We start from the raw sequence: 57671 nt of genomic DNA, 5'->3' as shown, positions 1-57671 counted from the left end.
CCTCCTCCCACAGCCACTCCGCGTACGTCGCGGGACCTTCGTTGAGCCACATGTCGCGCCAGCTCTCGGGGGTGACCGAGTCGCCGAACCACTGGTGCGCCATCTCGTGGACCAGCAGCCCGATGCTCGGCGGGCCGGGGAAGAACGGCCGGTTCTGCGTCTCCAGCGCGTAGCCCGCGTCACCCTCGCGGTCCACGATCGCGCCCGTCGCGGAGAACGGGTACGGGCCGAAGTGCCCGGCCTCCCACGCCACCACCTCGGGGACCCGCGCCACGGTCCGCGCGCTCGCCTTCGCCGACCGCGGGTCCACGGCGGTGAACACCGTGAGGCCGTCCGCCGTCGTCGACGTCTTCGTCTCGAAGCGGCCGACGGCAAGGGTCGCGAGGTAGCTCGCCATCGGTTCGGCGGTGTGCCAGTGGTACGTGGTGCGGTCCCCCTCCGTCGTCGGCGGACGGGCCTGCACCCCGTTGGAGACCGCCGTCAGCCCCTTGGGGACGGTGACCTCCAGGTCGTACGAGGCCTTGTCGCCAGGGTGGTGACTGCCCGGGAACCAGGCCATCGAGCCCGTCGGCTCCCCGAGTGCGAGCGCGCCGTCGTCGGTCGGCAGCCAGCCCTCCTCGGACTCGTCCGCGTCGGTGATGGTCTTCGGGGAGCCGGAGTAGCGGATGACCGTACGGAACGTCCCGCCCTTGTGGAGCCGCTCCTCGGCCTTCGCGTCCGCGCGCAGTGTCAGCTCGTCGCCCGCCCGGTTGACCGCGGCCGGACGCCCCTCCACGGTCGCCGATTCCACGGTCAGACCCGCGAGGTCGAGATTGAACGAACTCAGGTCCTGGGTGGCCCTCGCGGTGATCACCGCGGTCCCGCGCAGCGTCCGCTCGTCCGGGTCGACATCGAGCGTGAGGCCGTAGTGCGTGACGTCGTAGCCACCGTTGCCGAGCTTCGGGAAGTACGGGTCGCGCACCCCGGAGGCACCCGGAGCACCCTCCACCCGGCCGGATCCGGCGGTGCAGGCGGGGGCCAGGACGGCGAGGGCGAGCAGCAGCGCGGCGCTCCCGGCCGCCCTGCGGGGTGTGCGTGCCGTGTCACCTGCCGGGGGTCGGTGATCCACACCGGCGATCCTAAGGGCTGTCCCGTCATCCCTGGTGGATCAGCGCGCGGCGTCAGATGCGGTGCATCGCAAGGCGGAGGGACGTCCGCATACTGGATGTATTCGGGCGTTCCGACAACGCGGCGAGGCGCCGTAGCTGTCGTCGTGCGCCCGCCAGAGATGACGGGACAGCCCTTAGGTGCGGAACGCCGGAGTACGGGGTGACCTGCCCGCCCCGCGGCGGCGCGGCCCGTCAGAGCACCGCGATGCCCAGGGGCCGCTCACCCGCCGCGAGCCGGACCGGGGCGTCCTTGCCTGCGAGGTCCACGAGGGTGATGCCGTTCCAGTAGCCGTCCCGCGTGAAGCCGCCGGTGACGTACGCCGTACGTCCGTCCCGGGACACCGCCACATCCTCGTGCGGGCCGTCCAGCTCCACCACGCGTTCGGTGCCGTCCGGTCTGCGGACGGTCAGCGACGCCTCCTCGTCGTCCGAGGTGATCGGGCCGGTGCCGACGACGAGCAGGGTGCCGTCGGGGGTCATCGTCGCGCCGTGCTGATGCGTGCCGGCCGTCATCCGCTCGACAGCGACCTCACCGGTACGCGGATCGAGCACCGCAAGCCGCTCGCCCTCGAACGGCAGCAGCAGCTTCCCGTCCGCCGGACGGACGACCGCGTAGTGCGGCTTCAGCCAGGAGCCGAGACCGCCCTCGGTGCCGTACGGGGCCACCTCCATGCGGCGGGTGCGCAGGGTGTCCGTACGGACGGACGTCACGTCGAAGGAGTCGTGGCCGGTGGCATACACCTCGTCGCCGCCGGGCGAGACGTCCACGTCGAAGGGGCGTCGGCCGACCGGAGCGGTGGCGGTGACCTCGCGGGTCCCGGTGTCGATCACCTCCAGGACCCCTTCGGCGTCCGGGACGTTGACGCCGACATAGACGTGCCGGCCGTCGGGGGCCAGCGCGATGCCCATGCCGCCGCCCCGGTACTCGCCCGTGGTGACGGGTCCGGTCTCCGTCTCGTACGGGATACGGGCCTGCCGGGTGCGGGACTCCGTGTCGACGACGGCGACACCCTCGGCGGTCGCCACCCAGGCCCGGCCGTCGGCCCCGACCACCAGCCCGTAGGGGGCGGTGCCGACCTTCACCCGGTCGAACGCACCGCGTTCCGGGTCGACGAACGTCACCGTGTCACCGCCGAAGTCGGCGACGAGGAGCGTGCCTTCGGGGGTGCTCCCGGCCGGGGCCCGCGCGGTCGGTGAGCTGTCCGTGGGCGGTGTGCCCTGCGCGGACGGGGCGCTGTTCGCGGACGGGGTGTCCTGCTCGCCCGTCGCGTCCCCGGCTCCGGTGGCGCAGCCCGCCAGCACGGCCGCCGCGGCGAGCGCCGCCGCGAGCACGGGGGCCGTGCGGCGGCCGGTCACCGGGTGTCCCGCGTGGCGTCGGCGTCCCTCAGGAGCGCCGCGATCTCCGCGAAGCCCCGGCGCTCGGCGTGTGCCAGGGCCGTGACCCCGTCGCCGTCCGGCAGGCCGGGCGTCGCCCCGGCGGCCAGCAGCAGCTCGACGATCTCCTGGTGGGCCCGGCCGCCGTCGCCGAGGATCACGGCCTCCAGCAGGGCCGTCCAGCCCAGCCGGTTGACGTGGTCGACGTCGATGTCGGTGACGCGGAGCAGTTCCCGTACGTACGCGACGTGGCCCCGCTCGCTCGCCGGGATCAGCGCGATGCCGCCGAACCGGTTGCGGAGCTTCAGATCGGGCCCGGCCGGCAGCAGGACGTGGAGCATCGCGACGCTGCCCGTGACCCCCGTGGCCAGCCAGGGGCTCTCCTCACGGCTGTCCTGCGCGTCGGGGTCCGCGCCCGCGTCGACGAGCAGCCGGGCGGCCTCCTCATGGCCACCGTGGACGGCCAGGAGCAGCGGGGTGCGCAGCTCGTCGTCGCGGACGTCCACCCGGGCACCGCCCTCGACCGCGGTCCGCACGGAGTCGGTGTCGCCGGTGCGTGCGGCGTCGAGCAGTTGCTGATCGAGGGCGTTCATGTCCGTCTCCCGCTGTTGGCTGCGACTACTTGGCGAGGGCGGCGACGCCGGCCCTGGCGAACTTCTCGTCGAGGTCGCCGCTGGGCGCGCCGGCCACTCCGATACCCGCCACCGGTGCGCCCTTGACCTGCACCGGCGCACCGCCCGCGAGGAACAGGGTGCCAGGGATGTCCTTCAGGTTCGGGGCCTGGGCGAGGCGCCCGGCCAGCTCGGAGGTGGGGGCGTTCCAGGACACGGCGGTGTACGCCTTCTTCTCGGCCGACTCGTAGGCCTGCGGTCCGGCGCCGTCGCCGCGCAGCGTCAGGATGGTGTTGCCGTTGCGGTCGACGACGGAGACGGCCACGCGCTGGTTCTCCTTCTCGGCCGCGTCGAGGGCGGCCTGCGCGGCCTTCGACGCGGCGTCCACGGTCAGGTGCGTGGACTGCTGGAGGTTCCGGTTCGCGGTGTCCGCCTTGACGGTGGTGGCGGGAGCGGCGGCCGGGGAGGAGGCGTTCGCGGACATGGCGCCGAAGGTGCCGGCTCCGAGAGCGGCGGCGGCGACGGCACCGGTCAGGACGCGGGTGCGCAGCGACATCTTCTTCATGGTGGGGCTCCTCAGCGGGGGTGGTGCGTGGCTTCTGCGTTCTGTGTTCCATCCTTGGGCCGGTTCCGGGGCCGTACGGTCGTCGTACCGGCTCGATGCCGCGCGCGGGACGGCTGACGGCCCCATCGGCCGATCGGTTGATGCGAGGGCGGCCGTTCGGGGTGACGATGAAATGTCCGCGCAGGTCAGCAGCGGCACACGGCCGGGAACAGGGGGTTGGCGGGTGGCACAGCGAAGCCGACCGGTACGCGGCACGGGACAGGCCGACGCCCCCGGCACCCGTGCGCGGCAGGTACGCGGCGCGCGGGTGGCGAGCGGCGCGCGGGCGGCGAGCGGCGCGCGGCTGGTACGCGGCACCGGTCAGGCGGACGACCCCGGCGCCCGTGCGCTGGCGCTGCTCATGCACGCCGCGTTCTTCCTGCTGCTGGGTGCCTCGCTGACCCGGTTCCTGCTGCGGCACCCCGGTGAGACGCGCACCCCGTGGATCATCGCCCTGTCCGTGGCCCTGGCCGTCCTCTACGTGCTCGGACCGGTACTCGGCTCCCGGCCGACACCGCGCAGCCTCGTCTGGCTCGGGGCGCTGGTCGCCGTGTGGATGGTGCTCGTCGTCCTCGCGCCGAGCTTCGCCTGGTGCGCGGTGCCGCTCTTCTACACCGGGCTGCGCATCCTGCCGCCGCGTGCCGCGCTCGCACTGGTCGCGCTGCTGACGCTGTTCGTCGTCGCCGCGCAACTGCGGCTGGCCGACGGCTTCGACCCGAACCTGATCCTCGCCCCGCCCGCCGTCGCCGCCGTCGCGACCGCCGTCTTCGTCCATATGCGGCGCCAGGCGGTCCGCCAGGACGAACTCATCGACGACCTGATCCGCACCCGCCGCGAGCTGGCCGCCATCGAACGGCGCGAAGGCACCCTCGCCGAACGCCAGCGGCTCTCGATGGAGATCCACGACACCCTGGCCCAGGGCCTGTCCAGCCAGCAGATGCTGCTCCAGGCCGCCGACCGCACCTGGGACGCCGACCCCGCGACGGCCCGCCGCCATGTCCGTACCGCCACCGGCATCGCGGAACGCAACCTCGCCGAGGCCCGCCGCTTCGTCCACGACCTGGCCCCCGCCGACCTCGCCGAGGGCGGCGGCCTGGAGGCGGCGCTGCACGCCCTCGCCACCCGCGAGACCGCGCAGGCCGAGGGCCGGCTCACCGTCCGCTGCCATGTCGAGGGGACACCGCACTCCGCCCTGCCCGACCGGGTGCAGTCCGCGCTGCTGCGGATCGCCCAGGGCGCCCTGGCCAATGTGACCGAGCACGCGGGCGCCACCGAGGCAGCCCTGACCCTCACCCACCTCGACGACCGGACCGTCCTCGACATCGCGGACAACGGCAGCGGCTTCACCCCCGGCCCCGCCGCCGGCGGCGGACCGCCGGACGGGGTGCGCGGACACGGGCTGCCCGCGATGCGCGCCCGGCTCCGGCAGCTCGGCGGCACCCTGGCCATCGAGTCCGCGCCCGGCGAGGGCACCGTGGTGACCGCCACCGTGCCCCTCACCCCGGTGTCCGGTCCCCCCGGCAGTCCCCCCGTCCCCCTCACTCCACAGGACCCCGCATGACCGCCGCGCAGCCGACCGTCCGCATCCTGCTCTGCGACGACCACGCGGTCGTACGGGCCGGGCTTCTCGCCCTCCTCGGCAGCGAACCCGACATCGAGGTCGTCGGCGAGGCCGGCAGCGGCGAGGAGGCCGTCGCGCTCGCCGCCAGGCTCACCCCCGACGTCGTCCTGATGGACCTCCAGCTGGGCGAGGGCATCGACGGCGTCGAGGCGACCCGCCGCATCGTGAGCGGGACCGACGGCGTCCACGTCCTGGTCCTCACCACGTACGACACCGACGCCGACATCACCCGCGCCATCGAGGCGGGCGCCACCGGCTATCTGCTGAAGGCAGAACGCCCCGAGGAGCTCTTCGCCGCGATCCGCTCCGCCGCCGAGGGCCGCACCACCCTGTCCCCGCCCGTCGCCAGCCGGGTCATGGCCCGCATGCGCACCCCGCAGCCCACCCTCACCGACCGCGAACGCGACATCCTGGGCCAGCTCTCCCAGGGCCTGGGCAACCGCGACATCGCCCGCGCCCTGTTCATCAGCGAGGCCACCGTCAAGACCCACCTGGGCCGTATCTACGACAAACTCGGCGTCGACACCCGCGCCGGCGCGGTCGCCGTGGCCAAGGAACAGCGGCTCCTGCCCTGACCGGCCCGGCACCGCTGCGCCGCTGCCACAGGAATCGCCGGTCGGGACCGGTCCGCCGGGCCCGGGGATCCACTGACGCGGGACCGGCAGCCGCCCCGGGCGCCGATGCTCCCGGATCCGCTGATGCACGACCCGCACGGCGGGCATGACACCATCGAGCCGTGCTCGACATCGGCTACTCCCTCTCCCGGCGCTTCCCCGATCCCCCGCAGACCGACTACCGCCGAGCGGACGTCCACGCCCTGCGCCACGATCTGTTCTCCGGGGACGTCTACCTCGCGGACACCAAGGAGGACCGCGAAGTATCCACAGCCTGGGGATGGGTGCCGGTGCTCGACTTCGCCTGGGCCCTGTGCGACATCGTCGAGAAGATCGACCAGGACCCCCGCGGCAACCGCTCGCACCGCCGCCAGTTCGCCGAACTGGACTTCACCGAGTCCTCCGACCGCATGCTCTTCGAGCGGCGCTTCGGCTGGGTCGACGTCGAAGCCGACTGGATGCCCGCCGAAGAGGCACCGCTCACCTTCAACCACTCCCTGCTGCGCCGCGAGGCCCGTGACTTCCTGCACGACCTGATCGCCGACCTGGCCGACATGCACGAAGGCCTCGCCGACAACCCCACGATCTGGGACCTCCAGGCGCGCTTCCCCCGCCTCTGACCCGGCCCCGCGCCACTCCCCCGCACCTCGCCCGCCCCGGCCCCGGCGCGCCCCGTCACACCTCCACCCGCACCCCGATCTGCGCCGCGAACGCCGGAGCCAGCTCCATCAGCTGCGCCGGGCTGATCACCGCACCGGCCAGCCGCTCCACGCCCCGCGCGATGTCCAGCTCCGCGACCGTCCGCAGATCCACCGCCTCCATCCGCACCGCACTGAAATCGGCCCGCTTCAGCACACAGTCCCGGAACTCCACCCGGGTCAGCTGCGCACCCCCGAAATCCGGCTCCGCCAGCACGCATCCCTCGAACACGACATCCTTGAGCCGGGCCTTGCGCAGATTCAGGTAGTCGATCTTCCCGCCCCTGACCAGGACCCGCTCCAGCACCGCCCCGTGCATCTGCACCCCGCCCAGCCGCGCATCCACGATCTCCACATCGCGCAGCGACACCCCGGCGAGGTCGGTGCCCACGCCCCGGACCCCCGTCAGCACCGAATCGATGAACCGGGCCCTGCCCAGCTCGGCGCGGTCCAGGCAGCAGCTGTCGAGCGCGCAGTCCATGAACCGCGCGCCCGGACCTGACTCGTCCGCCAGGTCCACGGAGTCGAACCGCACGCTGTCGTAGTCCCCGTCCGGCTCCAGCCCGCCGCCCTCGTACGCCACCAGCGACGGCAGCCGGACCTCCGGCCGCCGCGCCTGCGCGACACCGCTCCCGCCGGACCTGCCCGTACCGCCACCACTACCGCTGCTGCGCACCATGCCCCCATCGTGACGCACCCCACTGACAACGGCCGCCGCCCTCGCACCCGTCCCCGCCCCGGGCTGTTCCCCCGGGCGGCTCCCCCGGACGCCGGAGGTCAGCCCCCGAGCTCCGCCAGCGCCCCGTCCGTCAGCCGGTACACCGTCCACTCGTCCTGCGGCCGCGCGCCCAGCGACTCGTAGAACGCGAGGGAAGGGGCGTTCCAGTTCAGCACCGACCACTCCAGGCGCTCGTAACCCCGCTCCACACAGATCCGCGCCAGCTCGGTCAGCAGCGCCTTCCCGTATCCGCCGCCGCGCCGCTCGGGACGCACGTAAAGATCCTCCAGATAGATGCCGTGCACCCCGCGCCACGTCGAGAAGTTGAGGAACCACAGGGCGAAGCCGACGATCCCGCCGTCCTCGTCCGACACGGCGACGTGCGCGTACGCGGCAGGGCGCTCGCCGAACAGCGCCTCGCGCAGCTGCTCCTCGGTGGCCTTCGCCTCGTGCAGCGCCTTCTCGTAATCGGCCAGTTCACGGACCATCGCGTGGATGGCGGGGACGTCTGCGGTGGTAGCGGTACGAATCATGGGGGCAGCGTAGACAGGCGCCGGCCTCCCGCCCAGGGGCGGGACAGCCCCTACCCCCGGCCCAGCAGCCGCCGCGCGACCTCGGCCTGCTCCGGCGCCAGCCGCCGCTCACCGCTCTCGGCACCCCAGCACGCGTTCTGGAGCACCCGGCCCAGCGTCCACGCCCGCGCACGCCCCCGGTCCAGCCCCAGCGTCCCGGTCAGCAGATCGAACCGCCCCACCGTGTCCGCCGCGTCGAACCGGTCGACCAGTGCCGGAAACAGCTCGAACCCCGCATCACCCGCCAGCGGCTTCGGATCGATCGCCACCCACTGCCCGTCCCGCCCGGCCAGCACGTTCCCGAAGTGCAGGTCCCAGTGGAGCAACCGGTCCCCCGGCTCCCCCGCGACCTCCCGCACCGCCGCCGCGCAGTCCGCCACCAGCCGCCGCTCCCCCTCGTCCACCAGCAGCCCCGCCACCGCCGGCGCCGCCCCCACCATCCGCACCGCCACCTCGCCCAGCCCCCGCAGCCCCGCCGCCGCCGGAACGCGCACCTCCGTCAGCCCCGCCAGCAGCCCCGCGACCACCCGCACCGCCTCCCGCGCGTCCGCCACCCCCGACAGCGCACGGTCCGCGTCCAACCGCTCCAGCAGCATCGTCCCCGTCACCGCGTCGTGCTCCAGCAGCTCCACCGCACCCGCCGACGCCTCACCCCACATCCGCAGCGCGACCGGCTCCCCCACCGTCTCCTCGTCGACCGGCTGGAGCTTCAGCGCCGCCCGCCGCCCGTCCGCCACCCGCACCACCGGAAGAACCAGCGCGCACACCCCGTACAGGGACCCGCCGTCCGGCCGCAGCCCCCACCGCTCCAGGAATTCCGCCGCCATCCCCGGCAACGCGGCGACGAACGCCCGCCCCGCCTCACCGTTGTAGGTGGACTGTGTGGCGATCAGCGCATCCGGAATGTCAATCACGCCCCCGATCCTAGGAGCGTGCGTCAATCGGCTATGACCCCGAGCCGCCCCGTCACGCCCGCACGGCGCCGCCGCGCACCCGCCACGTGGATCCGCGGCGCCGGCTCCTGGATCCGCAGCGCCCCCGGCACCTACCTCTGGCTGACCGCGCTCTTCGTCACCACCGTCATCGTCCACCAGATGTCGCCCGCCTTCGAGGAGGACTTCCTCCGCCAGCGGTCCACCAACATCCACGAACTCTCCCAGAACCCCGTCCGCGTCCTCATCAGCAGCGCCTTCTGGATCGACGGCGGCCAGTGGCTCCCCTACGCCGTCCTCTACACCGTCTTCCACGCCCCCGCCGAACGCCGCCTCGGCACCCCGCGCTGGCTGGCCGTCGCCGCCGCCGCGCACGTCCTCGCCACCCTCGTCAGCGAAGGCGTCCTCGCCTGGGCCGTCCGGCACGGCCACGCACCCCGGACCGCCGTCAACACCCTTGACGTGGGCGTCAGTTACGCGCTCGCCGGCGTCGTCGCCGTGCTCACCTACTACGTCGCGCGCCCGTGGCGGTACGTCTATCTCTTCGCCGTCCTCGTCATCTACGGCGTCCCCCTCGTCACCGGCGCCACCTTCACCGACGTCGGCCACTTCACCGCCGCCCTCATCGGCCTCGGCTGCTACCCGCTGACCCGCACCGGCCACGAGACGAAACCCGCCCCCGCCCAGTAACGTCCCGGCACAACAGCCACGCGGCCACCCGGCCGCACGGACACGCAGGGGCAACATGAGCACCGTCAGCACCGTCAACGGCGGCATATCCTTCTGGTACGCGGACCGGGGCACCCCCACTCCCCGCGAGCCCCTGCCCGGCGACAGCACCGCCGACGTCTGCATCGTCGGCGGCGGCTACACCGGCCTCTGGACGGCGTACTACCTCAAGAAGGCCGTCCCCTTCCTCAACATCACAGTCCTGGAAGGCAAGTTCTGCGGCTACGGCGCCTCCGGACGCAACGGCGGCTGGCTCTACAACGGCATCGCCGGCCGTGACCGCTACGCGAAAACGCACGGCCACGACGCCGCCGTCCGCCTCCAGCAGGCGATGAACGACACCGTCGACGAGGTCGTCCGGGTCGCCGCCGAAGAGGGGATCGAGGCGGACATCCACAAAGGCGGCGTCCTCGAAGTCGCCTACACCCCCGCCCAGCTCGCCCGCCTCAAGGCCTTCCACAGCGTCGAGATCGCCTTCGGCGAGAGGGACCGCACCCTGCACGGCGCCCGCGAAACCGCCGAACGCGTCCGCGTCACCGGCGCCGTCGGCTCCACCTGGACCCCGCACGGCGCCCGCCTGCACCCCGCCGGACTCGTCACCGGACTCGCCGACACCGTGGAGGCACTCGGCGTCACGATCCATGAATCGACCCCTGTCACCGAGATCAGGCCCAAACACGCCGTCACGCCCTACGGCACCGTCCGCGCCCCCTACGTGCTGCGCTGCACCGAGGGATTCACCGCAGGCCTCAAGGGCCAGAAACGCACCTGGCTCCCGATGAACTCCTCCATGATCGTCACCGAGCCCCTCCCCGCCTCCGTCTGGGACACCATCGGCTGGGACGGCCGCGAGACCCTCGGCGACATGGCCCACGCCTACATGTACGCCCAGCGCACCGCCGACGACCGCATCGCCCTCGGCGGCCGGGGCGTCCCGTACCGCTACGGCTCCGCCACCGACAACGACGGGCGCACGCAGCCCGCCACCATCGAGGCCCTGCGCGAACTCCTGATCCGCCTCTTCCCCACCACCGCGGGCAGCCGCATCGCGCACGCCTGGTCCGGCGTCCTCGGTGTCCCCCGCGACTGGTGCGCGACCGTCACCCTGGACCGCTCCACCGGCCTCGGCTGGGCCGGCGGCTACGTCGGCTCGGGCGTCGCCACCACCAACCTCGCCGCCCGCACCCTGCGCGACCTGATCCAGCAGGACTCGGGCCAGTCCGGGCCCACCGAACTCACCGCCCTGCCCTGGGTCAACCACCGCGTCCGCCGCTGGGAACCCGAACCGCTGCGCTGGCTCGGCGTCCACGGCATGTACGCCGCCTACCGCGCGGCCGACCGCCGCGAACTCACCTCGCCACGCCCCGGGACCGACCCGATCGCGACGTTCGCGGACCGGCTCTCGGGCCGGGGCTGATCGGCAAGCCCTCGGGCCGGCTCCCGCATGCGGCGCGGGGTGCCCGGCCCCAGGGCGGACCGGCCGTCCGCCGCGGACTCACCTCACAGTTCCGCCAGACCGAACTCACCGATGGTCTCCGGCAGCCGGGTCCAGTCGTTGCCGCTCAGTTGCAGCTCAGTAAGGCCTTCCAGTTCGCCGAGCCAGTCGGGCAGTTCGGTGAACCGATTGTTCTTGAGCTTGAGCAGCATGAGACCTCTGCATTCTCGGACCCACTCCGGCAGTCCCGCGATCCGGTTACCGGAGACGGCGAGGAACGTGAGCCCGGTCAGGCCGCCCAGCCAGTCGGGGAGTTCCGTCAGTTCGTTGCCGCACACGTCCAGTCTGGTCAGTCCGCCCACCCCGTCCAGCCACTTCGGCAGCTCGGAAAGGGAGTTGTAGGAAAGGTCCAGGCTGGTGAGCCCGGTCAGCGCGACACTCCAGGCCGGAAGGCAGGTGAGGCGGTTGCGGGAGAGACCCAGCCAGCGCAGCCGGTCCCGCTCACCCAGCCAGTCCGGCAGCTCGGCCACCTGGTTGCGGGACAGGTCCAGGACGGCAAGACCGTCCAACCGGGCCAGCACGCACGGGACTTCGGTGAAGTTGTTGCCTGCCAGACCCAGCCGGGTCAGCCCGCCGCACCGCGCCAACTCCGCCGGCAGACCCGTCACATCGTTCCCCGACAGGTCGAGGCGCACCAGAGCGGTCAACTCGGTCACTACTTGGGGAACTTCGGCAAATCGGTTGTCGGCCAGACTCAGCCGGGTCAGCTTGCGGCACCGCGCCAGCTCCTCCGGCAGACCCGCCAACTGGTTACCCGACAGGTCGAGGCTCACCAGTTCCGGCAACTCAGTTATCGGAGAGGGCAGTTCCGCCAGCTGATTGCCCGCCATGCTCAGCCGGGTCAGCTCGCGGCACCGCGCCAGCTCCTCCGGCAGACCCATCAGGCCGTTCCCCGACGCGTCCAGCCGGCGCAGGCGGGGGAGCTCGCCCAGCCAGGCGGGCAGGGAACCGAGCCGGTTGTCCGCGACATCGAGCCAGACCAGGCCGGTCAGTTCGGCGGCCGAGGCGGGAATACTCCGGCAGCCGAGGCCGCGCAGGTCCAGAACCCGCCCTCCGCTGTCGCGGGCCGCGGCGATCCGGCGCTCCGCTTCGTGTGTCAGATCAGCGTCCACTGCCACCCCTCCGCCTCCTTCGCTCCTTCGGACCAGTACGGGTAGTCCTGATATGCGTCACCGCACGGATGCAGCCGGAACCGGGGATCTGCGGTGTTGATACGGCTTCCGTGCCGCTGCACATGCGAAAGGAGACGACGCGACTCGCGTGCGACAGAGGGGTCCACCGAAATCTGCCCCCATTCGTCCGGCCGGCCGGACCGATCCTCCAGCCGGCGCAGAACCGAACCGGTCCATTTGAAGTGGTGGACCTGAATCCTGCTCTCCTCCCGTGGCAGACCACGGGCATCCGGCGCGCCATGCTGACCGGTCAGCAATTCGACGTGACCGCGCGCGATCCCGACCTTGAGCGGCAGCGCACGCAGCAGTCCGGCACTGACTGATCCGGCGAGCGGGTACTGCTCCCAGAGGGACCCCGGGCGAATATCCGGAAACCCGCCGTCGAGGGCGACCCGGTCGAGAAAGCAGCCGCTCACATAGTCATAGCCCTTTTGCTCACAGAGGTCGACCAGCTCGGGCAGCGGCCGGTCGTACACATGGAACTCATCGCTGTCCGCAATGACGTACCAGTCATCGGGGTGCTCGTCCATGGCATAGCGAATCAGCCGCTGATGAAGATCGAGACTGTACGGTCCGATGTGCGAGTGGAAGAATTCGACTCCGGCCTCACGCGCGTACTCCGCCAGTTGTCCGTACGCGGGATCGTCGGTGGACTCGGCCTGCCGGATGAGCAGGAAGGAATCGATTCCGGCGTCCCGGTAGTGGCGGATCAGGTGCGGGAACGTCGCGACGTCGGCGCCACCGATGACGGTCGCGAAGTGGATGCGGGAAGCGGGACGGACCGGCCGTCCGGCACTACCCACGGTAGGCGGCTTCCAGGGTGGCATGAGGCGCCCGGCCGGAGAGAAGGGGGAGGTCCTCGTCGCCCGCCCGCCACCAGGACTGCCCCTCGGACGTGGCGTAATAGCTCACGGTCCGCCGCATTCCCTCGTCGAGCGGCACCAGTTCGGCCGGGCTGATGCCCACGAGATCCAGCGTGCTCACGTCCGCGGTGACCCTGTCGCCGGGAATCTCTCCCGGCCTCATGGGAAGGTGCGCGATGTCCACGAGCGAGCCGGTGTACTCGGAGGCCAGAGTGTTCACGAGTTCGGCGACGGAAAGCACCGTGTGGTGTTCCGCCGGGCCGATCTCCACGGGGCGGTCGAAGACCTTCCCCTTGTCCGCCATCTCCAGCGACTTCACCAGCGTCCGGGCGACATCGGCCACATACACCATGTCACTCACCTGCCGGCCGTCGCCGTAGACCTCGATCGGCATGCCCGACAGGGCGCGGCAGGCGAAGGCCGGAGTGATCTTACGGACTCTCGCCGGACCGAACGGAGCGGCGGCGACCTGACGCGGGCCGTAGGCATTCACCGCGCGCACCATGTTGATACGCGTTCCCCGCTCGGCGTTGTACATCTGGACGAACCGCTCGACCGATGTCTTGGTGATCGAGTACGTGTTGTTCATCCAGTGGTTTCCCACACAGATGTAGACCCCGGGTACGTCGTACTCGGCCGCCGCCTCCAGAACGTTGAGGCTGCCCATGACGTTACTGGTGACGGCCGGACGGGGATTCTGGATGGTCTCCTGGGTTCCCAGCACCGCGGCCAGGTGAATCCACCCATCCACATGGGCCATGGCCTGTGTCACCGCGGAATCGTCCCGGGTGTCGCCCAGGAAGACCTCTGTACCCTCCGGATAACTCCCTGCCCGATCCTTGCGGCAATCGAAGACGACAGGCGTGTATCCGGCGGCGAGTGCTTCCTCGACAACGTACCGCCCGATGAATCCGGACCCTCCGGTTATCAGAACCTTGTGCATCATTTTCTCCTCTGTCAGGGAAGGTTGGCCGAGGATTGAACAACACCCCGCGTCACCAAGGATCGGTGAACTCCATAGGCCGCGCCACGAAATGAGCTGGCAGGGTTTCTCCGTGCACATTCCTGCCAGGAGCCCGCGGCGCGGGATCCCGGCCGCCGACCCAATGAGGCGCCCCGGGAGCCCCGACGCCCTGCGCCACAACCCCCCGGCAGCTGGCCACACTTAGCGCTTTCGAAGCGCTTCGAAAGCATGGACTGGCTCGAAACCATCGCCTATAGTCCCCTTGCCACGACACTTCGACCGGGACGTCGAAGCGCTTCACCGCCCGGCTCCACTCCCCTTCAGCCGCAATTGGGACGTGAACATGCCTTCCATCCCCGCCCACCGTGCCGCGCAGTCGGCAGCGCACTCGTCGCTGGAGGCTCTGGGTCTCGATACGGCGGAGGACCTCGTCTACCGCGCTCTGCTCGAAAACCCGGAGCTGAACGTGGCCGGGCTGGCGGCGCATCTCGACCTGGACGAGGACGTGGTGGGGCAGGCGCTGGACGACCTCGGGGACAAGGCGTTGCTCGGCCGCCGGCACGAGCCCTCCGAACGATGGGCCCCCGCCAACCCGGAGATGCGGCTGGGAGCGGTACTGGCCGCGGAGGAGGCCGAGATAGCCCGCAGGTGGCAGGCGGCCCAGCGGGCCAGGAAGTACATAGCGGATCTCTCGGCAACGTACCGGGAGGCCGGCTACGGCGACACCCCCCCTGACGTCGAGCGCGTCGTCGGCCTGGAGGAGGTGCGCAGACGGCTGGCCACCTTCGCGCTGAACACCCGCCACGACGTGGCCGCGTTCGTCCCGGGTGGACCACAGCCCGCGGACGTCCTGCACAACAGTCACCTGCTGGACCACGAGAACCTGGAACGCGGTGTGCGCATGCGTACCGTATACGTGGAGAGCATTCGCAACAGCCAGGAGACGATGAAGTACGTCCGCCGGCTCATCGGCGCCGGCGCGGAAGCGCGGACCACGGCCATGCTGCCGCTTCGCATGATCATTGCCGACGGGTCCCTGGCGGTCATCCCCTTCGACCTGAGCGAACCACGCCAGGGGGCACTCCTGGTCAGCAATCCGGGAATGGTCGGAGTGTGCCTCACCCTGTTCGAACAGGTCTGGCAGTCGTCGACCCCCCTCACGGACACCCTCGCTCCCCGTGACACCAACGGCGACGAACCCAGCGCGCAGGAGCGGGAGTTGCTGCGGCTCCTGGGCCTCGGCCACGCCGATGAGTTCGTCGCACGGCAACTGGGTGTCTCCCTGCGCACGGTGCGCCGGATGATGGCGGTCCTCATGCGCAGGATGGGGGCGAAGTCCCGGTTCCAGGCCGGGGTCAACTCCACCAGCCTGGACTGGATCGGCTCCTCCCGTACGGAGTGAACGCCCGCCGGGCTACGCCACGGTGGTGAAGCCGAAGCCGCACCGGGTCACCACCCAGTCCGGCAACACACCTGTGCGGGCGGTCAGTTCAACGGTCCGGGCCCGGCAGTGCGCGACCGCCTCCGCCGGCGAGGGGGCGCTGACGTAGGCGATCAGGTGGATCCCCGCAGCGCTCGCGCGGCAGCGCACCCGGACGATCTCGCCGCGCTCCCCGTCATCACCGGGTGCGGTCAGAGCTAAGCGGATCCGTCCCTCGTCGGCGGAGGCGGAGGCCCCGGCGCGAGCCAGGTGAACCCGAACGGGATACATCGCGGAACTACCTCCTGCTAGGCACTGAGCGCCGTCGCCCGGGAGCCCCGGGTGTCGAGTCCGAACGTCAGCTCCCGTGCCCCTGCGGCAGCCATCGCCCCGCGCAGTTCGCCGGCCCGGCCCGGCCGGCAGCTGAGCAGGAGAAAGCCGCCTCCGCCGGCGCCGAGCAGTTTTCCGCCGTCGGCCCCCGCGTCGCGGGCGCACCGGTACAGTCCGTCGATTCTGTCGCACGAGATGCCCGCGCTCAACCGAGCCTTGTTCAACCAGTGTTCGTGCAGCATCGGTCCGATGTCCCGTACGGCCCCGGACCGCACCGCCTCCAGCATGCCGTCGGCCAGCGCGTGGATGGCGCGCAGTGATCCGAGGGTGCGCGGGTTCCGGCCGGTTGTCCGACGCGCCTGGGCGGCGAGGACGCTGCCGGCATCCCGCGAGATGCCCGTGTAGAAGAGGAGCAGATCGTTGCGCAGGTAGTCCGAGAGCGCGGGAGAGACCGGCAGCTCCTCCTGCTCGACGGTCTGGTCACGGCCGACGCGCAGCACGCGCATCCCTCCGTACGAGGCCATGTAGTGGTCGTGCTTGCCCACGGGCCGGTCCAGATCGTCCATCTCGATGTGGGCGGCCTCCTCGGCCAGCTCTCTGCGGCCCGGTTCGCCGTCATATCGCAGCGCGTGCAGCAACGCCACGGTGAACGCGCCCGACCCGCCCAGCCCCGTCCCGCTGGGGGCGTCGGCGAAGGACGCCAGCTGGACCGCGCCGCTGACACCGGCCCGTTTCAGAGCCGCCCTCGCATACCGGTTGCTCAGTGCGTCCGTGTCCGCGACGTGCTCGGTCTCCTCCCAGCACGCCCGGAGAGTCCCGTCGAAGCTACGGGGGTACAGGGTGACGCCCACATAGCGGTCGATGGCGACGCTGATCACCAGCCCGCCATGCGTCCTCGCGTAGCTCGGCAGGTCGGTTCCCCCACCGGCCAGTGACACGCGGAGCGGCGCCCGGGCAAGGACCACCTGGCGACGCCGCGCTCCGGCGCCCCCGGTCTCAACGTCCCTCACCGACCTGTACACGATCACTCTCCTCGGACTCTCTCGTCGTGTCTGCCGTACCGGCCTTTCCGACCAGCGCACCGACCAGCACGGTGTTCGCCGGGACCACCGCACCGGGCAGCACCACCGTGTCCTCCAGCCAGGCGTGGGCCCCGATCCGTGCCCGGGCACCGACGACCACCGGTCCGTGCAGTCCCACGCCCTCCCCGATGTGGGCCCCTTCCCCGATGTGGACACCTTCACCGACGGCATCGAGGTTCGCCCGCCGCAGGGCGTCGGCCGTACCCACGTCGCGCCAGGACCCCGTCAGCGGGAACGTCGCCACGGGTTGGCCGCGAGCCAGCAGGTCGGGCACGAGATCGGCCGCGTAGTCGTACACGACGTCCTCCGGGAACCGGTCGATCAGGCCGGGAGCCAGACAGTAGATACCGGCGCTGACCCAGTGCCACTCATCGTCCGGGACCGGCGGCTTCTCGCGGGCCCCCCGGATCAGACCCCGACCGTCGATATCGAGCACACCGAAGTTCCGTGCCCGCTGCTGACGGGTGACCGCGACGGTCAGACCGGCGCCGCCGCTTCGGTGCCGCGTGAGCAGGCCGGTGAATCCGTCGGCCGCCAGGACGTCGCCGGAGGACACCAGCACGGCGTCGTACCCCGCGAGTTCCCGGGCGAAGGCCCGCAGCGCTCCGGCGGGGCCGGAGAGCCTGTGCTCCACCCGTGTGCGGACCGGTACCGGACAGCCCTCGCGTGCCAGCGCGTGACGTACCTGGTCGGCATGATGGTGCAGGTTGACGAAGATCTCGCCGACGCCCGCGGCGACCATGTGATCGAGCGCGTAGGAGATGAGCGGCCGGTCGAGGACGGGCATCAACGGCTTGGCCAGCGCATCGGTCATCGGCCTCAGTCTTGAGCCGGCCCCCGCGCCGAGCACCACCCCGGCCGTCCTCACGCGCTGCCCGCCCGCGGCCCGGCCATGGCCGTGACCGCGCACTCCACGGCCGCCGCGAGATCGTCCACCACACGCACCGCGCCCAGGCGCGGGTCGGAGCCGAGCCGTTCCTCGTGGGCCGCGCCGCGTCCGGACCGGACCAGCAGGGGATGAGCCCCCGCCCCGACCGCCGCGCCCATGTCCTCCACGCTGTCCCCGACGAAGGCACAACGGTCCGGGGGGACGTCGAAGCGCCGCTGGGCGAGCAGGGCCATGCCGGGTTCGGGCTTGCGACAGCCACACGCGTCCGCTGCGGTGTGCGGGCACAGGTAGCTCGCCGCCACCGGAACGCCCCGGTCCTCCAGCGTCCTCACCACGCCGTCGTGGATCCGCACGCATTCCGCCTCCGTGAGCCACCCTCGGCCCACCGGTGACTGGTTCGAGACGATCACGAGAGCGAGCCCGCCCAGGGTCGCCGTCCGCAGTGCGTCCACCGCGCCCGGCAGGAACCTGACATCCGCGTCGGACAGGACGTAGGAGTCCCGGTTCTCGATGATGGTGCCGTCCCGGTCGCACAGCAGAAGCCCACGCGGCTCGCCGGCCGCGGGGCGCGGGCCGGGCCGGCAGACCGGTCGCGCGGTCATCAGGACATCCTGCCGTCGTGGTAGCGAAGCGGAGCACCGCCGGCGAGGGCGCGGACCACGATGTGGTTGACCGCCACGTGCAGGTCCTCGGTCAGACCGTAGTCACCGCCGCCGAAGACCACCGCGGAGTCGCAGTACGCCCCGAGGGCGCCGCGGTTGCCCAGCAGCCCCGCCACCTTCATCCCGTCCGACCGGGCCAGCTGCGCGGCCCTGACCAGATTCGGCGAGTTGCCGCTGACGCTGAGCAGGACGAGGAGATCACCGGGTGCCCCACGCATCCGCAGCTGCCGGGAGAAGGTCTCCTCGTACGCGATGTCATTGGCCAGCGCGGTCATGAGGGAGACGCTGTCCGCCAGATTGACGATGTCGCCGCTCCGGATTCCGGCACGCTCACAGGCGTTGAGCCAGTCGCAGGCGATGTGCCCCGCGGCGCTCGCGCTTCCTCCGTTTCCCGCCACGAAGACCGTTCTCCGTGCCCGCATGGTGTTCGTCACGAGCGCGGTGAAGGAAGCGATGTCCCCGGTGTCGACAAGAGTGGCCTGCTCGGAGAGTTCCCGCAGATACCCGGCGGCGATCCGCGCGTAGTCGTCGCACGCGGCGGGCTCCGCCACAGGGGCGTTGAGCGGAGCGAGCGTCATCGTGATGCCTCTTCCATGATGAGTGCCCTGCTCGGACGGTAGGCGACGGCGGCCCGGGGGACGGTGTCGAAGACGGCCCTCACCACGGCCTCGCCCATCCCGGCGGAGAGGATGTTGTCGCGCTGCCGCGCGTAGTCGGTGGAGCCTGCGGCGACGACACCGTTCCGGCTGCGCCACAGCCCCGATTCGTCCAGGGTCAGGCTCTCGCCCGCCATGGAGTCCACTTCGATGTGGTCGGTCAGGGCGATCAGGCGGTCGGCGCCGAGGTACTCCACGGTGCGTCGGCACACCTCCAGATCCACATGCAGCCCGTCGAAGTTGAGACAGGGAGTGACGAGCCCCTCCCGGGTGGCCCGCAGCAGAGTCGCCGGTACGGGACCCAGCACATCGTCCAGGTCCTCCTTCGTCCAGTCGCGCCCGAGGAACTCCGCGAGCTGTGCCGGGCGCTGTTCGCGCTCCGCCGCGGTCCGCCAGGCGTGGGTGAACCGGCGGGGCATGTCGTTGAAGAGATGGTCGGTCAGGACGAGATAGGGCGAGGACTGATAGACGGAGTGGAGGTGATCGATGACCTCGCGGGTCCGCCGGGCGCTCGTGTACGGGTCACTGTGCATGAAGTGACCCAGTGCTATGCGGCAGTTGTGGTCGTAGAACAGTTCAAGCAGGTCGGCGAAGCCGAGACCGGGACCCACCGGGTCGTCCAGTTCCATGGTGTCCGGAGCGATCACCAGGTAGCGCAGGCCCAGGTCGCCGAGGTGTGCCAGCGTGCGCCACTCGTCCTCGTCGGGTGCCCACTTGCCGGCCTGCGGCACACCTCCCTCCGGTCCCAGCAGCGGGCCTTCGACCGCGAATCCGGCGAGGCGGGGCAGGTGGCCGCCGGCACGCAGCGCGTCGTAGTGCATGAGCAGGTCGACGAGACCGGGCAGGGCCTCACGGCGCAGGAAGACCGTGGGCAGGATCTCCTGCTGCCGCTCGGCGGCGAGTTCGTTCAGGGGGATCAGGTCGTCAGGACCGAGGGAGGAGAAGTCGAAGCCTCCCATGCCGTGGACGTGGTAGAGGAACGGATCCACTAGAACTCCTTCAGTAGGTCTGTCAGCCGGAACAGGCGACGGACTCCGGGTACTTCCGTGTACACGCCGAAACGGTCGTAGAGAAAGGCGGTGGGGATTCCAGCGGCACGGGCGCCGAGAACATCGTTCACCAGTCCGTCACCGATGAACCAGCAGCTTTCCGGGCGCACGTCCAGAGCGGAGAAGGCGGCGCGGAAGAGGCCCGGCGCAGGTTTCTCCGTACCCGCCGACGCCGAATCCAGTGTCACGTCGAAGAGGTGTCCGATCCCGAAGTGACGCAATTCCTCGTCCAGCATTCCGACCCCGTTGGAGACCGCCGCGACGCGAACCCCGCGCTGCCGGAGCCCGGTGAGCACGGCGACGGCTTCGGAGTCGAGCTCGCTGTAGAGGTCCGGGCGGCTCAGCAGGCGCCGCCAGATACGCAGGGACGGTTCCTGGCTCAGTCCGAGGAATGCCCCCCAGGCCGCCCCGACCTTCTCGTCGCCGCTCAGTCCGTGTGGCAGCGGAAGAAGCCGGGCCTCGGCCGCCAGCAGCAGGGCGGCGACGCAGTCCTGTCCGGTCGCGATGTGGCCCGGCGCTTCGACATGGATCTCATCGAGCATCACCTGTCCGGTGGGATGGATGAGGGTCATGCCGATATCCAGGAGTACGGCCTCCGGGGGCGGAGCCGCGGACATGGATTCCGGACCGGCCGGTCGATACGGTTCCACGGGCGCCGAAATCGACCAGGGAAAGGCCCACTGTGCTGTTTCTGCCATCGGAATTCCTCAGTGCCAGCCGCGGTGGAATTGCAGGGCATACATCAGGGCTACGGAACTGAGCGCTCCGGGAATCCTTCCCTGCTTGATGAGCGGGAGAATGTCCTGTGCCGGAATCCAGTGCAGCGAGGTCGCCTCGTAGGCGTCGACGGGCGGACCGGCGTAACTGCCGGCTCTGGCGATGACGTAGTGGAACCGCTGGTCGGTGGCTCCGTCGGAGGCGTTGCAGCTGTGGAGGGGCGTGGCGTCGGTGATGTGCCAGCCGGTCTCCTCCAGCACCTCTCTGGCGGCCGCGTCCTCGATGCTCTCCCCGACGTCGATGCCGCCGGCGGGGATCTCGAAGCCTTCGGTGTCCGTGATGAACCGGTGCCGGTGGAGCAGAAGGACACCCCGGACCGGATCGTGGACCACGACTCCGACCGCCGACGGCAGTCGCACCACGTGGTGGTCGTAGGGTTCCCGCCCGGGTGGCTCCACGGTGACCAGGTCCAGCCCCGCCCAGCGGCTGCTGTACAGCGTGCGGTGCCCTTGTACGGTCCATCGGTCGGCGGCCGGCGCAGCCGTCCGGGGCGGCGGTGTCCCGGCAGGGGTGGCCTCCTGCTCCGACCAGGACCAGAGCCCGCTCATACGGCCACCATCCCGGAGCGGTCCTCCCACATGGCGCGGGCGGTGTCCCGTACCGATGCGGCGGAGTCCCGGGCGGGCCGCCAGCCTTGCCGGAGCAGTGCTTCGGGGCGCACGCGCAGGGTCGGCACGTCTCCGCGCCAGCCGGTCGTCCCGCCGGCGGTGGTGACGACGGGCGTGCCGGCGGGAAACTCCTCGGCCACGATCGCGGCCACCTCGGCGGCGCTGATGGCGTCGGTGTTGCACACGTTGAGCACGGAGAAGGCCGCCCGGAGCCCTGCCGCGTGGATCAGTGCCGCCACGCAGTCCGCGACATGCAGGTAACTGCGGGTCTGCCGGCCGTCGCCGAGCAACCGGATACGTTCCGGATCGGCGGCCAGTCCCTGGACGATGTCGTGCACGATGCCACGCCGCATACCCGGGCCCACGATGTTCGACAGCCGGCAGGCGGCCGCGTGGAGCCCGCGTTCGTGGGCGTAGGCGCTCAGGAAGGCCTCGGCCGCGGTCTTGCCGGCGGCGAAGCGGGTGACCGGCAGCACGCGTCCGGTCGCCTCGGTGATGTCGCGCTGCGCCGGATCCGCCGCGTACACCAGTTGACTGGAGGCCAGCACGACGGTCGTCGCTCCGCCTTCCGGCAGCGCCTCCAGCAGTGCGACGGTGCCGGCGACCGTGTCGTGGAGGTCGCTGAGCCGCCCGGCCCGGTCGGAGCGGTTCTCCGTATTGGCGGAGAGGTGGAAGACCGTGCCGTGGCCCCGCACCACGTCGCTCAGGGCACTGCCGGTCTCGATCTCCAGCTGGTGGTAGGTGAAGTCCGCACCGGGCGTGAGCCGGTGGAGCCTGTCGGCCTGATTCCAGGACAGCCGGTCGACGGCGGTGACGGGCACTCCCCGGCCCCGCAGTTCCGACACGAGTGCGGAGCCGATGAACCCGGCGGCTCCGGTCACGAGAGCGGACCCGTGGACGCTCTTCATACGAGGGCCTCCTGGTTCTCGAACACCCGGATTCCTTCCGGGGTGCCGATGTCGTAGAAACGGGCGTCGACCGTCCTGGACGCCAACTCGCCGCGCTGGAGCAGGAGTCCGAACAGCTCAGTGAGATCGCACGGTGTCCCGTGCTGCGCGACGAGGCCCAGCGCCTCCTTGCGCAGCACGGCGACACCGGTGTCGGTGAGCCCGCCGTGGACGCCTTGCTTGTCGTAGGCCGTCACCCGGCCGTCGCGTACCGCGACGTTGGGGGTGGGTCCCGAGGCGGACGCGGTCACCAGCATCGTCGCGGACGCGTCGCCCGGAAGCAGCGCGGTGAGCCCGCACCAGTCGAGGTCGACATAGGTGTCCCCCATGGCGACGACGAACACCTCGTCCAGGTGTTCCGCGGCGTCCAGCAGCGCGCCCGCGGTACCGGCCGCGGACCCCTCACGGGACGTGGTGACACGCGGTTCCGTCTCCGTACGCGACCGCAGGTGCTCCTCGACCCGGTCGCCCAGATGCCCGAGGCAGAGGTGCAGGTGCTCGACGCCCCTGCCCGCCATGGAGCCGAGCAGTACGTCGAGGAAGGGGCGGCCGGACACCGGCTGCAATACCTTGGGGACCTTCTCCGCGAGCTTTCCCAGCCGGGTGGCCCGGCCGCCGGCGAGGAGCGCCACACGCGCCGCCGTCACCGGGTCACGGTCCTGGCCGCCACGCTCTCCAGCAGTTCGGTGACATCGTCGCGCAGCAGCATGCGCACACACCAGTGGAAGTGCCCGTCCTGGCCCTCCGGGTCATAGGCGTTGCTGGTGATGAGGGCGTACGCGGCGCGGTAGAGGAGCAGGATCTCCCGCGGGTATCCGAAGCGTTCGACGATCGCGTCGTCGACGACCGCCTCCGCCTGGTGGGCCTGCGGGCCGTACATGTCGGCGATGCCCGCCGTGACGGCCGCGTCGAAGGCGGGGTCGCCCGGGGCGGACAGGAAGCCGAAGTCCAGTACGGCGGTGGGGCGCAGCTGGTCGTCGACCAGAATGTTCCCGGTGGTCAGGTCTCCGTGCAGGATGCCCTCCCGGCCGTGCCCCCAGGCGCGGACGAGCCGCAGGACGTGATCGGCCCTTCGGCGGAGGTCCGGAACGTCGGCGCCGAGACGGCCGCCGAACCGGTGCAGACGCCGGTCGACCAGGGCGGAAAGCGATCCGGCCCAGTCGAGTCCGGCCCCCCGGAAGGGTGCGGCCTCGTCCAGGACCGGCAGTCGCGCGAGGCTCTCGGTGGCCTTGACCTCGGCCAGTTCCGCGAGTACGTCGACGAGCGGTGTGACGGCGTCCGGCCCCGGCACGCCGTCGGAGGCCGGGAGAGCCTCGCCGAGGGGGGTTCCGTGCAGTTCCTCCTCGACGGTGCAGCTTCCACGCACCGTGGTGTGGACCCGCAGGATCCGGGGAGTGCGGAAACTGAGGCCCTGGTCGGCGAGTCCGTCGTAGAACTCCTTCAGACGGACGAGCTCCGGCTCGGTCCGGCTCCCCCACACCTTCGCGACGAGACCGTCGCCCAGCCGGTAGACAGCGCCCTCCATGCCGGCGGCCAGTGGTTCGGCGTCGGGGTGGCCCAGCCGGCGGAATTCGGCGATCCAGTTCTCGTCATGGTGTTGCATGATCGTGCTCCAAGGGGTCGATGGTGTGCAGCAGGCCCGGTTCGTCGATGTCGCGCAGGCCCCGGCACACGGACACGTACAGGTCACGTACGGCGGCGGTCACCGGGCCCGTCGGGGCACCCAGGTCCATGCCGTCGATACTCCCGATCGGACGGACCTCGTCGAGCGTTCCACACAGGAAGGCCTCGTCCGCGGTGTACAGCTCCGTACGGGGGATGGAGCGTTCGACGACCGGCAGTCCGAGCCGGGAGCCGAGCAGTCCGATGACGATCCGGCGGGTGATGCTGTCGAGCACCCCGTCCGCCAGTGGAGGCGTGAACACCTTCCCGTCGCGTACGAGGAAGACAGCCGCACCGCCCGTTTCGGCCACCGTGTCACGGGAGTTGAGCAGGATCGCCTCGTCGGCACCCTGCGCCGCCGCTTCGATGCGGGGCAACCGGAAGGCCTGATAGGCGGCACCCACCTTGATCAGCGGTGAGATGGCGGTGTCCGGCGTGCGCCTCCAGCTGCTGACCACACAGGCCATCGGGCGGAGCGGCGTCGGGTCGGCGCGGTAGCCGGCGATGTAGCTCCCGAGCCGGACGTCCTGCGGGCGCCAGCCATATCGCCCCTCGTCGATGTAGACAGTGGGGCGGAGATAGAGGTCGTGGCCGGGACCCAGGGCCCGGACCAGCTCGTCCACCCCGCGGCGGAGCTGGCCGATGTGCTCGGCGGTCTCGGCGGCGGGCAGCCGGATGAGGCGTGCGGACTGGGCGAGGCGGTCCAGGTGCGCGTCCAGGTGGATGACGGCGTGCCTCTGTTCGGGCTGCCAGTACGCGCGCAGCCCTTCGAAGACGTTGGTGCCCCGGGTGGCCACTTCCGAGGTGACATGGACGGTCGCCTCGGCCCATGGCACGAGGTCTCCGTTCCACCACATGAGGGCCGGAGTCTGCTCATACACGCTGTGTCTCCAAAGGGCCGGCTGTCCGGGTCAGTGCCTTCAGCGCTGCCGCCGTGTCCTCGACCATGCGTCGGCGGGAGAAGGACTCTTCGATGTGCGTACGTGCTCTGCGGCCGAGACCCGCGCGCAGTTCCGGGTCTGCGGCCAGGCGGACCAGTGCCTCGGCGAGCGGAGCGACCGTACGAGGTGGCACCACCTCGGCCACACCGGGAGCGGTGAGCACTTCCCTGATCCCCGGAATGTCGGTGGTGACCGTCGCACAGCCGCTGCTCATCGCCTCCAGTACGGCGAGTCCCAGTCCTTCCGCGTGGCTCGGCTGAGCGACGATGTCGGCCGCGGCCAGCAGGCCCGGCATCGCGTCGAAGGTCACCGTCCGGTCGATCCGGGCCGCGCCGCGCAGACCGAGCCGGTCCAGCTCCGACTCGAGTGCGTGCGCGTACGCGTGCGATGCCGAGTTGACGCTGCCCACGATGATCAGCCGCGTGCCGGGGTTCTGTTCATGGAGCCGGGCGAAGGCCCGCACCGTCTCCAGATGGCCCTTGCGGGCCTTGAGCCGCCCTGCCGAGACCACCAGTACGGCGTCATCGGGGACTTCGTAGTGGCGGCGGACGGCGCGGCTGTCGAGTCCCGGACGGAAGAGATCGGTGTCCACCCCGTGATGGACGAGCCGGGTCCGGTCACCGGCCCCCCAGCGCCTGGCCCGCTCGGCGTAGAACTCCGAGCCGGCCAGCACCAGGTCGGGGGCGAGCACGTCGTACACCAGTCGCAGGCGGCCTCGGCCGAGCGGTTCGCCCTCGGGATCCTGCTCGTGGAAGGCAGCCGCCCAGGGAATGCCGGAGGCGAGGGCGACCGTCCGGCCCAGGACCGCGGTGTCGAGGCTGTTGGTGAGTACGACGTCCGGACGCGATTCCTCGACGCACGCCTGGAGTTCCGGGTGCAGACCGTGTGCCATCTGCTCCCAGAGGATCTTGCTGCCGTCCGTCGCCAGCAGTTCCCTGAACCGGTGCAGGCGCCGGACGGTGACGCCGGCCGGGTCGCCCGGGAAAGTGTCCTCGGGACCGGCACCCCGTGGCAGTTCGGTGACGACCGACGTGGGGTGGCCGGCGTCAGCCAGGCCGCGGGCGATCTCGTACGCGTAGGTCTCGGCACCGCCGACGACCGGATGGAAGCTGGACGTAAGAATCAGTGTGCGCACGCGAGTGCCTCTCCCACGTTCGTGATCCGACAGTCGTGAGGGCCGATCAGCCCCAGCCCCAGGTGTCGGAGTCATCGGCAAGCACGTGGGTCGAAGGCGTCCCGGCGGCCTCGGTGTCACCGTTCGCGAAGCAGGAGATCCCTACGACGGCGAGGGCCGCGGCGAGCAGCAGGCGGGCGGAGAGCCGGGTGGCTCGGGACATGACGCACCTCCAGGAGAAAAGGAAAGGGAATTGGTTCGCGGCTTTTGAATTCGACTCTCGGCCGACCCTGCCGCTGGAATCAACATTACTGGGCCGGATTCCGTGGTCCAATGAAATTCCGCACCACAATTGGCACGTACGGTCCAGGGTCACTTCGTGCCATGGAGCGGGGTGTCCGCTATTTGACCGCCACGACCACACATCGGTCGCTGTCCGGGCCCAACGGCTCACCGAACTCGTCGAATCCGTCCACCGCGCTGAACCCGGCCGCCAGGCACAGGGCACGCAACTCGGGGAATCCGTACCTGCGCAGAACCGCGACCCGCTCGATGCGCCGGCCATCGACGAGCAGCGTCTGCCGGCTGCTCTGGATGCCGGTCCGGGCGTCGTAACCATGGTGCTCGATCAGGAAGTCGTCGCCGGACGTGCGCACCGTGAGAGGGTCGAAGCGCCGGTTCATCCTGTCCCAGTGGCGGGTCTCGATGAGCAGCCGCCCGCCGGGAGCAAGACAGTTCAGCGCCTCGCCCAGGACCCGTCGGTTGTCCTCGTCGCCGAAGTACCCGAAGCTCGTGAACCAGAGCAGCGCACAGTCGAAGCCGGTGAATCCTTCGAGGTCGCGCATGTCCGCTCGCAGGAACGTGGGCGCCGTCCCTGCGTCCCGGGCCCGCACACGGGCCTCGGACAGCAGCTGCTCGCTGATGTCCACTCCCGTGACGTCGAGGCCGGCCGCGGCGAGGCTGTTGCTCATACGGCCGTAGCCACACGCCACGTCCAGGACCCGATGGCCCGGCCGGAGCCCGCCGAGCCGCCGCACGAGCAGCTGCTCCCGCTCCAGCCGGCCGGCGCCGAGTTCCGCCTGCCAGAACGTGAGGTAGTGCCGGTCGAAGAGCTCCGTGAGGGGTGTCGGCCCGGTCCCGTCACCGGTCACGGCCGGACCGGTCTGCTGCTCCACCTCAGAAACCTCCGTTCTTCCAGGGGCCCCGGATGGCGAGGGTGAGCCCCGCCCCCGTCTGGATGTTGACGAAGAGCGTCCGGCCGTCCGGACTGAACGTCGAACCGGCGAACTCGGCCCCCGGCGCGTCGGGTATGGGCTCCATCAGGGCGAAGTCGAACAGCGATCCGCCCCGGGTCAGGCCGCGCAGGTAGTTGTCCCCACCGCCGTCCTCACAGATCACCAGCGTCCCGCGCGGGCTCGTCGTGACGTTGTCCGGGAGATCCAGCGTCATCGAGTCCGGGGACTCGTACATGAGCCGCAGCAGCTCCTCCCGGGTGTCGTAGGCCCAGACCTGGCCCCGGCCGTCACCGAAACCCCAGGGCGGGGTGTCACCCGGCGGACAGGCCCCGCCCTGGGTCGACGTGAAGAAGACCGTGCCGTCGTGCTGAACGCAGCCTTCGAGGCGGGAGAAGAGCGCCGCCCCCTTCGCCCGGCCCTGGGCGCCCACGGCACAGACCGCCTCGTCATAGGCCGTGCCGGCGAACGACGGGTCGGGATCGTCGATGTCGACCCACTTCACCCGGTAGACCGCACCGGGCTTCTGGCCCAGCGACAGGTCCGCTCCGTCCGCTCCGCGCACGGCCAGCATCTGGAGCCGGCCGCCGTCCAGGAGCCGCCCGCAGGCGTTCGGATCCTCCGGCGGCAGGTAGCGGTAGAAGCCCGAGGCGAAGTCGTAGTTGTCCTCGGTGAGATAGATCGCGCCGGTGTACGGGTCGTAGGCCGCCGACTCGTGACAGAAGCGGCCCGCCGCACGGACCGGCTCGGCGGTGGCCGCCCGGTCGAGGGGGACTTCGAAGAGGTAGCCGTGCTTCCGGGTCAGCAGGGAGTTGTCCTGGCCGCTGTGGTCGTTGCCGACGTCGGGGCCGTTGACGGTCTCCTCGCAACTCAGCCAGGACCCCCACGGCATCACGCCGCCGGAACAGTTCAGCAACGTGCCGGCGAGGCTGGGCCCGCTGCGGAGGACCCGGCCGTCGGGGGTGACCACGAGGGTGCTGGTACCGCCCTGGCCGGCCGGGTCGTACACCGGGGTCGTCGCGGTCCCGAAGGCCGTTCCCGCACCGCCGATCTCGTGGTTGCGGACCAGCACGGTGGTGTCCCGGGGGCCGCGGAAGGCGCCCATGCCGTCGTGGTGGCCAGGGGTGATGGAGCCTTCGGTGTAGGTCTCGCCCGCCGGGTTGAACGACCGGTAGCTGAAACCCTCGGGAAGATGAAGACGGACCTTTCCGTCCCGCAGGTCCCCGACCGGGGACAGCGGTCCGTAGCCGGCCGAGGGCCGGGGCCCGCCCGCCTCGGCCGCCGCGGCGACGCCCTCGAAGGGGCCCTTGAGCACCACATGCGCGGCGGCCGCCGCCGCGATCACCCCGCCGGTGACGAACTGACGTCGGTCCATGGTCATGCCTCCTGTGTTGTACGCGTGTAGAGCCCGGGTGCACCGATGTGTGTGGGCCGGCCGGCCGTGGATCCCAGCAGCCACTCGTTGGGCCGGCGCCCGTCGACCTCCATCACCGGTCGCGGGTGGTCCAGGTGGAGCAGAACCTGCGATCGGTGATCGATCTCGGTGTGCGCCGCGAGGCGCTCGTAGAACTCGTTGTCCTCGTCGCCCCAGCCCTCGTACCGCTCGTCGAATCCGTGGATCTCGTGGAACAGCCCGCTGCGCACGAACACACAGCCACCGCGATTGGTCACCAGCCGGTATCCGTGCAGTACGTCCGGATCCACCGACCCGCCCGGCCGTGACAGCCGTTGCCGCAACGCCGTGGCCGTGGACTCCTCGTCGAGGTAGTACAGGCTCACGTGCGGGAGGAGCGCGCGCGTTCCCCGCGCCTCCAGCATGGCGACCGACCGGGCGAGGAAGCCCGGGTCGAGCAGGATGTCGGCGTCCAGGAAACACAGGAACCGCTCCCGGCCACCCGTGGCGACCGCACCGACGTTGTGTGCCCAGCTCCGGTTGTAGGGACCGTCGTTCGCGGCATGCACATAGCGGTCGGCCAGGGTGCTCATCAGCTCGGCGTGGCGGGGCGTGGCATCCTGCTCCACCACCACGATGCGGTAGCGGTCGCGGTCCAGCGTCTGGTCGTGCAGGGCCAGGCACGCCGCGACCGCGTTGCGGTAGCGGTCGGCCGAGGACGTGTCCCGGAAGTCCAGGACGACCGTGAGTTCCCAGGTCCCCTCGGTTCCGAGCAGAGGGAACCGGCCGTCCGCCGCCCACCGGGTCACATCCGGGCACCGCTCGGCGGCCCCGGCCCGGTGCCGGACACCGGTGTCCAGGACGATCCGGCTCCGTGACCGGAACTCCTCGAGCGCCGAGGCCAGTTTGTCCGGAATCCCGCCGGCCGCCGCCAGGCCGTCCTCGATCAGCTGCCGGACGGAGTGCTGCGCCGCCCGGTCGAGCGGAGCGCGTCCGAGCCGGCCCATGGCCCGGGCCCGCTCGGGCGAGGGCGCCATTTCGTCGAGCCGGGTGAGTACCCGGCGGCAGAGCCGCTCGGTCCGCCGCCACATGGGGGCGCTCACCCGGGCGTTCGGGTCCTGGAGCGTGACCAGCGCCCGTACCGCGGTTTCGGCCGCTTCGGCGGCGCGTTCCCCAGCGGCTCCGGCGGGACGGATTCTCGCTTCCGTCATTTCCTGCCTTCCCATTCCAGAAGAGTCAACAATTTCCGACGCATGTGACCGTGAATAGACTTCCAATCAGAACCAACGCCTGCACGAGACCTCGCGGCCGAATCCCACGGAATATGATTCAGCACCCGCCACGTATCCGCTACGCCCACGCCTGGCAGCGTGGATCCGCGCACTTTCCTGCCAATCGCGTGTTCCTTGACAGCGGATGTACGGGCCTGCATGCTCGGTTCACCGCGCGGTCCCCGAACGCCCATCTCCGGCGGGGAACCGTATGTCCTGCCTGACGGCCGAATCCCCCTTCTTCCAGCCGTCGGAGGGACTCCATGCTGTCCACCTCCCCGCCCCCCGGGCGGGTTTCAGCCCGCCCCGGCCGGCGGACGCGGTCCCCGGCTCCGGGCGCCGTGATGCTCGGCCCCGCGTTCGTCGCCGCGAGCGCCTACGTGGACCCGGGCAACTTCGCCACCAACATGGCCGCGGGATCCACCTACGGATACCGGCTGCTCTGGGTCATCGTCGCCGCCAACGCCATGGCCATGCTGGTCCAGGCAGCCGCGGCGAAACTGGGCCTGGCCACCGGCCGCGACCTGTCCCAGCTCTGCCGCGAACACCTGCCGCGTCCGGTCCGGCTGATGCTGTGGCTTCAGGCCGAGGCGGTGGTCATCGCCACCGACCTCGCCGAAGTCATCGGCGGAGCCGTGGCCCTGAACCTCCTGTTCGGCGTACCGCTGCCGGCGGGCGGAGTCATCACCGGTCTGGTCGCCTTCGGCGTCCTCGCCCTGGAGACCAGGGGGCTGCGGCGCTTCGAGACCGCGGTGGCCGGCCTGTTGTGCGTGGTCATCGCCGGTTTTCTCTACAACCTGCTGATCTCGGGCGTGGACCCCGGTGGCCTCGCCTCCGGCATGAGACCGGGCTTCGCCGGGCCCGACAGCCTGGTGCTGGCCACCGGCATCGTCGGCGCCACGGTGATGCCGCACGTCATCTACCTGCACTCCTCGTTGACCGCCGACCACACCAGGCGGCACGCCGCCGACGGCGGGCCCCCCACACCCCGACGGCTGCTGCTGCGCGGACTGCGCGTGGACGTGGTGGTCGCGCTGGGCGTCGCCGCCCTGGTCAACGTCTCCATGCTGGTGGTCGCCGCCCAGTTCGGCGGTGGACCACAGGACGAACTGGCCGCCATACACGCGACATTGGCACGCCAGGCGGATGAGTTCACCGCCCTGGCGTTCGCGCTCGCGCTGCTTGCCTCCGGCTTCGCCGCATCCTCGGTCGGCACGTACGCCGGGCAGACGGTCATGTCGGGATTCCTGCGCCGGGCCGTCCCCGTGGCCGTTCGGCGCGCCCTGACCCTGCTCCCCGCCCTCGCGCTGCTCGCCACCGGAGTGAGCCCCACGACCGCCCTCATCGGGTCACAGGTCGTCCTCTCCTTCGGTGTCCCGTTCGCTCTCGTGCCCCTGCTGTGGTTCACCGCGCGGCGGGATCTGATGGCCGAACTGGTCAACCGCCGGGTGACAACGGCCGCGCTGGCAGTCATCACCCTGCTGATCGTCTCCCTCAACGCCCTTCTGCTGTGGGGCCTGTTCACTTCATGACGCGAAGGTTGGTTCCTGAAATGCCTGTCGCCGCAGACCCGCCCGGACATCCGGCCGATTCCGGAGCTCCCGCACCCGGCAGCTCGCCGAAGGAGCGGGCGGACTCCCTCCTGGCCCGGCTGACCCTCGACGAGAAGATCGCCCTGCTCCACAACCACCAACGGGCCGTACCCCGGCTCGGCATCCCGTCCTTCCACACCGGCTGCGAAGTCCTGCACGGCGTGGTCGCGGCCGTGCCCTGCACGGTCTTCCCGCAAGCGGTCGGGCTCGGCGCCACCTGGAACCCCGAACTCGTCGAACGGGTCGGCGAGACGATAGCCGCCGAGGTGGAGTCCCTGCTCCAGCGCGACGCGGACGATCCGCTCGTCAGCCGCAACGTCTGGTCGCCCGTGGTCAACCTGCTGCGCGATCCGCGCTGGGGCCGCAACGAGGAGGGCTACAGCGAGGACCCGTTCCTGACCGTGGGCCTGGCGGTCGCCTTCTGTTCGGGACTGCGGGGCGGCAGGCCGGGTGATCCGCCCGCCCGCTGGCGCATCGCCCCCACGCTCAAGCACTTCCTGGCCTACAACCATGAGTTCGACAAGTTCGCCTCGTCGGTCGGAGTGCGCCCTCGTGTCCTGCGCGAGTACGACCTGCGCCCCTTCACGGAGCCGGTCGGGGCAGGAGTGGCCGCGGCCGTGATGCCCTCGTATCACGTCGTCAACGGCCGCCCCAACCATCTCAGCGAGTACCTGGCCGCACTGCGCGAGGAGGACCCCGACGTAGTAGTGATATCCGACGGGTTCGCCCCCTCGGACCTGATCGAGAAAAGCCGCTACTACGAGGACCGGGAACACGCCTACTCCGCGGCCATGCGTGCCGGGCTGGACAGTTTCACCGATCACCGGGACGACCCCTCCCTCACCCTCCGGGCCCTTCACCGGGCGGTGGAAATGGGCCTCCTGGCCGAGCGGGACATCGACGCCGCCGCGGGCCGGCTGCTCCTCATGCGGGCCCGGCTCGGAGACTTCGGTCCGCCCCGTCCCCCGGTGACGGACACCGTCGGAGCTCCGGCTCACCGGGAACTCGCCCGTGAGGCGGCCCGCCAGTCGGTCGTACTGCTGAAGAACGAAGGCGGTCTGCTGCCACTGAGCGCCACCCGGGACCGAACCGTCGCCGTCATCGGCCCGATGGCCGACCGGGTCTGCCGGGACTGGTACTCGGGGCCTCCCCCGTACCGCGTCACGCCTCTGGAGGGCATCCGCGAACAGGCTGCCGGACCGGTCGTCCTCGTTCCCGGGCTCGACCGGATCGCACTGCGCGTACGGGACGACGGCCGCTATCTGACCGTTGCCGGCACCGGCCTGCGCGCGGCCGGTGACGAACTCCGCGACGAGGCGGTCTTCGAGGTCTTCGACTGGGGCGAGGGCGGCATCTCCCTGCGGTCACTGGCAACCGGCCTGTTCCTGTCCCGGGGCAAGGGCGCATCGCTCCTGTGCGACCAGGAGGAACCGTACGGCTGGGAGATCAAGCAGACCTTCCGGCTGGAGCCGGACGGGGACTCCTGGCTCCTGCGCAACCAGTCCAGCGGACACTTCCTGGCCGTGGACGGCACCGGCGTCGGCCTGACGGCCGAGGACGCCGGGGCCGCGACCCACCTGGAGGTGGATGTCGTCTCGCGAGGCGCGGATACGGCGGCGGAGGCGGCACGCGCCGCGGACTCCGTGGTCGTTCTCGTGGGCACACATCCGCAGATCAACGGCAGCGAAGGGCGCGACCGGAAGGAGATCGGTCTCCCCGCCGCCCAGGAGCGGCTGGCGGAGGCCGTCGTCGCGGCCAACCCGCGCACCGCCGTCGTCCTGGTCAGCGGGCACCCGCTGGCCGTACCCCGGCTGGCGGAGCGGGCCCGGACCATGCTCTGGTCGTCCCACGGTGGCCAGGAGTTCGGCCGCGGTCTGGCCGACATCCTCTTCGGCCTGCACAGCCCGGCGGGCCGTCTGCCGCAGACCTGGCCCCGGTCGCCCGACGACCTCGCGGACATCCGCGACTACGACATCATCAAGAACCGCCAGACCTATCTCTACTCCGACCGTGAACCGCTGTACCCGTTCGGCCACGGCCTCGGCTACGCCGACGTCCGATACGGTCCGCCCGTTCTCGACAGCACCGCCGCCGCGCCGGGCGACACCGTCGTCGCCACCGTCGAGGTCACGAACACGAGCGCACGCGGCAGCGACGAGGTGGCGCAGCTCTACGTCCGGTCGCTGGATCACACCCTTGCCCGCCCGCTGCGGCAGCTGCACGGCTTTCGCCGGGTTCACGTCCCGGCAGGCAGCACACGGCGGCTCACCTTCCCGCTGGCCGTCCAGGATCTCGCGTTCTGGGACGTCGGCCGCCGGATGTTCGCCGTCGCCCCCGGACGCTACGAGATCATGGCCGGTCCCAGCTCGGCCCCGTCCGCCCACACCGCCCTCCTCACCGTCACGGCACCGGCTCTGCCGCCGCGCGATCTGTCCTCGGCGATGGTCCGTGCGGTGGACTTCGACGACTACGACGCCGTCCGGATCACCGACGAGGCCCGCCTGTCCGGCGAAGCGGTCACCGGCGAACGCTCCGGTGCCTGGCTGCTCTACCGCGATGCGCTGGTGGGCCCGGGGACCGACACCGTCGTGCTCCGGCTCGGGGCAACGGGCCCGGACCCCGGGCGCGTGGAGATACGGCTCGACGATCCCGCGGAGGGACGTCTCCTCGGGTCGGCGGAGGTACCCACGTCGGCCACCGGCCGCTACGACTGGCGGACGGTCACCGCGCCGCTGGAGACCGTGGCCGGCCGCCATGACGTCTACCTGGTCCTCACCGGGCGGTCCCGCATCGCCTCGTTCGCCCTCACCGGTTCCGCCACCGCCGCCCCCCGGGCGCAGTCGTGATGGGCCGCGCCCTCTCCGCGCTTCTTGAAGGCCTGCGCCGGCGCACGAGGATCCTCGGCGGACTCCGCTTCGCCGGTCCGGCGTGTCTGACCGGGCTGACAGCCGTGCTGCTCGTCCAGGCGCTCCAGCCGGCCGCGGCCGCGGCCGCCACCGGCGCGCTCATCACCGCGGTGGACGGCGCGGATCCGGCCTCGGAGGGGTCCTGGGTGCTGCCGGTCGCCGGGCTCGGCGCGGTACTGATCGCCGGGCAGGCAGCCGACCTCTTCGGATCGGTACTGCGCTTCCTGGCCGCCCGCCGGATCGACGGCGCCCAGCGGACCGAGGTGAGCCGGCTGTCCTGCGGGGCACCGGACATCCTTCTCCTGGAGGACCCGGCGGTACGCGATGACCAGCGGCTCGCCTCCGCGCGCCCGAGCACCAACTGGACGGAGAGCACCCCCGGTCAGGCCTCGGTGGCCCAGCTGCGCCTGCTCTTCCGCGTCCTCCAGGCGGCCGCCTGCTCCGTGGTCCTTCTCCAGTACTCCTGGTGGCTGGTGATGACGATGCTCGTGGTGGTCCTGGGCACCCGCGGCGTACTGAGCGGCAATACCCTCGCCGTTGCCGGCGTCGCCGCCGCAGGAGTGCCCGCCGCCCGACGCGAACAGTACTGGCGGGACCAGGTCATCACTCCCGGCGGAGCCAAGGAGATCCGGATCTTCGGCCTGCGGGACTGGGTCACCGGTCAGTGGCGGTCGAGCTTCCTGGAACGCGTGGGCCCCATCTGGCATATGGGAAACCGGCTCGGCCGCCGCCAGTGGGCGGCCTTCGCGGCCCTGACGGCCTCGGCTCTGGCGGGCTTCCTCGTCCTGGGGCTCGGCGCCATGGACGGGGCGGTGTCCACCGGCGGGCTGGGCGCCATGCTCGCCGCCGTCATCAGCCTGCTGGCCCTCGCGGCCTCGGACGGCGACACCGTGGCGGCGGCCGGAGGCATCCACCCCGTCGCGGCACTCGACCGGCTGCGCATACGGCTGAAGCGCGGCGCCGGGGACCGGCCGCCACACGCCACGGCGCCGGAACGGACCGGCCGTCCCCCCCTGCTGAAGCTCGAAGGAGTCGGATTCGGGTATCCCGGCGCCGACCACCCCGTGCTGGAGGACTGTGATCTGGAGATCCGGCCCGGCGAGGTACTGGCCCTGGTCGGCTGCAACGGAGCCGGGAAGACCACCCTGACCAAGCTGCTCACCGGCCTCTACCGGCCCGGCTCGGGCAGGATCACCGCCGACGGAACGGACATCTCGACGATGGACCCGGCATCCTGGCGCCGGCGGCTGGCGGTGGTCTTCCAGGACTTCGTGCACTACCAGCTCAGCGCCGCGGACAACATCACCATGGGCGCGCCGACGGCCGCGCATGACGAGAAGGCGCTCATGAGCGCGGCGCGGGAGGCCGACAGCGAGAAGCTGATCCAGCAGCTGCCCGACGGCCGGCACACCCCGCTGTCCGCCGCCTTCAGCGGCGGCGTGGACCTGTCCGGCGGCCAGTGGCAGCACATCGCCCTCACCCGGGCCATCTTCGCGGTACGGGCCGGCGCCCAGGTGCTGGTCCTCGATGAACCCACCGCGCATCTGGACGTCCGGACCGAGCTGGAGGTGTTCCGCAAGGTCATACGCGGCATGCGCGACGTTTCCGTGGTGCTGATCTCGCACCGGCTCTCCACTGTCCAGCAGGCCGACCGGATCGCCTGCCTCTCCGAGGGGCGGGTCGTCGAGACGGGCACCCATGAGGAGCTCACCGCGGCGGGCGGCGTCTACGCGGATCTCTTCGCCGACCAGGCCGCCGACCGTGCGGCCCTGGACACCAAGCCTGTCGCCGGCGGAGGAACACCGTGATCGCACGACTTCCCTTCTGGACCGCGATGCTCAAGCGGTGCTGGCGTTCGGCACCGGGCACGAGCGCGCTCCTGACCACCCTGATCATCGCCGAGAGCGCGGCTGTCACGCTGCTCGCCCTGAGTGTGCGAGCGCTGGTGGACAGCGCCGAGGGGCACAGCGTCGCGCACCTCCTCACGGCCGCGACCGGAGCGGCGGTCTGTCTGCTGCTCGTCAACATCGGCCTCAACACCCGGCAGTCGTTCCGAGGCAACCTCAGCGAACGGGTCGGGCTGACGGTCGATCAGGAGATCATCGCGACCGTGAGCGGCCTGCCCCGGCTAGATCACCTGGAGCGGCCCGCGTACCTGGACCGGGTCTCACTGGCACTGGGCAGCGGCCCCTCCCTGGTGGCGGCGGCCTGGGTGCCGCTGGAGTCGCTGGGCAGCCTGGTCGGACTCGGGACGAGCATTGTCCTGCTGGCCCAGATCCATCCGGCACTGCTCGTCCTCATCCTCTTCGCACCGGTGCCGCTCCTGCTCAACAGGCGTGCGCAGGGCGGCGTGAGGGCCTCGATCCTGGCATCCGCGGAATCCGCCAGGCGTGAGGACCACCTCTTCGACCTGCTCACCTCACCGGCGTCCGCGAAGGAGGTCATGGTGTACGGGTCGGGGCGGCGGCTCATGGAACTGCGGCAGGAGCAATGGCGGAAGGTGACCGCCATCCAGCAACGGGCCCGGCTGCACTCGGCGTTCCTGATGATCACGGGCTGGCTTCTGTTCACCGCCGCCTATGTCGCGGGCCTCGCCTACACCGCGTACCTCACCAGCCAGGGACTGCGTTCCACCGGGGACATGCTGCTCGCGATCACACTCGCCGGACAGCTGCGGCGGCAGGTGGAACAGACGGTCGAGAGCATCGGCAACGTACTCAACGGCGCCGAAGCCCTCGATCCGTACCTCTGGCTGCTCGACCACCATCAAAAGCACGGACCTGCCGCGCGAGCGGAGTCGGAACCGGTGAGCCGGCCGCCGGCCGTACTCCGCCACGGCATCACCCTCGACACCGTCACGTTCCGGTATCCGGAGGCCGCCCGCAATGCCGTCGACTCGGTCTCGGTGCACCTGCCCGCAGGCAGCACCGTGGCGATCGTGGGCGAATACGGCTCGGGCAAGACCTCCCTCGTCAAGCTGTTGTGCGGCTTCTACGACACCCAGCACGGCCGTATCACCGTGGACGGCACGGACCTCGTGGACCTGGATCCGGACGAGTGGAAGGACCGGCTGGCCGTCGTGTTCCAGGACTTCGGGCGCTACCGCACGACCGTGCGCGAGGCCGTCGGCATAGGTGACCTCGACCGGTCCGGCGATCACCACGCCATCCGGAGCGCGGTCCGCGACGGGGACGCGCAGGACCTCGTGGACCGGCTTCCGGATGGCCTGGAGACCCGGCTGGGACGTGAGTTCGGAGGTATCGACCTCTCGGAGGGCCAGTGGCAGCGAGTGGCCCTGTCACGGTCCGCCATGCGGACCGAGCCGCTCCTGCTGATCCTGGACGAACCGACCGCCGCTCTGGACGCCCCCAGCGAATACGCGGTGTTCCGTCGCCACCGGGCCATCGCACGGAGGCTGGCCGAAGCCGGCGGGACCATCACGCTGGTCGTCTCCCATCGGCTGTCCACCGTCCGGGACGCCGATCTCATCCTCGTCATGGAGGAGGGACGGCTCGTGGAAGCCGGCGACCACCCGGCTCTGCTCCGGCGCGGCGGCCGGTACGCGGAACTCCTCGCCATCCATGACGAACTGCACACAGCCCGCACCTGACCGACCCGAGAGGAACCCTCATGGCCGAACCCCGTGGCTATCTCATCATCGGAGCCGCCCGAACGGGCTCGAACCTCCTCTGCGAGGTGCTCACCGACACCAAGGAGGCGGGAAATCCTGACGAATGGTACGGCCCCTCCCGACTGCACCAAAGGCTCTCCGACTGGGGGCTGGCGCACCCGGAGTCGAACCGGGCCACCGCGCGCGCGACATCCTGGAGGGCATACCGTGAACGCCTTTTCGAGGAGTCGAGCACCGAAGGCCACTTCGGCATGAAGCTCTTCCACTACCAGGCCGAACCCCTCATCCGGAGCGGCCAGGTGGCCGACCCCCTCGACCTCGTACCGGAGCGGTGCCAGGACGGTCTCAAGGTGATCCTCATGCGACGTGAGGACATCGCGGCTCAGGCCGTCTCCGTAGCCATCGCACACCGTACCGGTGTCTACGTCGCCGGCAATGATCCCGTAACCGCCTCGGTCCGGTTCTGGGAGAGGGCCGGCGACCCCGACGACCGCCCCGGCCCGTCGCGGGAACCCGACTACGCACCGGAATCGATCGACCGGATCGTGACCGGGATCCGGGACGAGTACCGCAGCTGGGACGCATGGATATCCCGGTGGGGAATTGATCCGCTCACCATCAGCTACGAGGAGCTGACCGAGCGGCGCGACGAGACGCTGGCGTCCGTCGCCGACTTCCTCGGCCTCACCCGGCGTTCGGGATTTCCCGCCCCTCGGATGAAGAAGCAGGGGAACCAGCTCAACGCATCCGTCATCGCGCGCTACACGTCATGGCTGGCCGATTCAACGCGATCCGCCGCTGCCGCGCGCTGAACGCCGCCGACCCTCGCCGCCCCTTCGTTCCCCGCCTTCCTGCCCGACCTTCGTTCCCGCCCCTTCGCTCCCGCCTTGCGCTCTCCTCTTGCGCTCTCCTCTTCCGTTCTCCTTTTCCGTTCTTCTCCTCCGCGACTTCAAGGAGCCCTTGCCATGCCCTACCGCCAGCCACTCGCACCCTGGATCACCCATGTCGCCGACCCGCTGGACCTGCCGCTGCTCGCCCCCGGCGAGGAGGGGCCGAGCCGGGTGATCGCCGCCGAGCTGATCGGCCACGACGCCGGCGGGCTGGACCTGAAGGCGGTGATGTCGACCGGGGGCGACCTCCACCTTCAGGTGCGCTCGGCGGGGGAAGGCGTCATCAGGGTCCGCCTCGCCCCGACCGCACGGACCGAGACCCGGTCCGCCGCCGCCATCCGCCTGGTGAATCCGGGACGGTTCGACGGTGCCGAGGTCGAGCTGCGTGAGAGCGGCGCCGTGGTGCGGTCCGGTTCGGCCCGCGCGGAAATCGACTTCGACCCGTGGCGGATACGGTTCTACGACGACACCGGCCGACTGCTGACGGAACAGAACACTGACGAGTCCGACATCAGTTTCAAACTACGGGTCCTGCCCTTCGGCCGCTCCCTCGGGAACGACGGCCGGCCCCTCGCCTACCACGAGACCTTCACCGCCCGGCCGGACGAGCACTTCGTGGGTCTGGGAGAGAAGTTCACCGGCCTGGACAAGCGCGGTCAGCGCATCGTCAGCTGGAACTACGACGCCTTCAGCTCCGAGTCCGAGCGCTCGTACAAGAACATCCCGTTCTATCTGTCCAGCCGCGGCTACGGCGTCCTCGTCGACAGCGGCACGGCGACCGAGTTCGACATGTGCCACTCCACTCACTCCTGCGTACAGATCGCCGTCCCGGACGACCTGCTCGACTACTACCTGATCGCCGGACCCGCGCCCGCCGAGGTGCTCGACCGGTACCACCGCCTCACCGGGCGCCCGGTCACCCCGCCCAAGTGGGCCCTGGGCGCCTGGATCTCCACCGGCTACCTGAAGATCAACCAGGACGAGACGGTGGCCCAGGCCCGCCGGATCCGCGAGCACGGCGTGCCCTGCGACGTACTGCATCTGGATGCCTACTGGCAGAAGTCGGACCGCTGGTCCGACATGCGCTGGGACGAGGAGCGGTTCCCCGACCCGGAGAGCATGCTCAAGAGCCTGCACGATCTCGGCTTCCGCGTCTGCGTGTGGATGAACCCCTACGTCAGCGTCAACAGCCCCGTATTCGAGGAGGGTTCGGCCAAGGGCTATTTCATGAAGCACGCGGACGGTTCCGTCTACGTGGCTGATGCCTGGCACGGCGCCCGGCCCGAATGCGGCATCACCGATTTCACGAACCCCGATGCCGTCGCGTGGTTCCAGGGACTCCTGCGGCCGCTTCTCGACCAAGGCGTGGACGTCTTCAAGACGGACTTCGGCGAGGGCGTCCCCACCGACGCCGTGGCGGCCAACGGAATGACCGGTGAGTCGCTCCACAACGTCTACTCCCTCCTGTTCAACGATGCCGTGGCCGACATCACCGAGCAGGTCGCGGGCCACCGCGTCGTATGGGCCAGGTCCTCCTTCACCGGTGGGCAGCGGCACTGCGGACAGTGGGCCGGTGACAACAACACGACCTACACCGCGATGGCCTCCACCTTGCGCGGTGGGCTCTCCTACGCGTTCAGCGGAGTCCCGTACTGGAGCCACGACGTCGGGGGGTTCACCGGCGTCCCGGCACCTGATGTCATGGCGCGTTCGGCCCAGTTCGGGGCGTTCTCCCCGATGATGCGGTTCCACGGCACGAGCACCCGCTTCCCGTGGGACTTCGAAGAGCCGGTGGACCGCGCCATCGTCGACGCGGTCCGGCTCCGCTACCGGCTGATGCCCTACCTGTACTCGGCCGCGGTGGAGTCCGGACACACGGGCCTGCCCATCATGCGCCCGCTCGCCGTGCACGCGCCTGCCGAGCCCGGCGCCTGGACGGCGGAACTGGAGTACCTCTTCGGCCCGGACCTCCTCGTCGCGCCCATGACCAACCCCGAAGGGGAACGGCACCTCTACCTCCCGGCGGGGGAGTGGGTCGACTTCTGGACCGGAGAGGTGCACGCCGGTGGTCGCCACATCCGGACCGGCAAGCCCCTGGAGCAGGTCCCGCTGTACGTCCGCAAGGGCGCGCTCATCGCCGAGGGAGCGCCCGAACCCGTGCTGGACGCCACCGCCCCCACCGCCGTCACGATCGTCTGCTGGGGCGACGGGGACGGCGAGACCGTCGTCCACGGCGAGTCCGGATCCGCACGTGTCCGGGTGATTCGCACCGGCGCGCGTGCCGACATCCTGTCCGACAGCACCCTCTCCGTGCGGAGTGCCGCCTTCCCCTCCGTGGCCGGCACGACGCAACCCACGAGCGTCCACATCGACGGGCGACCCGCCGCACTCGGTGCCGACGACCGCTGGCACACCGCCGAACCCGCGTGATCGCGGTCCGCGCGGCTGCCGGGGTCCGGTGACCGCGCGGATTTCCACCGGTCGAGGTCCGGTGCCGGGACAGGTGCCGGGCCGGCACGGGGGCCGGCCTCGCGGAGCGCCGGCGGGCCGCCCGTCCGGCTCAGGTCGCTGCGTGCGCCTGCCGGGACCTGAGCGGGGCGAGGAGTCCGTCGTCGCCGGCCGGACGTGACGGGCCGGGGACGAGGATGGAACGCTGGACCCTGACGAGCGCGGCCGACGGCTCGATACCGAGTTCACGCACCAAGGTCGTCCGCAGCCGCTGATACGCGCCGAGCGCCTCGCCCCGTCGCCCGGAGCGGTGCAGGGCGAGCATGAACTGTCCGCACAGGCTCTCGTGGGTGGGGTAGCGGCTGACGAGCGCGGTCAGCTCGGCGAGCAGTTCACGATGCCGGCCGAGCCGCAGCGTGACGTCGATGCGCTGCTCCAGCACACAGAGCCGGCTCTCCTCCAGCCGCGCGGCCTGGGGCGCCAGATGAGGTCCGGTGCGGACACCGGCAAGGGCCCTGCCGGTCCACAGGGCGAGCGCCTCGTTCAGCCGCTTGACGGCCCTCGGATAGTCCCCGGCGTCCACGGCCCGGTACCCGGCGTCCGCGAGCCGCTCGAACTCCCGGACGTCGCTGCGTCCTTCACCCGTCCTGAGCAGATAGCCGCCGGGCGCGGTCACCAGAACGTCCTTGGCGGAACGCGGAACGGCGTCGTGGGCCTGCCGCAGCGCCGCACCGATCAGCTCTCGCAGTTGCAGGACGTAGTTCTGCAGGATGGAACGGGCCTTGCGCGGCGGGGTGGCGCCCCAGAGTTCCTCGATCACCGTGTCGGCCGGGACGACCTGGTCGGCGTCGAGGGCCAGCAGGGCGAGCACCTGACGCGGCTTGGGGGCGGTCGGCGTGACCGAGACGCCTTGCTCGCGCACCGCCAGTGCACCGAGTAGATCGAAGTCCACGCTGCTTCCCATCTCTTCGGGTAGTCCGTCCAGCACACGGCCGAGGGCGACGCGTACTTGTGATCTGGCGGCACCGCCGGATTCCGCTCAGCCCCACGGGTTGTGCTGAAGGTCGCCTCCCGTCTCTCCGCCGGCCGCCAGTGGCCGCTGCGCCGGAACGCCGGCCGTCGCTCGCGGTGAGGCCGCGACCGTCGAGGCGGTGGCGAGAAGAATCGCGCAGGCGACGAGAAGCGAACGGCTCTTGATCTTGTTCATTCTTCGCACTCCCTGAGTCCGGCCTTACGGCGGCTGTTTGAGGACGCCTAGACCTTGGCAGGAGCTGCTATCGGGTCTCGATCGACGGAAGTGGCGGAAACAATAGGGAGTCGATAGCGGCTCGACCGACCGAGAGAAATGCACATCATGGCAAGAATCGCTGTGTTGACAAAATCCCCGAGACCTGTAGCGGCAGAGCTTGACGTCAGATCCCGAGCCATTTCGGCAACGCCGAGTGCCGCCTCGGCCCGCTGGTCGGCGGGGGAGCTCACCGTGCGCCGGGAAAGCATGTGAATAGCACCTGAACAAGCTTCATCGCATCGTTGACTCGGTCACCGGCGAATCTCTACAGTTCGTCGAGCGGCGCACGTTCTGGGGGGAAGCAACGTGGAACAGAACGTGCCCGGAGCCGACGGAGAGACCGGAAGACCCGGGGTCGTCTTCGGTATCCTCGGCCCCCTTCAGGCGAGCGTCGGTTCCACTCCGCTGAAGCTCGGCGGAGCACGCCAGCGCATCGTGCTCGCCGCCCTCCTGCTCAACGCCAACCAGGTCGTGAGCTCCGAGCGGCTGATCAGCTTCGTGTACGGAGAGACCCCGCCGGCGACAGCACGCGCCCAGCTCCAGATAAGCGTCTCGGGACTGCGGCGCCTGTTCGGTGCGCACGGCGTCGAGAACGTCATCAGCACGCATCCCCATGGCTACATGGTCCACGCGGACGAGGGAACCCTCGACGCGCTGCGCTTCGACGCGCTCGTGGCGACAGCGCGCACGCTGCACGAGGAAGGGCACAGGGAGGAGGCGGCGACCGCGTACCGCGAGGCGCTCGGACTGTGGCGCGGAGCCCCCCTCGAAGGCATTCCCGGCGAGCTGGTCGAGTCCTGCGCGGGCCCGCTCGTCGAGCAGCGCATCACCGCCACCGAGGAACACATCCGGCTCGGACTCGCACTCGGCCGGCACCTGGCGTTCGTCGGTGAACTCTTCCGGCTGGTCGCGCAGTGGCCGCTGCGCGAGCGACTGCGCGGCCTGCTCATGCTGGCCCTCTACCGCTCCGGACGCCAGGCGGAGGCGCTCAACGTCTACCGCGAGACCCGCAGACTCATGCTCGAAGAACTGGGCGTGGAACCCGACATCCGGTTGCGGCAGCTCGAACACTCCATCCTGGTCACGGACCCCCGGCTCGACCTCCCGGACAGCCATGCCACGACGGCGCCCGGCGGTGCGCAGGCCGATCCCGACGTACCGGAGATGCTGCCCGCCGCCGTCGCCGACTTCTCGGGACGGGAGCGCCTGGTCGCCGACGTCCGCGAACTGCTGGTGTCGTACCGCGGCAGGTCCGCCCTGGCGGTGCCCATCGTGACGCTCGTCGGCAAGCCGGGGGTCGGCAAGACCGCCATGGCCGTTCACCTGGGCCATGAGGTCGCCTCGGACTTCCCCGACGGCCGGCTCTTCGCGGAGCTGCGCGGCGGAGGATCCGCTCCGGTGTCACCCGCCCAGGTGCTCGAACGTTTCCTGCGTGCCCTCGGAGTCAAGGGCACGGCGATTCCCGAGGACGTGGAGGAGCGGGCCGAGATGTACCGCGCCCTCCTGGCGAAGCGGCGGGTGCTGGTCGTTCTCGACAATGTCGTCGAGGAGAGCCAGATCAGACTGCTGCTGCCCGGCAAGCCCTCCTGCGCGGTCATCATCACCAGCCGGGGCCACACCGGCGGCCTCGCCGGAGCGGTACGGGTGGACGTACCGACCTTCGCGCCGAAGGACTCCGCCTACTTCCTCGGCCGCATCCTCGGCGCGCAGCGCGTCACGGGCGAGCAGGAAGCCACGAGGACCCTCGCCGACCTGTGCGGGCACCTCCCGCTGGCCCTGCGCATCGCCGGGGCCCGCCTGGCCGCCCGGCCCCACTGGGCGGTCGCCGAACTGGTGGAGCGCCTGGAGGACGAGACCCGCCGGCTGGACGAGCTCGACTACGCCGATGTCGGCATCCGGGCCGGGCTCTCCCTCACCTACGACAGCCTGAGCGAGGACACCCGGCGCCTGTTCAGGCTGCTGGCGATTCTGGAGGACGGACCCTTCTCCCTCTGGGCCGCCATGGCGCTCCTCGGCCTTCCCGAGCCGGCGGTGCACGATCTGGTCAATGAACTGACGGACGCGCAGCTGCTGGACACCGTCGGGGCCGGCACCGGACACCACCGGCAGTACCGGCTCCACAGTCTCATCCGGCTCTTCGCCCGGGAGCGGCTGGCCACCGAGGAGACCACGGAAGCCCGCGAGTCCGCTGTCCGCCGGGTGCTCGGCTGCCTGCTCTTCCTGCTGACGAAGGCGCGGGACCGCGAGTACGGCCAGGACATACTGATCAGAGGCCGTGAGGTGTACCTGTACCCCCTGCCCGACACCCTGGTGGACCGGATCCTCGACGAGCCCCTCCAATGGTTCGCCCGAGAGCGCTCCTCGCTGCTCACCCATGTCCGGCAGGCCGCCATGATGGGGCTCAGCGCGCACTGCTGGGGGCTCGCCGTCACCGCGGTGACGTTCATGGAGACCCAGGTGTGCCTCGACGACTGGCGCGACACCAGCGAGACGGCGCTCGCGGCGAGCCGCCGGGCGGGCGACCGCCTGGGTGAGGCGGCGACGCTCCACTCGCTCGGTTCGCTCGCCGTGACCAAGCAGGACTTCGCCCGCGCCGAGGCCCACCTGTTGCAGTCCGCCGCGGTCTTCGAGGAGATCGGCGAACGGCTCGGGGGCGCCCTCGCCACCCGCGGACTGGGCTATCTGGCCCGGATCCGCGGCCGTCACGACGAGGCCGCCGACCACTACGAGACGGCGCTCGCGGTCTTCCGGCAGGGCGGGGGATCCGTCGCCGTGGCCTATGTACTGCACAACCTCGCGCAGTTGCGGCTGGACAGCGGTGACGAGGCCGGGGCCGGCCCGCTCCTGAGTGAGGCGCTGCGGCTGAGCCGGGAGGGCAGCGGCCGACGGGTCGAGGCCCAGGTGCTGCACCGCCTGGGCCAGACGCATCTGGACCGCGGTGACTGCGAGGCCGCTCTGGAGGCGTTCGAGCAGGTGCTGGAGATCGTCCTCCTCATCGGTGACCACACCGGTGAGGTCTACGCGCTCCACGGCATCGGTTCGGCCCTGCTGATGGCCGGGGAGCCGGAGAGGGCCGCCAAGACCCTGCACCGCGCCCTCGCGCGGGCGGAGGGCAACGGCGAGCGGCTGATCACCGGCCGGGTTCTGGTGGCACTCGGGAAGCTGGCGCTCGCCACGCGTCACGCCGGGGACGCGGTCCGCCATCTGCGCCGGGCGCTGTCGTTGTTCGGGTCGGTGGATGTCCCCGCCGAACAGGCCGAGGCGCTGATCGTCCTGCACGCCGCCCTGCGGACCGTCGGGGACCCCGAGGCGGCGCGGGAGTGCCTGGCCGATGCACGGGCCCGTGTGCGGGCCATGCCCCCGCGGTCCACCGGAGCGCTCCGGGCCCGGCTGGACGCACTGGCGGAACCGCGCGTGCTAGGTGAAGGCCACGACGTAGTGGTGCAGGGAGAGGTGTAGGACCACCCGGCACCGTGCCTGATCGCCGAAGACCCGGAATGTGGTGACGACTTCCGGACAGGTGGGGATCGTGCCGAGTCCGTTGAAATACCGGTCGACGTCGAACACCAGCCGGTAGAGGCCCTGGCTGTCGCCGTGGCCCTCCCAGTCGTCGATCCGGCCGAACTCGTCCGTCGTGCACTCGGCGAGATGAACCCAGTCCTTGGCGACGAGCATCCCCAGTCTCACGCACAGACCGGCGGCACCACGGCCATGGACGCTCTCCAGTGCTTCCAAGGACAGGCTCACCATGATCAACTCTCTGCTCGTACCGTGCGGATCCGGAATCCTCCGTGGGCAGGGCAGAGCACCAGCACACTCGGCGCTGCGACGTTCACTTTGCCCGGCACCATTTTCTTGCCGGGCTTCCGTCGCCGGACACGAGAATCAGGCAGATTCTCGTGGCGGCAACGAAACTTGGCGCGATTAGCGCCTCCCGGCCGTAGGGGAAAGGGGAATGACGGCGTGGGTGGAGTTCCGGCGCCACAATGGCCTGCACCGGAACTCCGGCGGGACCCGAATCGGTAATCCTCACCTCTCCCGCGTGACCGGACCGGCCGGTTCCGAGCGCCCGGCGGTGCGAGGGAGCCGACAGGGCGCCGAAGCGGGGCCGGGACGGGACGCCCGGTCCTCCGGGGCCGGGCCCCCGGGGCCGGGACGGGACGCCCGGTCCTCCGGGGCCGGGCCCCCGGGGCCGGGACGGGACGCCCGGTCCGTCAGGGCCGGGCAGCCGCCGCGGCACTCACCCGGTCCGCCCCCGCGCGTTCCAGTTCGCGCAGCAGCGGCAGCACCCGGGTGTAGAAGATCCGCATCTCGTCGCGCGTCGGCCAGCCGGAGAAGATGAACTCGCTGATCCCGGCCGCCTTGTACTCGTACAGGTACGCCGCGACCTCCTCGTAGCTGCCCACCACGCACAGGGCCGGTCCGCCGCGATAGGCCACGGCACCGGAGTAGAGCATGGGGGAGAGCCAGTCGGATTCGGCGGCCCCGGCCAGTTGGAAGGAGGTCGCCACCGCCACGGAGTCGGAGGCGGCCACGGCGTCGGCGATCCGGCTGCGGTGCTCCTCGTCGGGGTCGCGCATGAGAGCGGCGAGGTCCGCCAGCGCTTCCGCCCGGGTCTCCCTCGCCAGCACGTGCATACGGGTCCCCACCCGGCGGCCCTGCGCCAGCACGGGCTTGGCCGCGGCGGCCATCCCCTCGGGGGTGTCGCCGTAGCGCAGCCAGCAGTCACCGTGCTCCACGGCGGTCTGCTGGGCCACCTCGGAGGCCCCGCTGATGTAGATCTCGGGACGGCCTCCGCCCTTGTACCCCAGGCCGATGTGCGCGTTCTCGATGCGGTGGTGGCTGCCGTCGTAGGACAGCGGGGTCTCGCCGCGCCAGAACCGGTGGAGGATGTCCAGGAACTCGTTCGAGCGTGCGTAGCGCTCGTCGTGGGCGAGGAAGTCTCCGTAGCCCGCCTGCTCGGCCGGGGAGGTGCCGGCGACCATGTTGAGGGATATCCGCCCGTCGGACATCCAGGAGATCGTGTTCACCACCTGGGCGAAGAGTGTCGGCGAGAGCAGTCCGGGACGGTAGGCGAGAAGGAACTTGACGCGTTCGGTCTCGCGCACCAGCGCGCCGAGCACGGGGAGCGGATCCGGCATGTGGGCGCCGATCCCCATGAGGAGCGAGTCGACGCCCAGGCTGTCCGCCTCCTGCGCGAACTCGACGATCTGGTCGAGGTCGAACTGTCCGGTCCCGTACTTTCCCGATGCTTTCTGCTGCCCGCTGAGCGGCGAGTTCCAGTGAACTCTCAGCTCGCCCGTGTCCGGCTCCGGCCGGGGTGTCAAGCCATTGACGACCACGTTCCCACCTTCCGATCGATCGAATTCCGACTTTCCTGCTCCGTCAGGACCCGTGCGACTCCTGCGAGTTCGAGACGCGGGCCCGGTCCCGCCGTGGCGGTGATGGTGGCGCGGCCGCCCAGGGCGTCGCCCATGTCGACGGCGATCCGCTGAATGCCCCGGCCGGACAGGTGTGCGGCGAGAGCGGCTGTGCCGTTCGCGTTGGCGGTGTCCTCGCCGACGCCGATCGAAGGGGCGAACATCCGCGCCGCGAGCGCGCCCTGCGGCGAAGGCGGCGAGTGGACATAGGCGCCGAGCAGTCCGAACCGGTCGCAGACCGCCCGCAGCCGCTCCAGGTCGGGGCGCAGCGCGGCGAGAACGGTCCGGCTGTGAACCGGTACCAGCATGCGTGCGCTGCCGACGCCCGCGATCCGGACATCCGGCCCGGCTTCGTCCGGCGCGAGTCCGAGGGCCTCCAGTACGAGGGTCCGCTCCCCCGCGACCGGTTCACGCGAGGAGACGGGCCCGGGGTCGAAGGCGGCGGTGATCAGATCGCCGTCGCGCTCGGCACGCCCGTCGAAGACGCGCCCCGCGGCCCGCAGGGTCGCCCGGTACGGCGCGGCGCCGTCGTGCCGGGCCGCGAGGAGTGCGAGGGCGGCGATCGTGCCGTGCCCGCAGGCGCGCAGTTCCCCTTGCGCGGTGAAGAAACGCAGGTCGGTGACTTCACCGGCCCGACGTACGAACACGGCGTGCGAGGTGCCCCAGGCTGCGGGGATCCGGCGCCGCTCGTCGTCGCCCGGCACCGGGCCGTCCACGCCGTTGTCCGCGTTGTTCCCGTTGTCCGCGCCGTTCGCAACGTCCGCGCCGTTCACGCCGTTCGCGCCGTTCCCGATGTCCGCGCCGTCCGTGTCGTCCGTGTCGTTCTCCAGGACGACGGCCGTGGGGCTGCCGCCCGCCCCGCCGCGCAAGCAGGCGTGGACGAGCGTCACCCTCGGGCTGCTCACGGGGTGCTCACTTCGCCTCCTCCGTGGTGGCGTACCCGGTGCTCGCCGCGGCCTCGGTGTCGAGGGCACCCTCCTGGAGCTGGAAGAGCGAGCCGAAGGGGCGCTCGGCGAGCGGGAGACGCCATGCGCCGGCCTCTACGCGAGCCGTGTCCGACACGGAGCCGCGCAGCAGCCGCACTCCGGCCTCGTTGTGGCCGGCGTGCGCCCCGAAGTGGATCGGGAAGGCGTCGGCCGCGCGGTAGGCCGGCAGGAAGGCCCGGCGGTAGCGGTCGGAGCGGTTCTCGGACGAGTAGTGCAGGAGCAGGCAGTGGATGAAGACCACGCTGCCGGCCGGCGCCTCAAGGGGCACGGCGAGCGCCGGGTCGGGAGCGTTGGCGCCGCTCACCTTGCCCCGGAAGTGGCCGTCGACGTAGTGGTCGGCAAGGCCCTGCCGGTGGGATCCGGGGATGACCTGGAGGGCGGAGTTCTCGGTGGTGGTGTCGTCGAGGTAGAGGAGCGCCGTCACCAGGTCGGTGTTGGTGTGGGGGTAGTAGGAGAAGTCCTGGTGCCAGTCCACGACGCTGCCCACCTGCGGTGCCTTGAGGTGGAGCTTGCTGTAGTGGAAGAGGATGTCGGGGCCGATGAGCGCCTCGACGTGGTCGAGCAGCGCCGGGTGGGCGGCGGCGCTCTCGAACGCGGAGTGCTGCTTGGTGGGCGACCAGATCCGGCGGGCCATGCCGTTGTCGCCCGGCTCCACCTCGGCGACGGAGCCGATGTCGGGGACGGCCAGGATCTCCGTGATGGCGGTGCCTAGTTCGGCGACCTCGTTCGCGTCGAACAGACGCTCCGCGACGGCGAAGCCGTTCTCCTGGTACTCCTTGACGAACGAATCGCTGACAACTGCGGACATGCGGGTTTCCTCCCTGCTGGGCGGCAAGAGTGCGGACGGACGGGGCGGGGGCCGCCCGGCGAGGCCCCCGGGCCGCCCCCGCGGTGGTGCGGAGGCGGCCGGCCGGCCCCGCCGAGGGGCCCCACGCTCACGGGTCAGACGGCGACGGGGGTGTCCTGGTGCTTGGAGACGGTGTCCGCGTAGATCTCCCGGAAGAACAGCGCGAGGATCTCCTGGACGTCGTCGATGTACTTGAGGACCTGCCGGAAGTCGTCCTCGCTGAAGATCAGCTGGTGGAGGATGTCCCACATCTCCTGCGAGTGGTCCTCGGTGGAGTCGACGTGCAGGTGGGCGGCCTGCCCCTTGACGCTCTCCTTGCCGAGCCGGGTCTGGAGGTTCTCCACGATGGCCGGCTGGAGCTTGATCTGGGTGTACTCCACCAGGTAGTTGGAGACGACCGGGGCGAGGTACGACTCGTGCTCCAGCGCGTAGTAGAAGAAGCCCTCAAGCAGGCGGGTGGAGAGGTAGGGCTCGGTGGCGACGATCTCCTCCTCGGTGACACCGGCGGCCGCGGCGTCACTGATGTACAGCTTGTCGTGGAGCATCTCGTCGGCCTGGTACTGCGCGTAGTCACGGGCGGCCCTGGGCGCGACCTGGGCCATCTTGTAGATGGCCTTCGACTGGCTGACCCGGGACAGGCGGATCCGCCACACGTGCTCGATGAGGGTGCGGCGGTAGTACGCCTGGTGGAGCTCCGGCTCACTCAGGTGGGACGCGAAGGGGACGGTGTTCTTCCATTCCACCATCTTCTTATCCAGGTACGCGTCGAGCTCGGCCTTCTTCAGCCGGCTCTGCGCCTCGTTGTAGAACGGCTTCGGGTGCTGGATCCCGGTGTTCTGCACGCGGTTCATGCGTTCTCCTTCACAAGAGGTCCAGCGGAGGGCGTTCCTCGCTGGGGGTCGCACAGGGGTCGGAGTGGATCGGTCGCCGGTCGCCGGTCGCTCCGGGCGGCCGGACGGTCGCTTCGAGCGGTCGCCCGGAAACGGGGCCCGGAGCGGCGGCCCACGTCCCGCGGGTGGTCCGGCCGGCGGCACGGTCAGCGGTAGCGGACGTGGAAGTGCTCGGTGGCGTGACTGTCGAGGAAGGCGGTCTCGCCGGCGAGGTCGTCGGCCGCCACGTCCCACAGGGCGTCCATCAGACAGATCCCCCGGTCGGACGAGGCGAGTTCGGTTCCCTCGGCGACGTGGACGCGCAGGATCCGGGGCGGACGGTCGGGCGGATCGAAGCGGATCGCGTCGACCGTGCGCCCCTTCTCCCCGTACTTGCTGAGGAACACGGTCGCCCGGTCGGCCGCGCCGGTGCCGAGGGCCGGGAACTGGGAGGCGCCGGTGAGCCGGTCGTGGAAGGCGTCCCGCTCGCTCTCGGGCAGCAGCAGGGACTCGGTCCACAGGTCGAGGAGGGAGAGCCCGGTGACGGTCCGGACGCTCTCGTTGATGAGGCTGCCGCCCATCCGGGGGTTGATCTCGATGATCTCCCAGCGCTTCCGCGACTCCCAGTACTTGGCCTCGATGTGAAAGGCGCCCGCGGTCAGTCCGAGCTCCGCCAGCGCGGTGAGGCACCGGGTGACGTGCTCGGCTCCCTCCCGTACGAGTTCACGCCCCAGGCTGACGGGCGGGCAGACCGACATCCCCTCCAGGGTGGTCCGCTCCAGGCGCTCCACACGCGCCTTCTCGTGGACGCACAGGTGGTGGATCCTGCCGTCGAGGACGAAGGTCTCGAAGCTGAACTCCGGCCCGTCGACGTACTCCTCGGCCAGGAAGTCGTAACGGTCCATGAAGATCGCCTTCATGGACGCGTCGGCGCGCATCTGCTGCTGGATCGCGGGCAGGTCGGCCAGGTCGTCGATCTTGTCGAGCACGAACGTCGCGAACGACGAGGCACCGCGCACCGGCTTGACGAACCACCGCTTGTCCGGGTCGAGTTCGGGGATCGCCCCGGGAGCGAGCCGGTGGACGGAGACCTCGCTCAGTCCCGCGTCGAAGAGGTGACTCCGCAGGGCGTACTTGTCGAGGCACAGACGCAGCGCGGACTCCGTGCAGTCGCGTGCGCCGAGCCGCTGGTTGAGGTCGGCCATCAGGAGGCGGTAGCCCTCGAAGGAGGCGAGGGCGGCCTCGACCCGGTAGCCGCGGCCGGCGAGTTCACGCAGGGCCTTGTCGACATCGCCGGAGCCCAGTTCGGTCTCCTCGGTGACCACGTAGTCCGACAGATGGCGGGCGCTCTCCTCCAGCACCGAGGGCGTCCTCGGCCGGGAGCTGAGGGCGACCAGGTCGAGGCCGAGCCCGGCGGTGGCCCTGGCGATCTCCTCCGTGTAGGACTTGCCTTGGTGCATGAGGAGCAGGATCGCTCTCTTCATCGGTGCATCTCCTCACAGTCTCTCGGTCGGACTTCAGCGCCGCGGGCTCTGGCCGCTGCCGGCGCTCTCGCGCTGGTACGCGCTCAGTACGTCCACGAGCCGGGCGGAGCCGCCCTCGCGGATCGGGTCGACGACGGGCAGTCCGGTCTCGTCCTCCAGCTTCTCGGCCTCGCGGCGGTAGTCCTCCTCGGTGAAGCCGGCGCTGTTCACGCTGACGGCGGCGACCTTGGCGGGCCTCAGGAAGCCGGTGAGCTCCTCGTTCATGCGTATGAGGTCGGGGATCGGGGCGATGGGCGTCTCCCAGACCTTGGTGCGCTGGGCGCCCAGGCGGTGGCAGAAGACCAGGGCATGGGGCAGGGAGCCGTGCAGGATCGCGAGGGAGACGCCGCTGAACCCGATGTGGTTGAGGGATCCCTGGCCCTCGACGACGACCCACTCGTTGCCGACGGCGGCATCCAGGACGATCTGCTCGGCGGCGCCGGCCATGAAGTCACCGGCCACCCCGTCGATCGCGATGCCGTGCCCGGAGATCAGCATGCCGCTCTGGCCCGTGGCGGCGAAGCCGGTGGGGATGCCCCGGCGGTTGGCCTCGTTCCAGACCTGGAGGGCGGCGGTCTTCTTGCCGATGTTGGCGTCGCTGCCGCAGGTGTGGATGACCCAGGTGTCCAGCTCCAGGACACGGCCCTTGTTGAGCGGCACGGTCGGGGCGTCCTTGGTCTCCCAGACCGTGATGCCCTTCTCCCGTACGGCGCGGGCGATGTCCGGGTCGTCGGCGAGCCGGTAGTGGATGGAGTTGATCAGGTGGAGGCCGTGCTGGATGGCACCGAGGATGTGCGGCTTCCAGCCGGACGGAAGCTCGACGGAGTGCAGCCCCTTACCGATGATCATGACTTCCGGATGCAGGTGCAGGGCCTGCTCGACGCGGCTGACGATCGGGATGTCGCCCCCGTAGCCGAGGACGTCCTGAACGGTCTGGCCGGCCCTGCGGCTGTCGATCACGGCGACGCAGCTGTCCGCGCGGTAACGGATCAGCGAAGCGGCGATCTTGCTCGTGAAGAGTCCGAAGCACCCCTCGGCGAACAGCACGAAGTTCTTCTCGGCCAGCTTCGCATGGCTCTGATCCACGTCTTCCTCCAAGGACTCGACGGTTCGGTTGCCGATGGCACGGGATGGGCCGCTCGTTCCACGCGCGGATGGTCCGCTCCTTCCACGCGCGGATGATCGGCTCGTTCCACGCGCGGATGGACCACTCGCTCTACGCGACGGGCTCGGCCGTGAGGCGGTACTGCGCCCGTGCCTGGCGCACCGCCCCTTCGATCTGTTCCTGGGTGCCGCCCCGGAACAAGAAGCGGCCACCCTGCAACGTCGCGTAGGAGCCGGGACGAGAGACCAGGACCTCACCTGGACTGGGCACCAGTTCCCGGTACACATAGGGGACTTCACCCAGCAGCGAGCCGGCCTGGGTGATCTTCTGGGGCAGCGGCCTGGGACCCGGGACGATCAGCCAGCCGCCGCTCTCCTCCGGACCGGCGGCCCGCGGCCGTACCGCACGGCCGAGCAGCACGTCCACCCACAGCCGGAAGAGATTCACACCGTGCACGTCGTGGATGACATAGGACACATCGGCTCCCGGCACCCGGGCGCCGACCTCCAGGAACACCAACTCCTGGCCGGTGTCGAAGAGTTCGAGGTGGAAGGCAGAACTGCGCAGGCCCAGCGCCTTGAGACAGCGCACGGCGAAGTCCTCGCAGCGCGCGCGCACCGCGGGATCGGTCTGGAAGACGGAGCCGAGGGGTTCGCCCAGGACCTCGAAGTCCAGGCAGCTGGAGACGTAGCGCGAGGTGCACACGAACAGCGGCTCGCCCTCGTCGTCCAGAACACCGTCGACGTGCAGGATCTCGCCCCGCACGAACTCCTCGATCTCGAAGTCGCGCAGACTCCGCTCGGCGCACAGCGCCCGCAGTGCCTCCGTCGAGGCGATCTCGCGCACACCCTGGCTGGACGCGCCCCGCACCGGCTTGACGATCACGGGGTAGCCGAACTCCTCGGCGGCCTCGACGATCTGTTCCTCGGTACCGCAGGACGCCCATCGCGGCACCCGCAGACCGGCCCGCGACAGCACCTCCTTCATGACGGACTTGTCGCGGACCCGGGAGATCTGTTCGCTGCCGGCCCCCGGGATGCCGTACCGCTCGCGCAGGGTCGCCGCGAGGTCGAGGAGCATCTCGGAGAAGGCGATGACATGGTCGAACGGGCCCTGTTCGGCCACGACGTCGTCGAGCTGCTTGAGGACGCCCTCCACATCGTCGAAGTCAGCGACGACATGGACGCGTTCGGCACCGGCGGGCACCGCGCTGCGGCCGCCCTCGTCACAGACATAGGTGACCCGGTCCTCCGCCGAGAAGACGACCTCGGGAGCGGCCAGACGGTTCTCCCAGCGCCGCTCGTCCTCGTACAGGGGCCAGCGGTTCAGGAACAGGATGGCGCCGGACATGGATATCGTCCTCACGGTTCGCGGTTCACGAAAGCAGGAAAACGCCCGGCCCGGGACGGCCGGCCGACAGCTGCGCCGGACCCCCGGAGAGGCCGGGGAACAGGCCGGGACCGGAATTCCGGGCGCAGCCGTCGAGGTGTCGTTCGCGCTGTCTCAGCCTCGCACGGGACCGGCCCGGCCAGAATAGGACCTACGTCCCAGCCCCCTTCTCCTCAAGGGCCGTCCCGTACCGGACAACTCCCCTGGGCAGATGGGCCTATTGCGTGCCCAGGGCCCGGGACACAGAATCCCTATCGCGCCCCCTCCGCCGGCAGAGGGCCGCGAATGCCGCCGGTGCCACGCGCAGCGGGTACACGGCCCTGCGGCGGAGCTTCGAAACCGGACTGATATCTCGCAGGACAGGTGGTGCGGTCATGACGGAAGTGGCACAGACGGTACGACGGGCGAGCGCCGAGGACTTCCGGGCGGCGATGGCCCGGTTCGCGTCCGGGGTCGTGGTGGTGACGACCCTGGACGCGGACGGGGAGTCGCGCGGCTTCACCGCGAGCTCCTTCTGCTCGGTGTCCCTGCACCCGCCGCTGATCCTGGTCTGTCTGGCGAACTCGGCCGAATCCTTCGAGGCCTTCACCTCCTGCGAATCCTTCGCGGTGAGCGTGCTGGGCAGTGAACACGACGCGGTGGCCACGCGGTTCGCGACCAGGGGCGCGGACAAGTTCGCCTCGGGCGGCCTGTCGCTCACGCCCGGCGGGCTTCCGTCCGTCGCCGGCGCGCTCGCCGAACTGGACTGCGAGGTGTACGCCCGCCACCAGGCCGGGGACCACATGATCCTGGTGGGGCAGGTGTCCGGGGCCCGTCCGGGTCAGGACGCGGCTCCACCCATGGTCCATTACGAGCGGTCCTTCCGTTCCCTGGCCTGAGCAAAGGGCCGGGATGCCGGAAATGCCATGGGCAGATGGACCTATTGCCCGCGCGCCGCCCGGACCGGAGAATTCCTATCGAGCCTCCCCCCGCTCATGGAGAACTGCGGCGTACATCAAGAGGCTTTCCCCGAACCGCCGGCCCGGCACCGAATCGCCAAGCAGTGAGACGCACTTTTCTCACTCCGCGGAATCGCCGGCACGGACGGCAGATACACATCGCATGCAGATGCATTCAGACCGCGAATCATGGGAAACAGGAGATACGAGGATGCTGCTGAGAGTTGATCCGGTCGATTCCTTTTCCGGGACGTTCCGCGTTCCCTCTTCGAAACCGGAAACACAACGGGCTATTCTGACGAGCACGTTGGCCGAGGGCACGTCACGCATCTACAACGACCTCCGTTGCGACGAGACGGAGACCATGAAGAACGCCTGCCGTGCCTTCGGTGCGCAGATCACCGAGCACGACGGGTACCTGGAGATCCAGGGCATCGGCGGGTCGTTCCCCGCGGTCGGACGCGTCATCCAGTCACGCGGCTCGGGCCTGGTGTTCCGGGTCGCGACCGCGCTGGCGTCCGTACAGCCGTCGCCCGGCGTGGTGTCGGGGGGCGCGCCCCCGGGCAACCGGGGGGTGGGGCCCCAGCTGGGGGGCCAGCGCGGACTGGGGGCGGGCAACGTGGCGATCGTCAGCGAGAACAAGGCACCGGTCGTCAACTGGGCGCGCGGTCTGCGGGGCGGCACCTGCCACCTGCCGGGCGACATCAGCTCGCAGTTCATCACCGCCATCCTGTTCGTGGCCCCGCTGGCCCAGGGCCCGGTGGAGATCGAGGTGACGGGCGAGGTCTACTCCCAGTCGTACATCCGCCAGACGCTGGCGAGCCTGACGGAGGCGGGAATCAAGGTCACCGCGTCGGAGGACATGCGTCACTACTGGGTGGAGCCCTCCACCTACCAGGCCCAGGACGTCACGATCCACGAGGACTACACCTCTGCCTCGTACCTGCTGGCCGCGGCCGCGCTCTTCCCGGGCCGGACCGTGCTGACCAACGTGTACGGCGACAGCATGCAGGGCGAGTTCGCGATCGTCCCCATCCTGGAGAAGCTCGGGGTGACCATCACCTTCGACCGGGCCACCTCGTCGCTGACCGTCGACAACCCGCCCGGCAGCCTCGTCGGCGACTTCGAGGTGGACGTCCGCGACTGCCCCAACATCGTGCCCACGCTGGCCGGCCTCGGGGCGTACGTACAGGGCAGCCTGCGGCTGACCGGCGGCCGGCTCACGCGCTTCCACAAGGCCTCCCGCATCGAGGCCATGGCCGCCGAGCTGACCCGCGCGGGTGTGGACATCGAGGTCCTGTACGACGAAGGGATCTGCGACGGCTTCGAGGTCCGGGGCGCGCAGACCTACCCCGGTGGGGTGACGCTGTCCAGCTGGGGCGACCACCGCATCTTCATGTCGCTCTTCGTCGCCGGCCTGCGGATGCAGTTCCCCAACCACTTCTCGGGCTACGAGGACGTCAAGCTGTCCTTCCCCACGTTCATGGAGGAGTTCGCCGCCGCGGGCGTACGCACCATGGCCGTCGAGAAGGTGCAGGCCCCGGCCGAGGCCATCGGCTGACCTCTGTCACGGCGTGGGGGGGGGGGGGGGGCCCGCCGGGGGGCCCCCCCCCCCCCCCCGGGGGGGGGGGGGGGCCCCCCCGCCCCCCCCCCCCGCCCGCCCCCCGGCCCCCCCCCCCCCGCCCCCCCCC

Annotated in this window: 52 protein-coding genes (1 of these 52 cut by a window edge); 15 read left to right on the top strand and 37 right to left on the bottom strand. The window is 70.7% G+C overall.

Translation table 11 applies throughout. The features are described from left to right. From ACZ4LX_RS18530 to ACZ4LX_RS18515, 4 genes are all read right to left on the bottom strand, one after another. Positions 1-1108: the 5' portion of a M1 family metallopeptidase gene (locus ACZ4LX_RS18530; protein ID WP_467645350.1), read on the bottom strand. Its footprint begins 335 nt before the window's first position; 1108 of the gene's 1443 nt are visible here — the first part of the coding sequence; it begins with the start codon at positions 1106-1108; the stop codon falls past the left edge of the window. Positions 1109-1340: 232 nt separating this feature from the next. Further along, positions 1341-2504 (bottom strand): YncE family protein, encoded by a 1164-nt coding sequence (locus ACZ4LX_RS18525; protein WP_467645352.1) that lies wholly within the window; start codon positions 2502-2504, stop codon positions 1341-1343. After that, positions 2501-3115: an ankyrin repeat domain-containing protein gene (locus ACZ4LX_RS18520; protein ID WP_467645354.1), complete on the bottom strand. Its 615-nt coding sequence runs from the start codon at positions 3113-3115 to the stop codon at positions 2501-2503. The genes ACZ4LX_RS18525 and ACZ4LX_RS18520 overlap by 4 nt, the downstream gene beginning before the upstream one ends. 25 nt (positions 3116-3140) lie before the next feature. Further along, a complete protein-coding gene (locus tag ACZ4LX_RS18515) occupies positions 3141-3698 on the bottom strand; it encodes a GlcG/HbpS family heme-binding protein (RefSeq protein ID WP_467645356.1) in 558 nt (185 codons plus the stop codon). Between the two features lie 343 nt (positions 3699-4041). Here ACZ4LX_RS18515 and ACZ4LX_RS18510 point away from each other — a divergent pair, with 343 nt between their 5' ends. The 3 genes from ACZ4LX_RS18510 to ACZ4LX_RS18500 all read left to right on the top strand — a co-directional run bounded on the left by ACZ4LX_RS18510 (position 4042) and on the right by ACZ4LX_RS18500 (position 6592). Beyond that, positions 4042-5298, top strand: coding sequence for a sensor histidine kinase (locus tag ACZ4LX_RS18510; protein WP_467645656.1), 1257 nt, complete (start codon positions 4042-4044; stop codon positions 5296-5298). Beyond that, positions 5295-5933: a response regulator gene (locus ACZ4LX_RS18505; protein WP_467645357.1), complete on the top strand. Its 639-nt coding sequence runs from the start codon at positions 5295-5297 to the stop codon at positions 5931-5933. Before ACZ4LX_RS18510 ends, ACZ4LX_RS18505 begins: the two co-directional genes overlap by 4 nt. Positions 5934-6094: 161 nt before the next feature. Further along, the gene (locus tag ACZ4LX_RS18500) at positions 6095-6592 is read left to right on the top strand and encodes a hypothetical protein (RefSeq protein WP_467645360.1); all 498 of its coding nucleotides are present in this window, start codon (positions 6095-6097) and stop codon (positions 6590-6592) included. A 55-nt stretch (positions 6593-6647) separates the two neighbouring features. Here the strand turns inward: ACZ4LX_RS18500 and ACZ4LX_RS18495 are convergent, their stop codons facing one another. The 3 genes from ACZ4LX_RS18495 to ACZ4LX_RS18485 form a co-directional block, all read right to left on the bottom strand. Beyond that, positions 6648-7349 carry a pentapeptide repeat-containing protein gene (locus ACZ4LX_RS18495; RefSeq protein WP_467645364.1) on the bottom strand — a complete coding sequence of 234 codons (702 nt, stop codon included), beginning with the start codon at positions 7347-7349 and terminating at the stop codon, positions 6648-6650. Positions 7350-7447: 98 nt separating this feature from the next. After that, positions 7448-7921 (bottom strand): GNAT family N-acetyltransferase, encoded by a 474-nt coding sequence (locus tag ACZ4LX_RS18490; protein ID WP_467645367.1) that lies wholly within the window; start codon positions 7919-7921, stop codon positions 7448-7450. Positions 7922-7971: 50 nt separating this feature from the next. Beyond that, on the bottom strand, positions 7972-8874 hold the full coding sequence (locus ACZ4LX_RS18485; protein WP_467645369.1) for an aminoglycoside phosphotransferase family protein: 903 nt from the start codon (positions 8872-8874) through the stop codon (positions 7972-7974). Between the two features lie 33 nt (positions 8875-8907). On the opposite strand from ACZ4LX_RS18485, the gene ACZ4LX_RS18480 reads away from it, so the two are divergent. Together ACZ4LX_RS18480 and ACZ4LX_RS18475 are read left to right on the top strand one after the other, a co-directional pair. Further along, positions 8908-9582, top strand: coding sequence for a rhomboid-like protein (locus ACZ4LX_RS18480; RefSeq protein WP_467645661.1), 675 nt, complete (start codon positions 8908-8910; stop codon positions 9580-9582). 55 nt (positions 9583-9637) lie between these two features. After that, entirely contained in the window at positions 9638-11038 is a 1401-nt protein-coding gene (locus ACZ4LX_RS18475; protein ID WP_467645372.1) for an NAD(P)/FAD-dependent oxidoreductase, read from the top strand. 83 nt (positions 11039-11121) lie between these two features. On the opposite strand, the gene ACZ4LX_RS18470 is transcribed toward ACZ4LX_RS18475, so the two are convergent. Genes ACZ4LX_RS18470 through ACZ4LX_RS18460 form a run of 3 tightly spaced genes read right to left on the bottom strand, consistent with a single transcriptional unit; the run spans position 11122 to position 14094 of the window. Beyond that, a complete protein-coding gene (locus tag ACZ4LX_RS18470; RefSeq protein WP_467645374.1) occupies positions 11122-12234 on the bottom strand; it encodes a leucine-rich repeat domain-containing protein in 1113 nt (370 codons plus the stop codon). After that, the gene (locus tag ACZ4LX_RS18465; RefSeq protein WP_467645377.1) at positions 12213-13091 is read right to left on the bottom strand and encodes a glycosyltransferase family 2 protein; all 879 of its coding nucleotides are present in this window, start codon (positions 13089-13091) and stop codon (positions 12213-12215) included. Before ACZ4LX_RS18465 ends, ACZ4LX_RS18470 begins: the two co-directional genes overlap by 22 nt. After that, positions 13084-14094: an NAD-dependent epimerase/dehydratase family protein gene (locus tag ACZ4LX_RS18460; RefSeq protein ID WP_467721229.1), complete on the bottom strand. Its 1011-nt coding sequence runs from the start codon at positions 14092-14094 to the stop codon at positions 13084-13086. Before ACZ4LX_RS18460 ends, ACZ4LX_RS18465 begins: the two co-directional genes overlap by 8 nt. Positions 14095-14458: 364 nt before the next feature. Between ACZ4LX_RS18460 and ACZ4LX_RS18455 the strand changes: the two genes are divergently transcribed. Continuing rightward, on the top strand, positions 14459-15517 hold the full coding sequence (locus ACZ4LX_RS18455; RefSeq protein WP_467645667.1) for a LuxR C-terminal-related transcriptional regulator: 1059 nt from the start codon (positions 14459-14461) through the stop codon (positions 15515-15517). A 12-nt stretch (positions 15518-15529) separates the two neighbouring features. On the opposite strand, the gene ACZ4LX_RS18450 is transcribed toward ACZ4LX_RS18455, so the two are convergent. The 17 genes from ACZ4LX_RS18450 to ACZ4LX_RS18370 all read right to left on the bottom strand — a co-directional run bounded on the left by ACZ4LX_RS18450 (position 15530) and on the right by ACZ4LX_RS18370 (position 30088). Then, positions 15530-15826, bottom strand: coding sequence for a hypothetical protein (locus tag ACZ4LX_RS18450; RefSeq protein ID WP_467645384.1), 297 nt, complete (start codon positions 15824-15826; stop codon positions 15530-15532). 17 nt (positions 15827-15843) lie between these two features. Next, a complete protein-coding gene (locus ACZ4LX_RS18445; protein WP_467645388.1) occupies positions 15844-16743 on the bottom strand; it encodes a GHMP family kinase ATP-binding protein in 900 nt (299 codons plus the stop codon). A 118-nt stretch (positions 16744-16861) separates the two neighbouring features. After that, positions 16862-17797: a nucleotidyltransferase family protein gene (locus tag ACZ4LX_RS18440; RefSeq protein ID WP_467721227.1), complete on the bottom strand. Its 936-nt coding sequence runs from the start codon at positions 17795-17797 to the stop codon at positions 16862-16864. A 14-nt stretch (positions 17798-17811) separates the two neighbouring features. After that, entirely contained in the window at positions 17812-18438 is a 627-nt protein-coding gene (locus tag ACZ4LX_RS18435) for a D-glycero-alpha-D-manno-heptose-1,7-bisphosphate 7-phosphatase (RefSeq protein WP_467645396.1), read from the bottom strand. After that, a complete protein-coding gene (locus ACZ4LX_RS18430) occupies positions 18438-19076 on the bottom strand; it encodes a D-sedoheptulose-7-phosphate isomerase (RefSeq protein WP_467645399.1) in 639 nt (212 codons plus the stop codon). The genes ACZ4LX_RS18435 and ACZ4LX_RS18430 overlap by 1 nt, the downstream gene beginning before the upstream one ends. Next, positions 19073-20143 (bottom strand): amidohydrolase family protein, encoded by a 1071-nt coding sequence (locus ACZ4LX_RS18425; RefSeq protein WP_467645402.1) that lies wholly within the window; start codon positions 20141-20143, stop codon positions 19073-19075. Before ACZ4LX_RS18425 ends, ACZ4LX_RS18430 begins: the two co-directional genes overlap by 4 nt. Then, positions 20143-20775 (bottom strand): HAD family hydrolase, encoded by a 633-nt coding sequence (locus ACZ4LX_RS18420; protein WP_467645406.1) that lies wholly within the window; start codon positions 20773-20775, stop codon positions 20143-20145. Before ACZ4LX_RS18420 ends, ACZ4LX_RS18425 begins: the two co-directional genes overlap by 1 nt. Positions 20776-20910: 135 nt before the next feature. After that, positions 20911-21528, bottom strand: a complete 618-nt coding sequence (locus ACZ4LX_RS18415; protein WP_467645410.1) for an NUDIX hydrolase — start codon at positions 21526-21528, stop codon at positions 20911-20913. Next, positions 21525-22496, bottom strand: a complete 972-nt coding sequence (locus ACZ4LX_RS18410) for an NAD-dependent epimerase/dehydratase family protein (RefSeq protein WP_467645413.1) — start codon at positions 22494-22496, stop codon at positions 21525-21527. The genes ACZ4LX_RS18415 and ACZ4LX_RS18410 overlap by 4 nt, the downstream gene beginning before the upstream one ends. Beyond that, positions 22493-23182, bottom strand: coding sequence for a sugar phosphate nucleotidyltransferase (locus tag ACZ4LX_RS18405; RefSeq protein WP_467645416.1), 690 nt, complete (start codon positions 23180-23182; stop codon positions 22493-22495). The genes ACZ4LX_RS18410 and ACZ4LX_RS18405 overlap by 4 nt, the downstream gene beginning before the upstream one ends. Further along, positions 23179-24138: a phosphotransferase family protein gene (locus tag ACZ4LX_RS18400; RefSeq protein ID WP_467645418.1), complete on the bottom strand. Its 960-nt coding sequence runs from the start codon at positions 24136-24138 to the stop codon at positions 23179-23181. Before ACZ4LX_RS18400 ends, ACZ4LX_RS18405 begins: the two co-directional genes overlap by 4 nt. Continuing rightward, positions 24125-25078 (bottom strand): aminotransferase class IV, encoded by a 954-nt coding sequence (locus tag ACZ4LX_RS18395; RefSeq protein WP_467645421.1) that lies wholly within the window; start codon positions 25076-25078, stop codon positions 24125-24127. Before ACZ4LX_RS18395 ends, ACZ4LX_RS18400 begins: the two co-directional genes overlap by 14 nt. Further along, a complete protein-coding gene (locus ACZ4LX_RS18390) occupies positions 25071-26273 on the bottom strand; it encodes a glycosyltransferase family 4 protein (protein WP_467645424.1) in 1203 nt (400 codons plus the stop codon). Before ACZ4LX_RS18390 ends, ACZ4LX_RS18395 begins: the two co-directional genes overlap by 8 nt. 46 nt (positions 26274-26319) lie before the next feature. Then, on the bottom strand, positions 26320-26475 hold the full coding sequence (locus ACZ4LX_RS18385) for a hypothetical protein (protein WP_467645427.1): 156 nt from the start codon (positions 26473-26475) through the stop codon (positions 26320-26322). Between the two features lie 178 nt (positions 26476-26653). Continuing rightward, entirely contained in the window at positions 26654-27427 is a 774-nt protein-coding gene (locus ACZ4LX_RS18380; protein WP_467645430.1) for an SAM-dependent methyltransferase, read from the bottom strand. Position 27428: 1 nt separating this feature from the next. Continuing rightward, on the bottom strand, positions 27429-28859 hold the full coding sequence (locus ACZ4LX_RS18375) for an alkaline phosphatase PhoX (protein WP_467645434.1): 1431 nt from the start codon (positions 28857-28859) through the stop codon (positions 27429-27431). Between the two features lie 2 nt (positions 28860-28861). Beyond that, positions 28862-30088: a glycosyltransferase family 2 protein gene (locus tag ACZ4LX_RS18370; protein ID WP_467645437.1), complete on the bottom strand. Its 1227-nt coding sequence runs from the start codon at positions 30086-30088 to the stop codon at positions 28862-28864. Between the two features lie 404 nt (positions 30089-30492). Here ACZ4LX_RS18370 and ACZ4LX_RS18365 point away from each other — a divergent pair, with 404 nt between their 5' ends. From ACZ4LX_RS18365 to ACZ4LX_RS18340, 6 genes are all read left to right on the top strand, one after another. Next, on the top strand, positions 30493-31680 hold the full coding sequence (locus ACZ4LX_RS18365; RefSeq protein WP_467645439.1) for an Nramp family divalent metal transporter: 1188 nt from the start codon (positions 30493-30495) through the stop codon (positions 31678-31680). Positions 31681-31700: 20 nt separating this feature from the next. Further along, positions 31701-34586: a glycoside hydrolase family 3 C-terminal domain-containing protein gene (locus ACZ4LX_RS18360; RefSeq protein ID WP_467645442.1), complete on the top strand. Its 2886-nt coding sequence runs from the start codon at positions 31701-31703 to the stop codon at positions 34584-34586. Continuing rightward, on the top strand, positions 34586-36454 hold the full coding sequence (locus ACZ4LX_RS18355; protein ID WP_467645673.1) for an ATP-binding cassette domain-containing protein: 1869 nt from the start codon (positions 34586-34588) through the stop codon (positions 36452-36454). The genes ACZ4LX_RS18360 and ACZ4LX_RS18355 overlap by 1 nt, the downstream gene beginning before the upstream one ends. Then, entirely contained in the window at positions 36451-38256 is a 1806-nt protein-coding gene (locus ACZ4LX_RS18350) for an ABC transporter ATP-binding protein (protein ID WP_467645445.1), read from the top strand. Before ACZ4LX_RS18355 ends, ACZ4LX_RS18350 begins: the two co-directional genes overlap by 4 nt. Positions 38257-38276: 20 nt before the next feature. Next, complete coding sequence (locus ACZ4LX_RS18345; RefSeq protein ID WP_467645448.1) at positions 38277-39089, top strand: Stf0 family sulfotransferase; 813 nt, start codon at positions 38277-38279, stop codon at positions 39087-39089. A 153-nt stretch (positions 39090-39242) separates the two neighbouring features. Beyond that, positions 39243-41597 (top strand): TIM-barrel domain-containing protein, encoded by a 2355-nt coding sequence (locus ACZ4LX_RS18340; RefSeq protein WP_467645451.1) that lies wholly within the window; start codon positions 39243-39245, stop codon positions 41595-41597. Between the two features lie 130 nt (positions 41598-41727). Here the strand turns inward: ACZ4LX_RS18340 and ACZ4LX_RS18335 are convergent, their stop codons facing one another. After that, positions 41728-42567 (bottom strand): AfsR/SARP family transcriptional regulator, encoded by an 840-nt coding sequence (locus ACZ4LX_RS18335; RefSeq protein WP_467645454.1) that lies wholly within the window; start codon positions 42565-42567, stop codon positions 41728-41730. A gap of 87 nt (positions 42568-42654) precedes the next feature. Next, on the bottom strand, positions 42655-42822 hold the full coding sequence (locus ACZ4LX_RS18330; protein WP_467645456.1) for a hypothetical protein: 168 nt from the start codon (positions 42820-42822) through the stop codon (positions 42655-42657). A gap of 387 nt (positions 42823-43209) precedes the next feature. Between ACZ4LX_RS18330 and ACZ4LX_RS18325 the strand changes: the two genes are divergently transcribed. Beyond that, a complete protein-coding gene (locus ACZ4LX_RS18325) occupies positions 43210-46362 on the top strand; it encodes an AfsR/SARP family transcriptional regulator (RefSeq protein WP_467645459.1) in 3153 nt (1050 codons plus the stop codon). On the opposite strand, the gene ACZ4LX_RS18320 is transcribed toward ACZ4LX_RS18325, so the two are convergent. From ACZ4LX_RS18320 to ACZ4LX_RS18285, 8 genes are all read right to left on the bottom strand, one after another. Beyond that, the gene (locus tag ACZ4LX_RS18320; RefSeq protein ID WP_467645461.1) at positions 46321-46653 is read right to left on the bottom strand and encodes a hydroxyisourate hydrolase; all 333 of its coding nucleotides are present in this window, start codon (positions 46651-46653) and stop codon (positions 46321-46323) included. The two genes, ACZ4LX_RS18325 and ACZ4LX_RS18320, sit on opposite strands and share 42 nt — an antisense overlap. Positions 46654-47117: 464 nt before the next feature. Then, positions 47118-48245 carry an LLM class flavin-dependent oxidoreductase gene (locus ACZ4LX_RS18315; RefSeq protein WP_467645464.1) on the bottom strand — a complete coding sequence of 376 codons (1128 nt, stop codon included), beginning with the start codon at positions 48243-48245 and terminating at the stop codon, positions 47118-47120. Further along, positions 48227-49228, bottom strand: coding sequence for a PhzF family phenazine biosynthesis protein (locus ACZ4LX_RS18310; RefSeq protein ID WP_467645466.1), 1002 nt, complete (start codon positions 49226-49228; stop codon positions 48227-48229). The genes ACZ4LX_RS18315 and ACZ4LX_RS18310 overlap by 19 nt, the downstream gene beginning before the upstream one ends. Positions 49229-49235: 7 nt before the next feature. After that, positions 49236-50117: a phytanoyl-CoA dioxygenase family protein gene (locus ACZ4LX_RS18305; protein WP_467645471.1), complete on the bottom strand. Its 882-nt coding sequence runs from the start codon at positions 50115-50117 to the stop codon at positions 49236-49238. Between the two features lie 134 nt (positions 50118-50251). Next, complete coding sequence (locus ACZ4LX_RS18300) at positions 50252-51007, bottom strand: iron-containing redox enzyme family protein (RefSeq protein WP_467645472.1); 756 nt, start codon at positions 51005-51007, stop codon at positions 50252-50254. A 185-nt stretch (positions 51008-51192) separates the two neighbouring features. Next, positions 51193-52509: an ATP-grasp domain-containing protein gene (locus ACZ4LX_RS18295; protein WP_467645475.1), complete on the bottom strand. Its 1317-nt coding sequence runs from the start codon at positions 52507-52509 to the stop codon at positions 51193-51195. Between the two features lie 33 nt (positions 52510-52542). After that, positions 52543-53634 carry a DUF1611 domain-containing protein gene (locus ACZ4LX_RS18290; protein ID WP_467645479.1) on the bottom strand — a complete coding sequence of 364 codons (1092 nt, stop codon included), beginning with the start codon at positions 53632-53634 and terminating at the stop codon, positions 52543-52545. A 130-nt stretch (positions 53635-53764) separates the two neighbouring features. Next, positions 53765-55003 (bottom strand): ATP-grasp domain-containing protein, encoded by a 1239-nt coding sequence (locus tag ACZ4LX_RS18285; protein WP_467645483.1) that lies wholly within the window; start codon positions 55001-55003, stop codon positions 53765-53767. A 413-nt stretch (positions 55004-55416) separates the two neighbouring features. Here ACZ4LX_RS18285 and ACZ4LX_RS18280 point away from each other — a divergent pair, with 413 nt between their 5' ends. Together ACZ4LX_RS18280 and ACZ4LX_RS18275 are read left to right on the top strand one after the other, a co-directional pair. Further along, the gene (locus ACZ4LX_RS18280; RefSeq protein ID WP_467645487.1) at positions 55417-55920 is read left to right on the top strand and encodes a flavin reductase family protein; all 504 of its coding nucleotides are present in this window, start codon (positions 55417-55419) and stop codon (positions 55918-55920) included. A 13-nt stretch (positions 55921-55933) separates the two neighbouring features. Further along, entirely contained in the window at positions 55934-57541 is a 1608-nt protein-coding gene (locus ACZ4LX_RS18275) for a hypothetical protein (RefSeq protein ID WP_467721223.1), read from the top strand. The last annotated feature ends 130 nt before the right edge of the window (positions 57542-57671 follow it).

It is taken from the genome of Streptomyces sp. NPDC026062 (genome assembly GCF_055568375.1).
Note: the sequence above shows the minus strand (reverse complement) of the source record. Positions and strands in the feature narration are given on the sequence as shown.

Coding starts and splice junctions, on each gene's coding strand:
- ACZ4LX_RS18520 (WP_467645354.1), bottom strand. CDS start 3,115: ATGAACGCCCTCGATCAGCAACTGCTCGACGCCGCACGCACCGGCGAC.
- ACZ4LX_RS18515 (WP_467645356.1), bottom strand. CDS start 3,698: ATGAAGAAGATGTCGCTGCGCACCCGCGTCCTGACCGGTGCCGTCGCC.
- ACZ4LX_RS18505 (WP_467645357.1), top strand. CDS start 5,295: ATGACCGCCGCGCAGCCGACCGTCCGCATCCTGCTCTGCGACGACCAC.
- ACZ4LX_RS18495 (WP_467645364.1), bottom strand. CDS start 7,349: ATGGTGCGCAGCAGCGGTAGTGGTGGCGGTACGGGCAGGTCCGGCGGG.
- ACZ4LX_RS18490 (WP_467645367.1), bottom strand. CDS start 7,921: ATGATTCGTACCGCTACCACCGCAGACGTCCCCGCCATCCACGCGATG.
- ACZ4LX_RS18480 (WP_467645661.1), top strand. CDS start 8,908: ATGACCCCGAGCCGCCCCGTCACGCCCGCACGGCGCCGCCGCGCACCC.
- ACZ4LX_RS18475 (WP_467645372.1), top strand. CDS start 9,638: ATGAGCACCGTCAGCACCGTCAACGGCGGCATATCCTTCTGGTACGCG.
- ACZ4LX_RS18460 (WP_467721229.1), bottom strand. CDS start 14,094: ATGCACAAGGTTCTGATAACCGGAGGGTCCGGATTCATCGGGCGGTAC.
- ACZ4LX_RS18455 (WP_467645667.1), top strand. CDS start 14,459: ATGCCTTCCATCCCCGCCCACCGTGCCGCGCAGTCGGCAGCGCACTCG.
- ACZ4LX_RS18450 (WP_467645384.1), bottom strand. CDS start 15,826: ATGTATCCCGTTCGGGTTCACCTGGCTCGCGCCGGGGCCTCCGCCTCC.
- ACZ4LX_RS18435 (WP_467645396.1), bottom strand. CDS start 18,438: ATGACCGCGCGACCGGTCTGCCGGCCCGGCCCGCGCCCCGCGGCCGGC.
- ACZ4LX_RS18430 (WP_467645399.1), bottom strand. CDS start 19,076: ATGACGCTCGCTCCGCTCAACGCCCCTGTGGCGGAGCCCGCCGCGTGC.
- ACZ4LX_RS18420 (WP_467645406.1), bottom strand. CDS start 20,775: ATGACCCTCATCCATCCCACCGGACAGGTGATGCTCGATGAGATCCAT.
- ACZ4LX_RS18415 (WP_467645410.1), bottom strand. CDS start 21,528: ATGAGCGGGCTCTGGTCCTGGTCGGAGCAGGAGGCCACCCCTGCCGGG.
- ACZ4LX_RS18410 (WP_467645413.1), bottom strand. CDS start 22,496: ATGAAGAGCGTCCACGGGTCCGCTCTCGTGACCGGAGCCGCCGGGTTC.
- ACZ4LX_RS18400 (WP_467645418.1), bottom strand. CDS start 24,138: ATGCAACACCATGACGAGAACTGGATCGCCGAATTCCGCCGGCTGGGC.
- ACZ4LX_RS18385 (WP_467645427.1), bottom strand. CDS start 26,475: ATGTCCCGAGCCACCCGGCTCTCCGCCCGCCTGCTGCTCGCCGCGGCC.
- ACZ4LX_RS18375 (WP_467645434.1), bottom strand. CDS start 28,859: ATGGACCGACGTCAGTTCGTCACCGGCGGGGTGATCGCGGCGGCGGCC.
- ACZ4LX_RS18370 (WP_467645437.1), bottom strand. CDS start 30,088: ATGACGGAAGCGAGAATCCGTCCCGCCGGAGCCGCTGGGGAACGCGCC.
- ACZ4LX_RS18365 (WP_467645439.1), top strand. CDS start 30,493: ATGCTCGGCCCCGCGTTCGTCGCCGCGAGCGCCTACGTGGACCCGGGC.
- ACZ4LX_RS18360 (WP_467645442.1), top strand. CDS start 31,701: ATGCCTGTCGCCGCAGACCCGCCCGGACATCCGGCCGATTCCGGAGCT.
- ACZ4LX_RS18355 (WP_467645673.1), top strand. CDS start 34,586: ATGGGCCGCGCCCTCTCCGCGCTTCTTGAAGGCCTGCGCCGGCGCACG.
- ACZ4LX_RS18345 (WP_467645448.1), top strand. CDS start 38,277: ATGGCCGAACCCCGTGGCTATCTCATCATCGGAGCCGCCCGAACGGGC.
- ACZ4LX_RS18340 (WP_467645451.1), top strand. CDS start 39,243: ATGCCCTACCGCCAGCCACTCGCACCCTGGATCACCCATGTCGCCGAC.
- ACZ4LX_RS18330 (WP_467645456.1), bottom strand. CDS start 42,822: ATGAACAAGATCAAGAGCCGTTCGCTTCTCGTCGCCTGCGCGATTCTT.
- ACZ4LX_RS18320 (WP_467645461.1), bottom strand. CDS start 46,653: ATGGTGAGCCTGTCCTTGGAAGCACTGGAGAGCGTCCATGGCCGTGGT.
- ACZ4LX_RS18305 (WP_467645471.1), bottom strand. CDS start 50,117: ATGTCCGCAGTTGTCAGCGATTCGTTCGTCAAGGAGTACCAGGAGAAC.
- ACZ4LX_RS18300 (WP_467645472.1), bottom strand. CDS start 51,007: ATGAACCGCGTGCAGAACACCGGGATCCAGCACCCGAAGCCGTTCTAC.
- ACZ4LX_RS18295 (WP_467645475.1), bottom strand. CDS start 52,509: ATGAAGAGAGCGATCCTGCTCCTCATGCACCAAGGCAAGTCCTACACG.
- ACZ4LX_RS18285 (WP_467645483.1), bottom strand. CDS start 55,003: ATGTCCGGCGCCATCCTGTTCCTGAACCGCTGGCCCCTGTACGAGGAC.
- ACZ4LX_RS18280 (WP_467645487.1), top strand. CDS start 55,417: ATGACGGAAGTGGCACAGACGGTACGACGGGCGAGCGCCGAGGACTTC.
- ACZ4LX_RS18275 (WP_467721223.1), top strand. CDS start 55,934: ATGCCGGAAATGCCATGGGCAGATGGACCTATTGCCCGCGCGCCGCCC.